This window comes from Ponticoccus sp. (in: a-proteobacteria), from assembly GCF_048381735.1.
On the sequence record NZ_JBLXGL010000004.1, the window covers coordinates 55,381 to 111,653 of the forward strand.

50 protein-coding genes, 1 tRNA gene and 2 riboswitches (2 of these 53 only partly in view) are annotated in these 56,273 nt (G+C 68.5%); of the genes, 29 read left to right on the forward strand and 22 right to left on the reverse strand.

From position 1 onward, the window contains the following. The 3 genes in view from cimA to ACN5KJ_RS09800 are tightly spaced (each overlapping or abutting the next) and all read left to right on the forward strand, a layout consistent with a single transcriptional unit that may run on beyond the window. Positions 1–1,034, forward strand: the 3' portion of a protein-coding gene (gene cimA, locus ACN5KJ_RS09790) for a citramalate synthase (RefSeq protein ID WP_418593657.1). 580 nt of this gene lie to the left of the window's left edge; 1,034 of the gene's 1,614 nt are visible here — the last part of the coding sequence; its start codon lies off the left edge, out of view; it ends in the stop codon at positions 1,032–1,034. Continuing rightward, positions 1,034–1,750 (forward strand): class I SAM-dependent methyltransferase, encoded by a 717-nt coding sequence (locus ACN5KJ_RS09795; RefSeq protein WP_418593658.1) that lies wholly within the window; start codon positions 1,034–1,036, stop codon positions 1,748–1,750. Before cimA ends, ACN5KJ_RS09795 begins: the two co-directional genes overlap by 1 nt. Further along, positions 1,747–2,529, forward strand: coding sequence for a squalene/phytoene synthase family protein (locus ACN5KJ_RS09800; protein ID WP_418593660.1), 783 nt, complete (start codon positions 1,747–1,749; stop codon positions 2,527–2,529). Before ACN5KJ_RS09795 ends, ACN5KJ_RS09800 begins: the two co-directional genes overlap by 4 nt. Before the next feature lie 493 nt (positions 2,530–3,022). Here ACN5KJ_RS09800 and ACN5KJ_RS09805 read toward each other — a convergent pair whose 3' ends face one another. Next, entirely contained in the window at positions 3,023–4,255 is a 1,233-nt protein-coding gene (locus ACN5KJ_RS09805; RefSeq protein WP_418593662.1) for an MFS transporter, read from the reverse strand. Positions 4,256–4,786: 531 nt separating this feature from the next. Here ACN5KJ_RS09805 and ACN5KJ_RS09810 point away from each other — a divergent pair. The 5 genes from ACN5KJ_RS09810 (at position 4,787) to ACN5KJ_RS09830 (ending at position 8,430) form a co-directional block, all read left to right on the forward strand. Then, positions 4,787–5,428, forward strand: coding sequence for a DNA-3-methyladenine glycosylase family protein (locus ACN5KJ_RS09810; protein ID WP_418593664.1), 642 nt, complete (start codon positions 4,787–4,789; stop codon positions 5,426–5,428). Further along, positions 5,425–5,838: a hypothetical protein gene (locus ACN5KJ_RS09815; protein ID WP_418593666.1), complete on the forward strand. Its 414-nt coding sequence runs from the start codon at positions 5,425–5,427 to the stop codon at positions 5,836–5,838. The genes ACN5KJ_RS09810 and ACN5KJ_RS09815 overlap by 4 nt, the downstream gene beginning before the upstream one ends. Positions 5,839–5,886: 48 nt before the next feature. Next, positions 5,887–6,552 carry an alpha/beta hydrolase gene (locus ACN5KJ_RS09820; protein ID WP_347165220.1) on the forward strand — a complete coding sequence of 222 codons (666 nt, stop codon included), beginning with the start codon at positions 5,887–5,889 and terminating at the stop codon, positions 6,550–6,552. A 180-nt stretch (positions 6,553–6,732) separates the two neighbouring features. Beyond that, positions 6,733–7,494, forward strand: a complete 762-nt coding sequence (locus ACN5KJ_RS09825) for a hypothetical protein (RefSeq protein WP_418593668.1) — start codon at positions 6,733–6,735, stop codon at positions 7,492–7,494. Positions 7,495–7,845: 351 nt separating this feature from the next. Then, on the forward strand, positions 7,846–8,430 hold the full coding sequence (locus ACN5KJ_RS09830; RefSeq protein ID WP_418593669.1) for an HNH endonuclease: 585 nt from the start codon (positions 7,846–7,848) through the stop codon (positions 8,428–8,430). A gap of 492 nt (positions 8,431–8,922) precedes the next feature. On the opposite strand, the gene ACN5KJ_RS09835 is transcribed toward ACN5KJ_RS09830, so the two are convergent. The 4 genes from ACN5KJ_RS09835 to ACN5KJ_RS09850 all read right to left on the reverse strand — a co-directional run bounded on the left by ACN5KJ_RS09835 (position 8,923) and on the right by ACN5KJ_RS09850 (position 12,286). Continuing rightward, on the reverse strand, positions 8,923–9,450 hold the full coding sequence (locus ACN5KJ_RS09835; RefSeq protein WP_418593671.1) for a bactofilin family protein: 528 nt from the start codon (positions 9,448–9,450) through the stop codon (positions 8,923–8,925). Continuing rightward, the gene (locus ACN5KJ_RS09840; RefSeq protein WP_206563424.1) at positions 9,440–10,747 is read right to left on the reverse strand and encodes a M23 family metallopeptidase; all 1,308 of its coding nucleotides are present in this window, start codon (positions 10,745–10,747) and stop codon (positions 9,440–9,442) included. The genes ACN5KJ_RS09835 and ACN5KJ_RS09840 overlap by 11 nt, the downstream gene beginning before the upstream one ends. Positions 10,748–10,903: 156 nt before the next feature. Then, complete coding sequence (locus ACN5KJ_RS09845; protein ID WP_418593672.1) at positions 10,904–11,734, reverse strand: ferritin-like domain-containing protein; 831 nt, start codon at positions 11,732–11,734, stop codon at positions 10,904–10,906. Between the two features lie 102 nt (positions 11,735–11,836). Next, positions 11,837–12,286: a peroxiredoxin gene (locus ACN5KJ_RS09850; RefSeq protein ID WP_347165214.1), complete on the reverse strand. Its 450-nt coding sequence runs from the start codon at positions 12,284–12,286 to the stop codon at positions 11,837–11,839. 93 nt (positions 12,287–12,379) lie between these two features. Here ACN5KJ_RS09850 and ACN5KJ_RS09855 point away from each other — a divergent pair, with 93 nt between their 5' ends. From ACN5KJ_RS09855 to lpdA, 5 genes are all read left to right on the forward strand, one after another. Then, on the forward strand, positions 12,380–15,703 hold the full coding sequence (locus ACN5KJ_RS09855; RefSeq protein ID WP_418593674.1) for an AsmA-like C-terminal region-containing protein: 3,324 nt from the start codon (positions 12,380–12,382) through the stop codon (positions 15,701–15,703). Positions 15,704–15,720: 17 nt separating this feature from the next. Then, positions 15,721–16,779 carry a tRNA preQ1(34) S-adenosylmethionine ribosyltransferase-isomerase QueA gene (queA, locus tag ACN5KJ_RS09860; protein ID WP_418593676.1) on the forward strand — a complete coding sequence of 353 codons (1,059 nt, stop codon included), beginning with the start codon at positions 15,721–15,723 and terminating at the stop codon, positions 16,777–16,779. A 111-nt stretch (positions 16,780–16,890) separates the two neighbouring features. Then, positions 16,891–18,150: an MFS transporter gene (locus tag ACN5KJ_RS09865; protein ID WP_418593677.1), complete on the forward strand. Its 1,260-nt coding sequence runs from the start codon at positions 16,891–16,893 to the stop codon at positions 18,148–18,150. 106 nt (positions 18,151–18,256) lie between these two features. Further along, complete coding sequence (locus ACN5KJ_RS09870) at positions 18,257–18,835, forward strand: DUF924 family protein (RefSeq protein WP_347165209.1); 579 nt, start codon at positions 18,257–18,259, stop codon at positions 18,833–18,835. A gap of 67 nt (positions 18,836–18,902) precedes the next feature. Further along, entirely contained in the window at positions 18,903–20,285 is a 1,383-nt protein-coding gene (gene lpdA / locus ACN5KJ_RS09875; protein WP_418593679.1) for a dihydrolipoyl dehydrogenase, read from the forward strand. A gap of 82 nt (positions 20,286–20,367) precedes the next feature. Here the strand turns inward: lpdA and ACN5KJ_RS09880 are convergent, their stop codons facing one another. Continuing rightward, the gene (locus ACN5KJ_RS09880) at positions 20,368–20,649 is read right to left on the reverse strand and encodes a hypothetical protein (RefSeq protein WP_418593680.1); all 282 of its coding nucleotides are present in this window, start codon (positions 20,647–20,649) and stop codon (positions 20,368–20,370) included. Between the two features lie 6 nt (positions 20,650–20,655). Beyond that, entirely contained in the window at positions 20,656–21,309 is a 654-nt protein-coding gene (locus ACN5KJ_RS09885; RefSeq protein ID WP_418593681.1) for an alpha/beta hydrolase, read from the reverse strand. Between the two features lie 166 nt (positions 21,310–21,475). Here ACN5KJ_RS09885 and ACN5KJ_RS09890 point away from each other — a divergent pair, with 166 nt between their 5' ends. The 12 genes from ACN5KJ_RS09890 to ACN5KJ_RS09945 all read left to right on the forward strand — a co-directional run bounded on the left by ACN5KJ_RS09890 (position 21,476) and on the right by ACN5KJ_RS09945 (position 31,282). Continuing rightward, positions 21,476–21,940 (forward strand): Rrf2 family transcriptional regulator, encoded by a 465-nt coding sequence (locus tag ACN5KJ_RS09890; RefSeq protein ID WP_031323111.1) that lies wholly within the window; start codon positions 21,476–21,478, stop codon positions 21,938–21,940. Between the two features lie 117 nt (positions 21,941–22,057). Further along, entirely contained in the window at positions 22,058–23,101 is a 1,044-nt protein-coding gene (locus ACN5KJ_RS09895; RefSeq protein ID WP_418593682.1) for a cysteine desulfurase family protein, read from the forward strand. A gap of 16 nt (positions 23,102–23,117) precedes the next feature. Beyond that, entirely contained in the window at positions 23,118–24,650 is a 1,533-nt protein-coding gene (sufB, locus tag ACN5KJ_RS09900) for a Fe-S cluster assembly protein SufB (RefSeq protein ID WP_347165204.1), read from the forward strand. 51 nt (positions 24,651–24,701) lie between these two features. Continuing rightward, positions 24,702–25,229: an FkbM family methyltransferase gene (locus ACN5KJ_RS09905; protein WP_418593684.1), complete on the forward strand. Its 528-nt coding sequence runs from the start codon at positions 24,702–24,704 to the stop codon at positions 25,227–25,229. Beyond that, positions 25,226–25,537: a heavy metal-binding domain-containing protein gene (locus tag ACN5KJ_RS09910; protein ID WP_023852418.1), complete on the forward strand. Its 312-nt coding sequence runs from the start codon at positions 25,226–25,228 to the stop codon at positions 25,535–25,537. Before ACN5KJ_RS09905 ends, ACN5KJ_RS09910 begins: the two co-directional genes overlap by 4 nt. A 154-nt stretch (positions 25,538–25,691) precedes the next feature. Then, complete coding sequence (gene sufC / locus ACN5KJ_RS09915) at positions 25,692–26,447, forward strand: Fe-S cluster assembly ATPase SufC (RefSeq protein WP_206563437.1); 756 nt, start codon at positions 25,692–25,694, stop codon at positions 26,445–26,447. Further along, positions 26,448–27,725: a SufB/SufD family protein gene (locus ACN5KJ_RS09920; RefSeq protein ID WP_418593685.1), complete on the forward strand. Its 1,278-nt coding sequence runs from the start codon at positions 26,448–26,450 to the stop codon at positions 27,723–27,725. A gap of 20 nt (positions 27,726–27,745) precedes the next feature. Then, the gene (locus tag ACN5KJ_RS09925; protein ID WP_347165198.1) at positions 27,746–28,231 is read left to right on the forward strand and encodes a YIP1 family protein; all 486 of its coding nucleotides are present in this window, start codon (positions 27,746–27,748) and stop codon (positions 28,229–28,231) included. Next, complete coding sequence (locus tag ACN5KJ_RS09930) at positions 28,228–28,812, forward strand: YIP1 family protein (RefSeq protein ID WP_418593686.1); 585 nt, start codon at positions 28,228–28,230, stop codon at positions 28,810–28,812. The genes ACN5KJ_RS09925 and ACN5KJ_RS09930 overlap by 4 nt, the downstream gene beginning before the upstream one ends. Next, positions 28,805–30,025 carry a cysteine desulfurase gene (locus ACN5KJ_RS09935; protein ID WP_418593687.1) on the forward strand — a complete coding sequence of 407 codons (1,221 nt, stop codon included), beginning with the start codon at positions 28,805–28,807 and terminating at the stop codon, positions 30,023–30,025. The genes ACN5KJ_RS09930 and ACN5KJ_RS09935 overlap by 8 nt, the downstream gene beginning before the upstream one ends. A 104-nt stretch (positions 30,026–30,129) precedes the next feature. Then, complete coding sequence (locus ACN5KJ_RS09940) at positions 30,130–31,143, forward strand: methyltransferase (RefSeq protein WP_418593688.1); 1,014 nt, start codon at positions 30,130–30,132, stop codon at positions 31,141–31,143. 62 nt (positions 31,144–31,205) lie between these two features. Beyond that, positions 31,206–31,282: transfer RNA gene (locus ACN5KJ_RS09945), tRNA-Arg, on the forward strand. 288 nt (positions 31,283–31,570) lie between these two features. Here the strand turns inward: ACN5KJ_RS09945 and pdxY are convergent. Together pdxY and ACN5KJ_RS09955 are read right to left on the reverse strand one after the other, a co-directional pair. Further along, the gene (gene pdxY / locus ACN5KJ_RS09950) at positions 31,571–32,419 is read right to left on the reverse strand and encodes a pyridoxal kinase (RefSeq protein WP_418593690.1); all 849 of its coding nucleotides are present in this window, start codon (positions 32,417–32,419) and stop codon (positions 31,571–31,573) included. Beyond that, positions 32,416–33,102, reverse strand: coding sequence for an MOSC domain-containing protein (locus ACN5KJ_RS09955; protein ID WP_418593691.1), 687 nt, complete (start codon positions 33,100–33,102; stop codon positions 32,416–32,418). Before ACN5KJ_RS09955 ends, pdxY begins: the two co-directional genes overlap by 4 nt. A gap of 90 nt (positions 33,103–33,192) precedes the next feature. Between ACN5KJ_RS09955 and ACN5KJ_RS09960 the strand changes: the two genes are divergently transcribed. Continuing rightward, positions 33,193–34,605 carry a PLP-dependent aminotransferase family protein gene (locus ACN5KJ_RS09960; protein WP_418593692.1) on the forward strand — a complete coding sequence of 471 codons (1,413 nt, stop codon included), beginning with the start codon at positions 33,193–33,195 and terminating at the stop codon, positions 34,603–34,605. A 1-nt stretch (position 34,606) separates the two neighbouring features. Here the strand turns inward: ACN5KJ_RS09960 and bioB are convergent, their stop codons facing one another. The 3 genes from bioB to ACN5KJ_RS09975 all read right to left on the reverse strand — a co-directional run bounded on the left by bioB (position 34,607) and on the right by ACN5KJ_RS09975 (position 36,888). Further along, positions 34,607–35,581, reverse strand: a complete 975-nt coding sequence (gene bioB / locus ACN5KJ_RS09965; protein ID WP_418593694.1) for a biotin synthase BioB — start codon at positions 35,579–35,581, stop codon at positions 34,607–34,609. Next, entirely contained in the window at positions 35,578–36,135 is a 558-nt protein-coding gene (locus tag ACN5KJ_RS09970; protein ID WP_418593696.1) for a biotin transporter BioY, read from the reverse strand. The genes bioB and ACN5KJ_RS09970 overlap by 4 nt, the downstream gene beginning before the upstream one ends. 84 nt (positions 36,136–36,219) lie before the next feature. Continuing rightward, a complete protein-coding gene (locus tag ACN5KJ_RS09975) occupies positions 36,220–36,888 on the reverse strand; it encodes a GntR family transcriptional regulator (RefSeq protein WP_418593697.1) in 669 nt (222 codons plus the stop codon). 120 nt (positions 36,889–37,008) lie between these two features. Continuing rightward, positions 37,009–37,137, forward strand: a riboswitch (TPP riboswitch). 100 nt (positions 37,138–37,237) lie between these two features. Between ACN5KJ_RS09975 and thiC the strand changes: the two genes are divergently transcribed. Further along, positions 37,238–39,040 carry a phosphomethylpyrimidine synthase ThiC gene (gene thiC, locus ACN5KJ_RS09980; RefSeq protein ID WP_418593699.1) on the forward strand — a complete coding sequence of 601 codons (1,803 nt, stop codon included), beginning with the start codon at positions 37,238–37,240 and terminating at the stop codon, positions 39,038–39,040. Positions 39,041–39,309: 269 nt separating this feature from the next. On the opposite strand, the gene ACN5KJ_RS09985 is transcribed toward thiC, so the two are convergent. From ACN5KJ_RS09985 to ACN5KJ_RS10020, 8 genes are all read right to left on the reverse strand, one after another. Then, a complete protein-coding gene (locus ACN5KJ_RS09985) occupies positions 39,310–39,774 on the reverse strand; it encodes an NUDIX hydrolase (RefSeq protein ID WP_418593701.1) in 465 nt (154 codons plus the stop codon). Between the two features lie 33 nt (positions 39,775–39,807). Next, a riboswitch (TPP riboswitch) is annotated at positions 39,808–39,943 on the reverse strand. Between the two features lie 200 nt (positions 39,944–40,143). Continuing rightward, a complete protein-coding gene (locus ACN5KJ_RS09990; RefSeq protein WP_418593703.1) occupies positions 40,144–41,691 on the reverse strand; it encodes a hypothetical protein in 1,548 nt (515 codons plus the stop codon). Beyond that, complete coding sequence (locus tag ACN5KJ_RS09995) at positions 41,688–42,374, reverse strand: ATP-binding cassette domain-containing protein (protein WP_418593705.1); 687 nt, start codon at positions 42,372–42,374, stop codon at positions 41,688–41,690. The genes ACN5KJ_RS09990 and ACN5KJ_RS09995 overlap by 4 nt, the downstream gene beginning before the upstream one ends. Continuing rightward, positions 42,371–43,165 carry an ABC transporter permease gene (locus ACN5KJ_RS10000; protein WP_418593707.1) on the reverse strand — a complete coding sequence of 265 codons (795 nt, stop codon included), beginning with the start codon at positions 43,163–43,165 and terminating at the stop codon, positions 42,371–42,373. The genes ACN5KJ_RS09995 and ACN5KJ_RS10000 overlap by 4 nt, the downstream gene beginning before the upstream one ends. A 4-nt stretch (positions 43,166–43,169) precedes the next feature. Further along, positions 43,170–44,183, reverse strand: a complete 1,014-nt coding sequence (locus ACN5KJ_RS10005; RefSeq protein ID WP_418593708.1) for an NAD-dependent epimerase/dehydratase family protein — start codon at positions 44,181–44,183, stop codon at positions 43,170–43,172. A gap of 63 nt (positions 44,184–44,246) precedes the next feature. After that, a complete protein-coding gene (locus ACN5KJ_RS10010) occupies positions 44,247–46,181 on the reverse strand; it encodes a glycosyltransferase (RefSeq protein WP_418593709.1) in 1,935 nt (644 codons plus the stop codon). Between the two features lie 4 nt (positions 46,182–46,185). Next, positions 46,186–48,144, reverse strand: a complete 1,959-nt coding sequence (locus ACN5KJ_RS10015) for a hypothetical protein (protein WP_418593711.1) — start codon at positions 48,142–48,144, stop codon at positions 46,186–46,188. 21 nt (positions 48,145–48,165) lie between these two features. Beyond that, positions 48,166–49,530, reverse strand: a complete 1,365-nt coding sequence (locus ACN5KJ_RS10020) for a nucleotide sugar dehydrogenase (protein ID WP_418593713.1) — start codon at positions 49,528–49,530, stop codon at positions 48,166–48,168. A gap of 380 nt (positions 49,531–49,910) precedes the next feature. On the opposite strand from ACN5KJ_RS10020, the gene ACN5KJ_RS10025 reads away from it, so the two are divergent. Further along, a complete protein-coding gene (locus tag ACN5KJ_RS10025; RefSeq protein WP_418593714.1) occupies positions 49,911–51,638 on the forward strand; it encodes a calcium-binding protein in 1,728 nt (575 codons plus the stop codon). A gap of 516 nt (positions 51,639–52,154) precedes the next feature. Continuing rightward, the gene (gene tig / locus ACN5KJ_RS10030) at positions 52,155–53,480 is read left to right on the forward strand and encodes a trigger factor (protein WP_418593715.1); all 1,326 of its coding nucleotides are present in this window, start codon (positions 52,155–52,157) and stop codon (positions 53,478–53,480) included. Between the two features lie 251 nt (positions 53,481–53,731). On the opposite strand, the gene ACN5KJ_RS10035 is transcribed toward tig, so the two are convergent. Together ACN5KJ_RS10035 and rplI are read right to left on the reverse strand one after the other, a co-directional pair. After that, complete coding sequence (locus ACN5KJ_RS10035) at positions 53,732–55,594, reverse strand: PhoX family protein (RefSeq protein ID WP_418593716.1); 1,863 nt, start codon at positions 55,592–55,594, stop codon at positions 53,732–53,734. A gap of 208 nt (positions 55,595–55,802) precedes the next feature. After that, positions 55,803–56,273: the 3' portion of a 50S ribosomal protein L9 gene (gene rplI, locus ACN5KJ_RS10040; RefSeq protein ID WP_418593718.1), read on the reverse strand. 162 nt of this gene lie beyond the right edge of the window; the window shows 471 of its 633 coding nt (coding positions 163–633); the start codon falls outside the window, past its right edge — the gene reads right to left on this strand; its stop codon occupies positions 55,803–55,805.

The window sequence follows — 56,273 nt, forward strand, 5'->3', positions numbered from 1 at the left end:
TCGCGGCGGGCATCCCCGGAGAGCGCCTTGGCATCCACACCCACAACGACACCGAGAACGCCGTCGCCGGGACGCTGGCCGCCGTCGATGCGGGCGTCCGCCAGATCCAGGGCACGCTGAACGGGCTGGGCGAGCGCTGCGGCAATGCCAACCTGACCTCGCTGATCCCGACGCTGCTGCTGAAAGAGCCCTATGCCTCGCGCTATCGGACCGGCGTGACCATGGAGGCACTGGAGGGGCTGACCCGCACCAGCCGGATGCTGGACGACATCCTCAACCGCGTGCCCATGCGGCAGATGGCCTATGTCGGCTCTTCGGCCTTTGCGCATAAGGCGGGGCTGCACGCCAGCGCCATCCTCAAGGACCCGACCACATACGAGCATGTCGATCCGGGCGTGGTCGGCAACCGCCGGGTCGTCCCCATGTCGAACCAGGCGGGGCAGTCGAACCTGCGCCGCCGTCTCGCCGAGGCGGGGCTGGAGGTCGAACCGGGCAACCCGGCGCTGGCGCGTATTCTCGACCTGATCAAGACCCGCGAGGCCGAGGGCTATTCCTACGACACCGCGCAGGCTTCCTTCGAGCTGCTGGCGCGGTCGGAACTGGGCCTGTTGCCCGAGTTCTTCGAGGTCAAACGCTACCGGGTCGCCGTCGAGCGGCGGAAGAACAAGTACGACCGGATGGTCTCGCTTTCCGAAGCGGTCGTGGTGGTGAAGGTCGATGGCGAGAAGAAGCTGTCGGTTTCCGAGTCGATGGACGAGGAAGGCTGCGACCGGGGTCCTGTGAACGCGCTGTCGAAGGCGCTGGCCAAGGATCTGGGCCGCTATCAGGCGCTGATCGACGACATGCGGCTGGTGGACTTCAAGGTCCGCATCACCCAGGGCGGGACAGAGGCGGTCACCCGCGTCATCATCGACAGCGAGGACGGCGAGGGCCGCCGCTGGGCCACCGTGGGCGTCAGCGCGAATATCGTCGACGCCTCGTTCGAGGCGCTTCTGGACGCGGTGCGCTGGAAGCTGGTGCGCGCGGGGGCGTGATGGACTGGGACGCCTTCTTCACCGTCCACATGGACCTGCCGCGCGAAGGCCCCGGTGCCCCCGAAGATGTGGCATGGGCCTGCGCCCTGGCGGAGGTGCCCGAGGAGGCGGCGATCTGCGACGCGGGTTCCGGCCCCGGCGGCGACGTGGCGGCGCTGCTCTCGGCAGCCCCCCGGGGCCATGTCGTGGCGGTGGACCTGCACTTTGGCGAGGCCGCCGACGCGCGCTTGGCGAACGAGCCCCGGGCGCGGGGTGTCTCCGCCGATTTCACGGCGCTGGAAGCCTTGCCCGAGGCGCCCTTCGACCTGATCTGGTGCGCAGGGGCGCTCTACTTCCTCGGTCTCGAAGAGGGGCCGCGCAGACTGGGCCGCGCGCTGAAACCGGCGGGCGTGCTGGCCTTCTCGGAGCCCTGCCGTTTCGTCGAGGCGCCCTCGCCAGAGGCAGGGTCGATCTTCGGTGGCTACCCGCTGCGCGATGCAGAGCAGATCGTCGCCATGGTCGAGACGCAGGGGTTCACGGTCTTGGGCCATCGCCGGGTGCCGGACGCGGGCTGGGAGGCCTATTTTCAGCCGCTGGAAGCCCGGATCGCAGCGCTGCGCCCCGGTGCTGGCGCCCCCTTGGCCGCGATGCTGGATCAATGCGCGCAAGAGGCGGCGGCCTGGCGGGCGCATCGGGCCGAGGTCGGTTATCTGCTGGTCGTGGCACGCCGGACATGAGGTTCGCGCCCGGCAGCGACCTGCATGGCTGTGCCGAACTGGTGCAGCGCGCCGACCCCGAGCGGTTTCGCGCCGTGATGGCGGCGCCGGTGGCGGCGCGGGCGGCGCTGTTTCCGATCTATGCCTTCAATATCGAGGTGGCCCGCGCGCCCTGGGTCACGGCAGAGCCGATGATCGCCGAGATGCGGCTGCAGTGGTGGCGCGATGCGCTGGACGAGATCCGCGCCGGCGGGGCGGTGCGCCGCCACGCGGTGGTGACGCCGCTGGCGCAGGTGCTGGACGCCGAAGGCGCGGCGCTGCTGGACGGGGTGGTCGAGGCGCGCAGGCTGGACATCGAGAAGGCGCCCTTTGCCAACCGGGGCGCCCTGATGGCCTACCTCGCCGCCACCGGGGGCGCCCTGATGCAGGCCGCCGCGCGGGCGCTGGGGGATCGCGACGGGCGGGCGGCGCTGGCTCTGGGAACGGGTTCGGCGCTGGCGGGCTACCTGCGCGCGGTGCCGGAACTGGAGGCCCGTGGCAAGCTGCCGCTGCCGGACGGGCGCCCCGAGGCCGTGGCGGACCTGGCGCGGCAGGGTCTGGCGCGACTGGCCGAGGCGCGCGCCCTGCGCGGCACGGTGGTGGGCGAGGCGCGGCCCGCCCTGCTGGCGGCGGCCATGGCGGCGCCGGTGCTGCGCCGTGCCTCTGACGCCCCGGCGCGGGTGGCGCAGGGTGGGCTGATGCCGCCAGAGGCGCAGGTCCGGGCGCGCTGGCTTTGGGTCGGGATGACCGGACGCTGGTAGGCTGTGCCAAGGCCCCGGTGGGGGCGGGCAGATGCCTTCAGTGGCACGGATCCGGGCGCGTTGCCTTGGGTCGGGGTGACCGGACGTTGGTCGGGGGAGCAGGCGCCTCGGCGCGGGTGGGCTGATGGTGCCGGAAACGCGGGTCCGGGCGGGCTGTGCCGGGTCAGTATCACTGGATGCTGCGCCGTGCCTCTGACGCCCCGGCGCGGGTGGCAGAGGGCGGTTCTTTGCCGCCAGAGGCGCGGGGCCGGGCAGGCTTGCTTTGGGTCGCGGTGACCGGGGGGCCTGAACGTGCGTGCTTGCTTTGCACCGAGGTGATCGGGGGCGATGTCAGGGCGTGTCGGTCCGACCGGCTCTCGATCCGCCTCCGTCAGGGCGCCCGGATCTTGCGACACCCCGGCGGCGCGAAAGGCAGCCTGTCACCGGATCGCTGCCCAGGCTATCCGGGGCAGGATGGGCTTCCAACCCATCCCACCTTGACCGGCGGGCCTGATCAGGCCGCGATGTCCTTCGGGCGCAGCACCAGCCAGATCAGCGCGCCGCCCGCCAGCACGAGGAAGGGCGCCATGGCGAGGTTGACCGCCAGCCAGCCCTGTTGTGCCGTCCCGCCCGAGCAGTTCATCAGCCCGCCCGAGGCCAGAGAGGCCAGGGTCACGCCGCCGAAGACCAGCAGGTCGTTCAGGCCCTGCATGCGCCCGCGCTCATGCGGCTCATGCGCGCCCGCCAGCATCGCCGTGGCGCCGATGAAGCCGAAGTTCCAGCCCAGGCCCAGAAGGATCAGCGCAAGGAAGAACTGTTCCAGCGCGACGCCCGACAGGGCCACCGCCCCGGCACCCGCAAGGATCAGCAGGCCCGCGGCCATGATCTTTTCCACCCCGAAACGGGCGATCAGGTGGCCGGTGAAGAACGAGGGCACGAACATCGCCAGCACATGGGCCGTGACCACATCCGCCGCGTCGCCCTTGTCAAAGCCGCAGCCGACCACGGCCAGCGGCGTCGAGGTCATGACAAGGTTCATCAGCGCGTAAGAGACCATGCCGCAGATCACCGCGACGGCGATGCGGGGCGTCTTCAGCAGCTCCAGCCGCGACCGGCCCTTGGGTGCATCCGCAGAGGGCACCGGCGGGCGCGGAATGTCGAGGAACAGGAACAGCAGCGCGCCGATCAGGTTGATGGCGATGATCGCGCCATAGGTGCCGAGGAAGGGGATGACATAGGCATCCGCCGTGACCTTCACCAGCTGTGGCCCGATGATGGCCGAGGCCAGCCCGCCCGCCATGACGTAAGAGATCGCCTTGGGCCGGAAGTCGTCGGATGCGGTATCGGCGGCGGCGAAGCGATAGAACCCCTGCGCCGACATGTAGATCCCGGTGATCAGCGACCCCAGCAGGAAAAGCGGGAAAGAGGCGGTATACAGCCCCCAGGCCCCGACCGCGCCGCCGAGGGCGCCCGCCAGCGCGCCCAGCGTAAAGCCTGCGCGGCGCCCGAAACGCTGCATCATGGCCGAGACCGGCGTCGCCGCCAGCATCGACCCCAGCACGATCATCGAGATCGGCAGCGTCGCGTAGCACAGGTTCGAGGCCAGCGATTGGCCCGCCAGCCCGCCGATGGTGAAGATCATCGGCATCTGCGCCCCCAGAAAGGCCTGCGCGCAGACCAGAACGGCGACGTTGCGACGGGCGCGGGGCGCGTCGGAGGAGGGGGAAGGGAGGGTCATATCGCTCATGGGGAATGCGTAGGCCGCGCCGCCGGGCTTCGCAAGGCCCGAAGCGCAGGGAGCGGTTCCCCGGGGCATAGAGCAGTCCCCCCGCCCGGCGCCGCGCCTGCCCGCCCGGAACCATCCCGCGCCGGGCTTGCGGTGGCACCCGAAGGCACAAGACGCCGAGGCCGGGACCACCGCCCCCGGGGGCCGCAATGATCCGTCCGCGCAATCCCGGGGCTGCGGCGGCGACGGAGGGCGCAAGATGCCAGGCGGCGACCATCGCACCCCGGGGCCGCAACGGAGCCCCCGGGCAAACTCGGCGCGTGGCTTGCGACAGGGACGCAAGACGCGAAAGCCACGAACTCGCCGCACGGGGCCCCGATGATCCGTCCGCGCAACCCCGGAGCGGTGGCGGCTACCGAAGGCTCTAGACACGGATACCGGGACCACCGCACCCCAGGGCCGCAATGATCGCCCCTGCAATCCCGGGGCCGCCGGGACCGAAGGCGCAAGAGCCGGGTTGACGGGGGCCCGCGGCCCGGGTCACTCAGGGCCATGGATACGGAGCGGACAGAGCGGATCATTCGCGGCACGGACTGCGTAGCCGAGGGTGCGGCCTGGCTGGCCGCCCGCGACCCGCGCTTTGCCGCCGCGCTGACGCTGACCGGGCCGCTGCCCCTGCGCCTGCGCGACGACGGCTTTGCCCAGCTGCTGAGCGCGATCACCAGCCAGCAGGTCTCTGTCGCCTCGGCCCGGGCAATCTGGGCGCGGCTCGAAGAGGCGGGCCAGACCACGCCCGAGGCGATCCTTGACAGCGGCGAAGAGGCGTTGCGGGCGCTTGGCCTCTCGCGGCAGAAGGCGCGCTACGCGGTGGCGCTTGCCGAGGCGGGGCTCGACTACGAGGCCCTGCGCGGCCTGCCCACGCCAGAGGTGACGCGGCAGCTGGTCGCGGTGAAGGGGATCGGCATCTGGACGGCAGAGATCTACGCGATGTTCTCGCTGGGCCGGGCCGATGTCTTCGCGCCCGGGGATCTGGCCCTGCAGGAAGGCGCCCGGCTTTTGTTCGACCTGCCCGAGCGGCCCCGGGAAAAGGCGCTGCGGCAGATGGCCGAGGCCTGGTCGCCCTGGCGCTCGGTTGCCGCGCGGGTGCTCTGGGCCTATTACCATGTCATGAAGCAGCGCGAAGGCATCGCATGACGGCACGGATCGGGATACTGGCGGCGGCCATGACGCTTTGCGGCACGGTGGCCTTGGCGGGGTTCGACGCCCCGACCCTGTGCACCGGGTCCATGCGCTTCTACAACGAGGACGGCACCCACGAGACCTATGCCCTGCGCTTCGCGTTCGAAGGGCCGCGCTACCGCATCCAGGCCACCAGCGAAAGCGGCGAGATCGAGCCGACCGATGATCGCGGCCAATGCGCCGATTACCTCGGCGCGGGCTGCCGGCATGCCTTTGCGATGGACGACGGCGGCACGGACCACTACGACTTCAGCCTGTCGGCGCGGGGGGAGGGCAGGTACCTCTACAGCGAGACATGGGCCGACGGGTTTTCCGGCAGCGCCCTTGTCGACTGCGCCGAGGCGGGCGCCGCGCCCACCAACTGACCGCCCGGCAGACCGGGCGAGGACGACAATCGGGAGACCACCGACACCATGACACGGGTACTGAACACCGGCCGCCGGGCGCCAGCCTCTGGAGAGTTGCGCTCTTGCGTGGTCTTTCTGCACGGCTACGGCGCCAATGGCGCCGACCTTCTGGGGCTGGCCGATCCGCTGAGCGAACACCTGCCGGACACGCTTTTCGTGGCGCCCGATGCGCCCGAGGCCTGCGCCGGGGCGCCCATGGGCTTCCAGTGGTTCCCGATCCCGTGGATCGACGGCTCGTCCGAGGAAGAGGCCATGGCGGGCATGGCCCGCGCGGTCGACGACCTGAATGCCTTCCTTGACGCACTGATGGTGGACGAGGACCTGATGCCCGAGCAGGTGGCGCTGCTGGGCTTCTCGCAGGGCACGATGATGAGCCTGCATGTCGGGCCGCGGCGCGAGGACGAACTGGCCGGGATCGTGGGTTTCTCGGGGCGCCTGTTGCAGCCGGAACTGCTGGCCGACGAGGTGGTGACGAAGCCGCCGGTGCTGCTGGTGCATGGCGATCAGGACGACGTGGTGCCGCCGGATTCGCTGCCGCAGGCCGCCGAGGCGTTGCAGCAGGCCGGCTGGAAAGAGGTCTACGCCCATATCATGAAGGGCACGGCCCATGGCATTGCGCCGGACGGGCTGGGCGTGGCGCTGGCCTTCCTGCGCGACAAATGCGGGTTCTGAGCGGGTAGGGCGTTTCGAAACGCCTTCGAAGCGCCGTGGACGGCGCTTGCAAGCCGCTTCGAAGCGGCTTTGGCGCCCGTGGCAAGGGAACGCCTATCGCGCAGACGTGCAGGCAGCAGGCCTTGTCAGCTTCAGGCCTGCTGTTACCTCTGGGTCCGAGCAGCGGAATGGAGAATTCGGATGACAGGTCCTTTCGGAACATCGCTTCGGGGCCTTGCCCTTGCCGCCATGGGCAGCCTGCCCATGGTCGGACAGGCGATGGCGCAGGAGGCGGGGCTTTGCGACTACAAGCCTTCGATCCTTGCCGGGGCGGCTGTCCAGAAAGCGGGGGAGGCGGGCAAGGCGCTGGCGCCGGTGGCCCGCGAGGGCGCGCGCGCCGCCGGGCAGTGGATGCTGATGCACCCGGGCCAGAGCGTCTCGCTGATCTCGGGCGCGGCGGGCACCGCCTCGGGTACGGCGGCCGGGGCCGGGGGAGTCGCGGCCACCGTGACCTCGATCGTGACCGCGCCGGTGACCCTTGCGGTGGGGGCCGTGACCTTCGCCGCGGCGGGCGGCTACGAGGGCGCCTGCTACTTCAAGGTGGACCGGGTGACGGATGCCGAGGCGGTGCGTGCCATCATCGACAACATCACCCTGACCGACCCGCTGGTCTGGACGCGCAACACCAACAAGGGGCCGGTGATGGTGCTGGCCGGGCCGGAGGGGGAAACGGTTTACCCGATCCGCCAGCTGTATATCGCGGACGGTGTGCTGAAGGTCCGCAACTGGGGCCTGAACGCGACGCTGGGGCCGGTGGCCTTCGTGGAGCCGGCGGCTGCGGTGGCGGCCCCGGCAGCGGCGGCAGGGGTGGAGGCGGCCCCGGCAGAGGCAGAGGCGCCGCCCGCGGCGGCAGAGGTGGTCCCGCCTGCGGCGGCAGAGCCGGAGACCCGGACGGAAGACTAGGGGCCGCCGCGCCATCGCGGGCAATCCGGTATCCGGGCAGGTCCCGGCGCCGTCTCCTGCAGTCCGGCGCCATGGCCCGGGGCGCGGGCCAGAGACCGCAGGCGCCGCCGGACCCCGGGTTCTGGGCTGGGATCGGGCCATCCGCCAGGCGACAGTTTGCGGTTCCGCCGCCCGAAAAGCGCATGTTGCCTGTCACACGCACATTACAAATGCGGGGTAGCCCTCTGTCACGACACTGCATGTTGCGGGACTTGTCAGAAGCCCGACGCGATATATAGTGATCATGGTAAGGGGCGGGGCGTCCCGCTCCGGCTTGAAAACGAGCAGACGGAGCGGAGGACGAGTCCCGTCATGGACCCAGAGTTCAGAACGAATTTCGTACGTGAACCGGGGGCATTGAAACAGCACCCGGCCTTGGTGCTGAATGCGGATTACAGGCCGCTGTCCTATTACCCGCTGTCGCTCTGGCCATGGCAGGACGCGGTCAAGGCGGCCTTTCTCGACCGGGTGGACATCGTGGCCGAATACGACGAGGTCGTCAGAAGCCCGAGTATGAGCATCAGGATACCCTCGGTGGTGGTCCTGAAAGATTTCGTGAAACCTCAGAAGCGCGTGGCATTCACGCGCTTCAATCTTTTTCTGAGGGACGAATTCCGCTGCCAGTACTGCGGCGCCAAGTCGGAACTGACCTTCGATCACGTGGTTCCGCGCGCCTCGGGCGGGATCACCAGCTGGGAGAACGTCGTCGCCGCCTGCGCGCCCTGCAACCTGCGCAAGGGCTCGAAAAGCCTGCGGCAGGCGAAGATGTCGCTGTACAAGACCCCGCGTCCGCCAAGCGCCGGAGAGCTGCTGAACATGGGTCGCCGCTTCCCGCCCAACCACCTGCACGAAAGCTGGATGGACTTCCTGTACTGGGATGCCGAACTGGAGGCCTGACGGGACTGTCTTCCGGCTGACACGATCCCTGGGACAGGGAAGCAGAGGTGTTTTCCGAAGCCCCGATGCGGGCGCATTCGGTGTCACAGGCCGGGGGCCGTCGATCGCGGGCTGCCCGCTGATGCGCCGTGTCGTGTCGGCCTATGCCAGCGCCCTGCGCGCAGCCCCGGGGCCAATCGAAAAGAGACACGGGGTTGGCGTTGCCCTCGATCCCCGAGGATCGGCTGCTGGGCGCGCGGGCCTCTCGATGGCCGAAAGCAGCGCCTTAGTGTCGCCGGCGGCGTTGAGGCGGACAGCCACAGGATGCAGCGGCGTCCCGGAACAGGGGCCAGCGCGACCTCGCGTGCAGGGCAGAAGAGGCGATGAACAGGCTGGCGGAGGGGGCAGCAGCGACGCGGACATGGCGGGCCCTTCGGTCGGGCTGCCGCCAGAACAGCAAAAGGCCCCGCCGATGGCGAGGCCCGTGATCGGAAAATCCGGTGCTGCCGCGGATCAGCCGTTCTGCTGGGCGGCGGCAGGCGCGGGCGCGGCACCGGGCTGCCCGGGCTGCTGGCCGGGCTTGGCGCGGCCACCGTTCAGCGGGTCGTCCTGACGCTGCACCGAACCCTCGAAATGGGCGCCGGATTCGATTGCGATGGTCTTGTGGATGATGTCGCCCTCGACCCGCGCGGTCGCGGTCAGGCGGACCTTCAGGCCGCGCACGCGGCCCACGATGCGGCCATTCACCACGACGTCGTCGGCGATGACCTCACCCTTGATGGTGGCGCTTTCGCCGATGGTCAGCAGGTGGGCGCGGATGTCGCCCTCGACCGTGCCCTCGACCTGGATATCGCCGGTGGTCTTGATGTTGCCCGTGACGTGCAGGTCCTGGCTCAGCACCGACGCGGGCGGCTTGGCCTTGGGCGCGGCGGGGGTCGCGGGCTTGTAGTCTCCGACCGGCGACTTCGGTGCATCCATGGCAGCAGTCTTGCCTTCGTCGGGCTTATGTCCCGGCTCGTTGATTTTGCTCTTAGAAAACATCGTTAGCAGCCTTGATATAGGTCATGGGGTTGACGGGTTTGCCACCGACACGGACCTCGTAGTGGAGGTGCGTCCCGGTCGACCGTCCGGTGTTCCCCATATCACCGATCCGATCCCCGCGCGAGACCCTTTGGCCGACCTTCACGCGGATTTTGGACTGGTGCGCATAGCGTGTCTCGATGCCGAATTCATGCTGGATCTTCACGAGACGCCCGTAGCCCGAGGACCAGCCGGCGTGGGTCACGACGCCGTCGGCGGTGGCGTAGATCGCGGTGCCGTGCGGCGCGGCGAAATCGGTGCCCGCGTGCAGGCGGCCCCAGCGGTAGCCGAAGCCCGAGGTGAAGCGGAAGGCATCCTTGAGCGGCGAGGCGAAGGGCGCCTTCTGGGCCGCGATGCGGTACATGTTCAGCCGGTCCATCTGGTTCAGGATCCGGTTGGCGCGCATCATGTCTTCGGTGGGCTGTTCGCCCCGTGTCGAGAAGGACAGCGGCGTCAGCGGACCGCCCTGACCCGAGTATCCCTTGCGCACCTGTCCGAGAATGCGGTCGGGGTCCATCCCGGCCTTCTCGAACATCCGGTCGAGCGGCTTGACGGAGACGGTCATCGCCTCTTCCAGCTGGCGGAAGATGCGGTCGTTCTTCTCCTCCATCAGCTCGATCTCGGCCTCCATCTCGGCGGCGCGGACCAGCGCAAGCTGCGCGTCGGCGACAACCTTGTCGCGTTCCTCGGCGGTGCGGGCCAGCGCGTCGGACAGGATGCCGACCTGGCCATCGTCCTGACCGGCAGCGGCCAGCGGCACGCCGCCCTCGATGCTGTCCTGCAGGGAGGCAAGCCGGTCGCTGACGTCCTGCCGGGCCTTCATGGTGTCGCGCAGGGTGGCCTGGATCACGTCGATGCCGGTCTCGAGCTCGCGGCGGCGGGTCTCGGATTGCAGAAGCTCGGTCTGCATGACCGAGATCTGGCGGAGAGCGGCATTGAAGCGATCCTGGGCGGCCAGCGCCTCGGCGGCGCGGGTGTCGCGTTCGCCCGACAGGGCATTGAGACGCTGCTGGTAGGTGATCTGTTCGCGGCGGGCCTGCTCGCGGAAGTTGCCGGCGCCGATCGAGTCCATCAGCAGCACGGCGGTGGCGATGGTGGTCCAGCCGACCAGAAGAGAGACGCCGGTGAAGGCAATGGCCTGGGTCTCGGGTCGCAGCCGGATGAAGCGGGTCTCGCTGTCCGATCGCAGGAAAAGCCGGCGCTCCGGGAAGAAACCCTCCAGAAGCGCGTGTGTCTTTATCGCCAGACGTGTTCTCACCTGGTGTCCCCTAAGTCGTCCCAACAAAGACGCTCGGTTCCCCATCCGGCGCCTTGCAAAGGGGCTTATCGGCGCAATTGTCACGACGCAAGATTTTTGGTCCGGCGATTCGCTTTGACCGGCAGGATGTGGCCAAAGCGGCAAAAAACCGCTTATTCAACGGCTTCGCTTGGGGATCTCGTCCGCCAGGGGCCAGTAGAAGTCCGGCGGCAGCCCGGCCTCGGCCCGTTTCTCTTCGTTGAACGGCGGCTTCAAGGCCCCGTGGAAATATTTCCCGACCAGTGTGTGAAAGACGTCTTTCGGGTCATGGTCGTGCCGTCCGCAGAGGAAATGGAACCACTTTGACCCATAGGCCACGTGCCCGACCTCTTCGGCATAGATGGTCTTCAATGCCGCGACCGCGCTCTCGGCCCCGGCCTTTTCGAAGACCGCGATCATGCCCGGGGTGACGTCCAGGCCGCGCGCCTCCAGCACCATGGGCACCACGGCAAGGCGCCCCATGAAGTCCTCCGCCGTGTCCTCTGCGGCGCGCCACATGCCGGCATGGGCGGGCAGGGCGCCGTAGTGGCTGCCCATCTCTTCGAGGCAGTCGCAGACCAGGTTGAAGTGCTTGGCCTCCTCGTCGCCGCATTTCACCCAGTCGTCGTAGAAACCCATGGGCATGGGAATGTCGGTAAAACGCGCAAGGATGTCCCAGTGCAGGTCCACCGCGTTCAGCTCGATATGGGCGACCGCGTGCAACAGCGCGATCCGCCCCTGCGGCGAGCCGGGCCGGCGCCGCGGCACGTCGCGGGGATCCAGCAGCGCGGGCTCGGCGGGCCGGGCCGGACGCATCGGCGGCGCGGCCCGGCCCAGCGGGATCGCGCGCCCCTCGGCGCGGGCGGCGAACCAGGTGGCCGCGTGGCGCCGCGCCAGCGCCGTCTTGGCGCGCCCCTCCGCCGTGGTCAGCACCTCGACGGCCATTTCGCTCAATGTCTGCCCGGACATGCCGCCGCTCCTGCTTCTTCTGTCCAAAAATATCCCGGGGGAGTCCCGAAGGGACGGGGGCAGGGCCCCCGCACCGCCCGCATAGGGCAGAAAGGCCGGGGTTTACAGTGCCTTCACCGCCTCCAGCACCTCTTCGGCATGGCCCGGCACCTTCACCTTGCGCCACTCCTTCGCGATCCGCCCCTCGGCGTCGATCAGGAAGGTCGAGCGTTCGATGCCCATGAAGGTCTTGCCGTACATCTTCTTTTCCTTCCACACCCCGAAGGCCTCGGACAGGTCGGACCCCTCGTCCGACAGCAGCGGCACGGTCAGGGCCTTCTTGGCCATGAATTTCTCGTGACTGGCAAGGCTGTCCTTCGAGATGCCGTAGACCTTTGCGCCCGCCGCCTCGAAGGCGGGCTTCAGCGCGGAAAAGGCCTCGTTCTCCTTGGTGCAGCCCGAGGTGTCGTCACGCGGGTAGAAGAACAGCACCACCGGGGCCCCGCGCAGGGCCGATAGGGTGACCTCTCCCTCCGTCGAGGGCAGCGTGAAATCGCGAACCGTGTCTGTCATGCCTGTCTCCTGTCGTGGCTTGCGCTATACTCGCGGTCAAACTCGGCCTGACAGGGCCGGGGTCAAGGCCAAATCGAACAGAGCGGGCAGGTATTGAGCGCGGACCGGACCCCAGAACAGCCGCAGCAGAAGGCGGCGCAGGATCGCCGGACGCGGCGCAGGCGCCGTCGTCGCCGGGGCGGCTTTGCCGTTCTGCTGGTGCTTTTCGTGCTGACCGCCGGCGCCGGGCTGGGGGCGCTCTGGGCGGTGGGCAGGCCGGTGGATGCGCCGCCATGGGTGCGCGACCGCATCGAGGCGCGGCTGACCGACAGCCTGCCGGGGCTGGATATCGACTTTGGCCGGATGAGCCTGCTGATCCAGCGCAGCGGTCTTGCGCGGGTCATCCTTTGGGACGTCGAGATCGACAACGACCGGGGCGAGCGCATCGCGCAGCTTGCGGATATCGAGGCGGGCCTGTCGCCCTCGGCGCTGTTGCGCGGGCGTGTCGCGCTGCGCGAAGTGCAGGTGTCCGGGGCCTTCCTCACCATGACCCGCGACCCGCAGGGGCGCTTCGGGCTGGCACTTGGCGATGCCTTCGCCGCCGGGACAGAGGTGCCCGATGTGGCGCAGATGATCGGTCGCGTCGACAGGCTGCTTCAGGACCCGCGCCTTGCCGGGCTCGACCTCTTCGAGGCAGACGGTCTGACCCTGCGCTTCGAGGACCAGCGCGCGCGGCGCGGCTGGACGGCGGACGGCGGGCGGGTGCAGCTTCTGCGCGACGCCGACAGGCTGCACCTTGCGGGCGACGTGGCGCTTCTTGGAGGCGGTTCGGGCGTGGCCACGGTGGAGCTGGATGCCTCCAGCCCATTCGGCGAGAACCGGCTCGACTTCGCCCTGTCGCTGCAGAACCTGCCCGCGCAGGACATCGCCACGCAGACCCCCGCGCTGGCCTGGCTGGGCGATGTCGAGGCGCCGATCTCGGGCTCCCTGCGCTCGGCCTTCGAAGCGGACGGCAGCCTTGGCCCGATGCAGGCGCGGCTGGAAATCGGCGCCGGGGTCCTGCAACCCAACCGGGCCACCCGGCCGCTGAAGTTCGACGGCGCGCATACGGTTTTCGCCTTCGATCCCGACAGCGGCATCCTGACCTTCGACGAGGCGGAGGTGGACACCAGCCTGGGCCGGATCGGCGCCCGCGGAGAGGCGCGGCTGCGCGGGCTGGACAGCGGCTGGCCCGAGGGGCTGACCGGCCAGTTCACCCTGCGCGACGCGGAGCTGGCGGGCGGCCTGCTGATGGACCGCGCCATCGCGGTCTCGGGGGCCAGTCTCGCCTTCAAGGTCGACCTCGCGCCCTTCACCTTCACCCTGGGCGCGCTGCGGTCGACCGATCCGCGCTTTCCGCTTCAGGCGAAGGGCCGGGCAGAGGCGCGGCCCGACGGCTGGGACCTGAGCCTCGACACCACGGTGAGCCGGACCACCGCCGCGCATGTTCTGGCCTACTGGCCGGAAGACTTCCGCCCGAACACCCGACGCTGGGTGGCCGAGAACGTCCGGTCCGGCATCCTGCACGACATCGCCTTCGCGCTGCGCCTTGCGCCGGGCGCCGAAGAGCCCGAGACCTTCCTCGACCTTTCCTTCTCGGAGGGGCAGCTGACCTACAACCGGCGCCTGCCCGCGGTGCAGGGCGGGTCGGGTCGCCTGACCATTCAGGGGCAGCGGCTGGGCGTGCGGGTCGACAGCGGCCTGATCGAGCCAGAGCAGGGCGGCGCGCTCGACGTCGCGGGCAGCGCCTTCGTCATCGCCGACCTGAAGGCCCAGCCGCAGGTCGGAGAGATCCGCCTGAATGCGAAGGGCAGCGCCACCGCCGCCCTGTCCTACCTCGACAACGAGGCCTGGCGGATCCTGGAAAAGACCGGGCGGGACGCCTCTCTGGCCACCGGGCGGGCCGAGGTCACCGGGCGCATCGCGCTGCCGCTGATCCGCGGCCTGAAGCTGCCCGAGGTTACGCTGGATCTTGCCGGGACGCTGCACGACGTCGAAAGCGACCAGCTTGTCGCGGGCAGGGTGCTGGCCGCCGAACGGCTGGAGATGCGCACCGACGGCGACAGCCTGCGCATCGGCGGCGATGTCACGCTGGACGGGGTCGCCGCGACCGGCACATGGAAGCAGCCGCTGACCGGCGGTGGCGACGGGCAGGTGACGGCAGACGTCGCGCTGAGCGCGGCCAACCTCGCGACGCTGGGGGTTTCCCTGCCCCGGGGCATGGTCTCGGGCAGTGGCCGGGGCGCGCTGACGGTCGACCTGCCCAAGGGCGCCGCGCCGCGCTTTGCGCTGGAAAGCAACCTTGCGGGGCTGGCCCTGGGCATTCCGCAGATCGGCTGGTCGCTGGGCCGGGGAAGCACCGGGCAGCTGCGCGTCTCGGGGGCGCTGACGCAGCCCGTGACGGTGGACCGCCTCGCGCTCTCGGGCGGCGGGCTGGAGGCCGAGGGCCGCCTGCATCTGGCCCCCGGCGGCGCGCTGGACCGGCTGGACCTCAGCCGCCTCAGCGTCGGCGACTGGATGGATGTGGCCGGGCGCCTGCGCGGGCGCGGCGCCGGGCAGGCCCCGGCGGTCGAGCTGACCTCTGGCAGCATCGACCTGCGCCGCGCGCCCTTCGGCATGGGCGGCGGATCGGGCTCCGGTGGCGGGGCGGGCGGCGGGGCGCCGCTGTCGCTGGCGCTGGACCGCTTGCAGGTGACCGACAGCATCGAGCTGCGCGACTTCCGCGGCACCTTCGCCACCGCGCGCGGGCTGGAAGGCCGTTTCGAGGGCGCGCTTGCGGGCCGCGCGCCGATCAAGGGCGAGGCGGTGCCCCAGAACGGCGCTGCCGCCTTCCGCATCCGGGGCGAGGACGCGGGTGACGTGCTGCGCTACGCGGGCTTCCTGAAGACGGTGCAGGATGGCACCTTCAGCCTGGACCTCGCGCCGCTGCGCGGGCAGGCGGGCAGCTTCGACGGGCTGCTGCGGATCGAGGGCGCGCGCCTGCAGAAGGCGCCCATCGTCGCCTCGCTGCTCGATGGCATCAGTGTCGTCGGCCTGATCGACCAACTGAACGGCCCCGGCATCTTCTTTTCCGAGGTCGAGGCGCGCTTCCGCCTGTCGCCGTCGCGGGTGGTGGTCTCGCGCTCCAGCGCGGTGGGCCCCTCCATGGGCATCTCGCTGGACGGCTATTACGACCTCGCGGCGCGGCAGATGGACATGCAGGGGGTGCTGTCGCCGATCTACATCGTCAATGGCATCGGGCGGATCTTCTCGCGCAAGGGCGAGGGGCTAATCGGCTTCAACTTCAACCTGCGCGGCGCGGTGGACGCGCCAAGGGTTGCGGTCAATCCGCTTTCGGTGTTCACGCCGGGCATGTTCCGCGACATCTTCCGGCGCCCGCCGCCAGAGCTGTCGCAATAAGCCCGGCGGAGCCTGCAATGAAACTCAGCGATTTCGACTTCGACCTGCCTGAAAGCCTGATTGCCACGCGGCCCGCGCGGCCCCGGTCCTCGGCGCGTCTGCTTGTGGCGGAGGGCGATGCCCTCACCGATGCGGTGGTCACGGACCTGACCCGCTGGCTGCGCCCCGGCGACCGGCTGATCCTCAACGATACCAGGGTCTTGCCGGCGCGACTTCACGGGATACGCAAACGCTCCGGCGAGGCCGGAGAGACCGAGGCCCGTATCGACGTGACCCTGCTGGAGCCGCAGGCGGATGGCGCGTGGACGGCGCTGGTGAAGCCGCTGAAGAAGGTGCGAGACGGCGAGGACATCATTTTTTCCAGCGACTTGTCCGCCACGCTTGAGGCGCGACACGAAGGGCAGGCCGTGCTGCGCTTCAACCTGACGGGCGAGGATTTCGACGCGGCCCTGAACGCGGCGGGCGCGATGCCGCTGCCGCCCTACATTGCCGCGAAACGGGCCGCAGACGCGCAGGACCACGAGGATTACCAGACCGTCTGGGCGCGCCATCGCGGCGCGGTCGCCGCGCCCACGGCCTCGCTGCATTTCGACGCCCCGCTGCTGGAGCGGCTGCGCGCGCATGGCGTGGACTTCACCCATGTCACGCTGCACGTGGGGGCGGGCACCTTTCTGCCGGTCAAGGTCGAGGACGTGACGACGCACCGGATGCACGGCGAATGGGGCGAGGTCACCGAAGAGGCCGCTGCCGAGATCGCCGCGACCCGCGCGGCGGGCGGGCGGATCATTCCCGTCGGCACCACGGCACTGCGGCTGATCGAGACCGCCGCGCGGTCTGGCCGGATCGCGCCCTATGCGGGGGTGACGGATATCTTCATCTATCCGGGTTTCACCTTCCACGTGACCGACGCGCTGATGACCAATTTCCACCTGCCGAAATCGACGCTGCTCATGCTGGTTTCCGCCCTCATGGGGCAGGAGCGGATGCGCCGGGTCTACGATCATGCCGTCACCGAGGGGTACCGGTTCTTTTCCTACGGCGATGCCTCGCTGCTGATCCCGCCGGATCGCGCCTGATCCCGGAAAGCTGGTCGCTTCGCGACACCGAATCGTGGCAGGGGTCGCTAAGCGACCAGAGCGCGCCGCCCGGTTCCTGACAGACCCGGGGTACAAGACACCGGAGGTCCCATGTACCACGTCATCACCACCGCCTGGCCGCTGCTGCTGGGCATGCTGCTTCTGATGGTGGGCAACGGCCTGCAGGGCTCGTTGCTGGGTGTGCGCGGCTCGGCAGAGGGCTTTTCCGCGGCGACCATGTCGATCGTCATGGCGGGTTACTTCGCGGGCTTCCTGATCGCCTCGCGCAGCGTGCCGAACATGATCCGCCGCGTCGGGCACGTTCGGGTCTTCGCCGCGCTGGGGTCCTTCATCTCGGCGGCGCTGATCCTGTTTCCGGCCTTCCGCGACCCCATCGCATGGACGCTGGGCCGGGTGGTCCTGGGGTTCTGCTTCTGCGGGGTCTACATCACCGCCGAAAGCTGGCTGAACAACGCCACCTCGAACGAAACCCGGGGCCAGACGTTGTCGGCCTACATGATCGTGCAGATGGCGGGCATCATCATCGCGCAGGGCGTTCTGCTGATCCCGGATGCCACGGGCTTTTTGCTGTTCGTCATCCCCTCGGTGCTGGTTTCGATCTCTTTCGCGCCGATCCTGCTGACGATCCAGCCCACCCCGGCCTTCGAATCCACCAAGCCCAAGACCCTGAAAGAGCTCTACGCCGTCTCGCCGCTGGGCATGGTGGGCATGTTCCTGCTGGGCGGGGTCTTCTCCGCGCAGTTCGGCATGGCGGCGGTCTACGGCACACAGGCCGGGCTGACGCTGGGGCAGATCTCGATCTTCGTCGCCACCTTCTACATCGGCGCGCTCTTGATGCAGTATCCGCTGGGCTGGCTGTCGGACCGCTTCGACCGGCGGCGGCTGATCATGATGGTGGCCGCGCTCGGCGCCGCGGCGGCGGCGGTGGCGATCTTCGCGGGCGGGGCCTTCCCCATCCTCGTGACCTGCGCCTTCGTGGTCGGCGGCTGTTCCAACCCGCTGTATTCGCTGCTGATCGCCTATACCAACGACTTCCTCGAGCCGGAGGACATGGCCGGTGCCTCGGCCGGTCTGCTGTTCGTGAACGGCGTGGGCGCCGTGGCCGGCCCGCTGATCATCGGCTGGGGCATGCAACAGATCGGCCCCGCGGGCTTCTTCGTGCTGATCACCGTTCTGATGTCGGCGGTCTCGCTTTACGCGCTGTACCGGATGACGCAGCGGCCCGCGCATTCCGTCGAGGAGCAGACCGCCTATGCCAAGGTCATGCCCTCCGCCTCGCCCATCGCGGTCGAGATTGCGCAGGACTACTACATCGACCGGTCCGGTGACGAAGAGGAAGAAGAGGAGTGACGCCCCCGATCTGTCAGACATTGACAGAATTCGTGATTGGGGTCAGGGCCTTCGCTCGCATAATGCTTGGACCTGTGGAGCGGGTCATGTGTGACTGGAGAGGACGATGACAAAGCCCGAAGAGGTTCTGGGATTCTGGCTCGACGAGGTCGGAGCCAAGGGGTGGTACGCGCAGGACGACGCGCTTGACGCGGAGATCACCGCGCGTTTCGGTGCCGCGTGGGAAGGGCTGATGGAGGGGCGTTTCGGCCTGTGGCTGACGCATCCCAGCGGCGTTCTGGCCTATATCATCCTGGCCGATCAGTTCCCCCGCAACATGTTCCGTGGCGAGGCCCGGGCCTTTGCCTCGGACCGGGTGGCGCTGGCGGTGGCCAAGCAGGCGATCCATCGCGGCTGGGACATGAAGATCGACGGGCCCGCGCGGCAGTTCTTCTACCTGCCGCTGATGCATTCGGAAAACCTCTGCGATCAGGACCGCTGCGTGCGCCTGATCAAGGAGCGTCTGGACGGTGGCGACAACCTGCTGCACGCGCGCGTGCACCGCGAGGTGATCCGCCAGTTCGGGCGCTTCCCCTACCGCAATGCGGCGCTGGACCGGCGCACCACGGCGGCAGAGGCCGAATTCACCGAGAACGGCGGATACGGCGCGCTTCTGCGCGAGGTGCAGGCGGTCGAGGCCGCCTGACGCTTTCGCTTTGCTCCCGCGCCCTCCGTCCCGTAGCCTTGGGCGGATGGCGGCAGGGAGGGCACGCATGGCTTCGCAGACATTCGACATGGTGGTGGTGGGCGCAGGCCCCGGGGGCTATGTCGCCGCCATTCGCGGCGCGCAGCTTGGCCTGACGGTCTGCGTGGTGGAACGCGAGCACCTCGGCGGCATCTGCCTGAACTGGGGCTGTATCCCGACCAAGGCGCTTCTGCGTTCTGCCGAGGTCTTTCACCTGATGCAAAGGGCCGGGGAATTCGGCCTGACGGCCGAGGGGCTGGGCTTCGACCTGGACAGGGTGGTGGCGCGCTCGCGCGGGATCGCGAAGCAGCTGAACCAGGGTGTCGGGCATCTGCTGAAGAAGAACGGGGTCACCGTTGTGATGGGCGAGGCGCGGCTGGAGGGTCCGCGCCGCGTGGTGGTCGGAGACCGCGTGCTCGAGGCCGGTGCGGTGGTGCTGGCCACCGGGGCCCGCGCCCGGGACCTGCCGGGGCTGGAGGCCGACGGCAAGCGGGTCTGGAGCTACCGCCACGCGCTGCAGCCGCCGCATATGCCCAAACGCCTGCTGGTTATCGGCTCGGGCGCCATCGGGATCGAGTTCGCCAGCTTCTACAATGCGCTCGGCGCCGAGGTGACGGTGGTCGAGGTGATGGACCGCATCCTGCCCGCCGAGGATGCCGAGATCGCCGCCTTTGCCAGGAAGCAGTTCGTGAAGCAGGGCATGACGGTGCTGGAGGGGGCGACGGTCACCGCGCTGGACCGGCAGGCGGGGGAGGTTGTGGCCTCTGTGGATAAATCCGGGGATAAGTCAAGGCTCGCGGTCGATGCGGTCATCTCGGCGGTCGGAATTGTCGGAAATGTGGAAGGTCTGGGGCTGGAAGAGCTGGGCGTGCGGGTCGAGAAGACCCATGTCGTGACCGACCGCCACTGCCGCACCGGGGTCGACGGGCTTTATGCCATCGGCGATCTGGCCGGGGCTCCCTGGCTGGCGCATAAGGCCAGCCACGAGGGGGTGATGGTCGCCGAGCTGATCGCCGGGGGCGATCCGCACCCGGTCGCGCCGGACAGCATCGCCGGCTGTACCTATTGCCAGCCGCAGGTCGCCTCGGTCGGGCTGACCGAGGCAGAGGCAAAGGCCGCGGGGCACGAGATCCGCGTCGGGCGCTTCCCCTTCATCGGCAATGGCAAGGCCATCGCGCTGGGGGAGGCCGAGGGCATGGTCAAGACGATCTTCGATGCGAAGACCGGCGCGCTTCTGGGCGCGCATATGGTCGGCGCCGAGGTGACGGAGCTGATCCAGGGCTACGTGATCGGGCGGCAGCTGGAGACCACCGAAGAGGACCTGATGCAGACGGTCTTTCCGCACCCGACGCTGTCGGAGATGATGCACGAAAGCGTTCTGGATGCATGGGGCCGGGCGATCCACTTCTGAGCCCGGGCACCCGGCCTGCGGGGGCGCCGAATTCCGGTGCGGAATTCGGGCCGGTTTCTTTGCAAGAAACCGGCGCCCGGCCTCAGAGGTGCTTGTTGTCGGTGCCCGGGGCCAGCGCCTCGGGCAGATCCTCGCCGCGCCGCCTGGCTTCAAGGGCGCGCTCGACATGCTCGTTCAGGAAACTCCGCGCCCGGCGCTCGGCCAGCCGGATGCGCACCGCGGCGCGGAAGATTTCCTCTGACGAGGGCGAAGAGGCGCCCAGCACCGCCGCCACCTGATCCGGCAGGTTCTCGTCGCCGAGTGCGTCCATCGCCTTGATGGTGTCGCGGGCCAGCTTGTCTGCAAGATCGTCGACGACGGACATAGGCGTTTACCTCGTGGTTTCGGTCAGGCGCCGCTTCACGTAGCCGGTGACCGAGCCGATCATCGTGTCCATGTGCGGCTCTTCGAAGAAATGGCCGGAGCCGTCGATTTCCTCGTGGGTGATCGAGATGCCCTTCTGCTCGTGCAGCTTATTGACCAGGCCGCGCGTGTCGGCGGGCGGCGCAACGCGGTCGTTGGTGCCGTTGATGATCAGTCCCGACGAGGGGCAGGGCGCGAGGAACGAGAAGTCGTACATGTTGGCGGGCGGCGAGACCGAGACGAAGCCGGTGATCTCGGGGCGCCGCATCAGGAGCTGCATGCCGATCCATGCGCCGAAGGAGAAACCGGCGACCCAGCAATGCTTGGAGTTCTGGTTCATCGACTGCAGGTAGTCGAGGGCCGAGGCCGCGTCGGACAATTCGCCCACGCCCTGATCGTATTCGCCCTGGCTGCGGCCGACGCCGCGGAAGTTGAACCGCAGCACCGTGAAGCCCATCTTGTAGAAGGCGTAATGCAGGTTGTAGACCACCTTGTTGTTCATCGTCCCGCCGAACTGCGGGTGCGGATGAAGCACGATGGCAATCGGCGCATCGCGGTCTTTTTGCGGATGGTAACGGCCTTCGAGGCGGCCTTCGGGTCCGGGAAAGATGACCTCGGGCATGGGGTGGTGGCACTCCTGTACGTGATGTCCGGGCCGGCAGGGGCGCATTCTTGACGCATCCGCTCTGCCACCTTAGACAATTTCCGATCCGGGCTGCCCGGGTCGGGGCTTTGCAGCAGATAGGCAATCGGGCCGTCAAGGTCAAATTGTTCCGGGGGAACCGCGCATGAAGCTGAGTACAAAGGGCCGCTATGCCATGGTGGCGCTGGCCGATATCGCCCTGCAGGCGGAGGATGCGCTGGTGACGCTGGCGGATATCTCGCGCCGTCAGGACGTGTCGCTGTCCTACCTGGAACAGCTGTTCGTGAAGCTGCGCCGCGCCGGGCTGGTGGAATCGGTGCGCGGGCCGGGCGGCGGCTACCGGCTGGCGCGCTCGGCCAGCGATATCCGCATCGTCGACGTGCTGGCGGCGGTCGACGAGACCGTGGATGCGATGCACAAGGGGGCGGGCGCCTCGGGGGGCATGTCGGGATCCAAGGCCCAGTCCATGACCAACCGGTTGTGGCAGAGCCTGTCGGCGCAGGTCTATGTCTTTTTGCACCAGACGCGGCTGTCGGACGTGGTGGGCAACGGCCTTGCGCCATGCCCTGCGGTGCCGAACCTGTTTGCGGTGGTGGACGACGACCGCTAGAGGGGGCGCCTGATGCGGGTTCGGGACGGGGGCGCTGCCGTCGCCATTGTCTCTCGGACCAATGGTGCGACAATGGCGACCCCGGAATAATTTTGGACAGAAGAAGCAGGGGCGCGCGTGGAACGGGTCTATCTTGACTGGAATGCGACGGCGCCTTTGCGGGCCGAGGCGCGCGAGGCGATGGTCCGGGCGATGGACCTGGTCGGCAACCCCTCCTCGGTGCATGCCGAGGGGCGGGCGGCGAAGTCGCTGGTCGAGAAGGCCCGCGCGCAGGTTGCGGCGGCCTTCGGTGCGGAGGGGGCGGATGTGGTGTTCGTCTCCGGCGCCACCGAGGCGGCGGCGCTGGCCTGTGCGGGGCGGGGCCTTCTGGCGGGGGATGTGGAGCACGATGCGGTGGCGGCCTGGGTCGATCCGGTGCTGCCGGTGTCGCGGGACGGGGCCGTATCGGTCGGGGATCCGGGACGGGTGGCGCTGCAGGCGGCCAATTCCGAAACCGGGGTCGTTCAGGTTCTGCCGCAGGGGCTGGCGGTGGTGGATGCCACGCAGGCCTGGGGCAAACTGCCGCTGGCCTTCAACTGGATGGGCTGCCAGATGGCGCTGGCCTCGGCGCACAAGCTGGGCGGGCCAAAGGGGATCGGTGCGCTGATTCTGCGGCGCGGGACCGACCTGGCGGCGCAGATCCGCGGCGGCGGGCAGGAAATGGGGCGGCGCTCGGGCACCGAAAATATCATAGGAATCGCAGGGTTCGGCGCGGCGGCAGAGGCGGCGGCGCGCGATCTGGCGGAGGGCGCTTGGGAAAGCGTTGCAAAACTTAGAGCGATTCTAGAAAATGGGATTGAGGTTGCGTCAAAAGAGACTATTTTTGTCGGGAAAGACGCGGATCGCCTGCCGAACACCTCTTGTTTTGCCACCCCCGGGTGGAAGGGAGAGACGCAGGTGATGCAGATGGATCTGGCGGGCTTCGCGATCAGCGCGGGCAGCGCCTGTTCGTCCGGCAAGGTCCGCGCCAGCCGCGTGCTGCGCGCGATGGGATATGACGAGGTCACGGCAAGCTCGGCCATCCGGGTGAGCCTTGGACCCTCGACGACGGAAGATGAGGTCGCGCGCTTCTGCGAGGCCTGGGAACAGAAGGTTCGGCGGCACCGCGCGCGGTCCGCCTGATAGGAAGGGTATACGCATGACGGCGTTCGACAAGGTGACGGTCAAGGACGGTGTGGATCAGCAGACGGTGGATGCCGTCGAGCAGGTGTCCACCTACAAACACGGCTGGAATACCGAGATCGAGATGGAATACGCGCCGAAGGGGCTGACCCCGGACATCGTGCGCCTGATCTCGGAGAAGAACGAAGAGCCGCAGTGGATGACCGACTGGCGTCTGGCGGCCTATGACCGCTGGCTGCAGAAGGAAGAGCCCGACTGGGCCATGGTCGACTACCCCGAGATCGACTTCCAGAACCAGTATTACTATGCCCGTCCCAAGAGCATGACGGAGAAGCCGAAGTCGCTGGACGAGGTCGACCCCAAGCTGCTGGAGACCTATGAAAAGCTGGGCATTCCGCTGAAGGAGCAGATGATCCTTGCAGGCGTCGAGGGCGCCGAGGCGACCCCGGCGGACGCGCGCAGCTCGAACCGCAAGGTGGCGGTGGACGCGGTCTTCGACTCGGTGTCCGTGGGCACGACCTTCCAGAAGGAGCTGCGCGAGGCAGGGGTCATCTTCTGCTCGATCTCCGAGGCGATCCGCGAGCATCCCGAACTGGTGAAGAAATACCTCGGCTCGGTCGTGCCGGTCAGCGACAACTTCTATGCCACGCTGAACTCTGCCGTCTTCTCGGACGGCTCCTTCGTCTACGTGCCGCCGGGCGTGCGCTGCCCGATGGAGCTGTCGACCTATTTCCGCATCAACGCCGAGAACACCGGCCAGTTCGAGCGGACGCTGATCATTGCCGACAAGGGGTCGTATGTCTCTTACCTCGAAGGCTGCACCGCGCCGCAGCGCGACACCGCGCAGCTGCATGCGGCGGTGGTCGAGATCATCGTCGAGGAAGACGCCGAGGTGAAATACTCCACGGTGCAGAACTGGTTCCCGGGCGACGAGAACGGCAAGGGCGGCATCTACAACTTCGTGACCAAGCGCGCCGATTGCCGGGGTGACCGGGCCAAGGTGATGTGGACGCAGGTTGAAACCGGCTCTGCGGTGACCTGGAAATACCCGTCGTGCATCCTGCGCGGGGCGGAATCGCAGGGCGAGTTCTACTCGATCGCGATCACCAACGGGCACCAGCAGGCCGACACCGGCACCAAGATGATCCATCTGGGCCGCGATACGAAATCGCGGATCGTGTCCAAGGGCATCAGTGCGGGGGTGGCGCAGAACACCTATCGCGGGCTGGTGTCGATGCACCCGAAGGCGAAGAATTCGCGCAACTACACCCAGTGCGACTCGCTGCTGATCGGCGACAAATGCGGCGCGCATACGGTCCCGTATATCGAGGTGAAGAACAACTCGAGCCGCGTCGAGCATGAGGCCACAACGTCCAAGGTGGACGACGACCAGCTGTTCTACTGCCGCCAGCGCGGCATGGACGAGGAAGAGGCCGTCGCTCTGGTGGTCAACGGCTTCTGCCGCGAGGTGCTTCAGGCACTGCCGATGGAGTTCGCCATGGAAGCGCAGCAGCTGGTTGCCATCTCTCTCGAAGGGTCGGTGGGCTGACGGGGCCGGGGGCGGTTCGCCGTCCCGCTCTGCGCTGCGGAAGGTTGTGACATGACCGGAACCCTCTCCATGCCCGCGCCCGAGACGACGGGGGCCGAGTACTTCGACCTCGGCGCCGCGCAGGTCACGGGGATCGAGCCGATACCGCTGGCGCCTCTGGCCGCGAATGTGGTGCCGAACGGGCTGACCGGTGTGAACCGCATGGAGGCGCCTGGCATCGGGCTGGGCGCCGAAAGCGAGGGCGGCCTCTTCATGAAGCGTCGCGACCGCAACCTTGGCGGCACCATGATGCAGCGCGGCAAGGGCGGCGATCTTCAGGTCGATGCGGGCGATGTGCTGTTTGCGGAGGACCGCTTCGACCTGATCAAGATCGACGTCGAGGGCATGGAGATGGAGGTGCTGGCGGGGCTGGAACCGACCGTGGCCCGCTGCCGCCCGCTGATCTTCATCAAGGTGGAGGATGCCAATGCCGGGGCTTTCCGGGCATGGGCGGCAGAGCGGGGCTACACCCCGGTCTGCGACAAGCGCCACTATGGCGGCAACATGAACTTCCTGATGAAACCCGGAGCGGCCTCATGATCGTCACCACCACACCCACCGTCGAAGGTTACCAGATCGCCGAATACAAGGGCATCGTCGTGGGCGAGGCGATCCTTGGGGCGAACGTGTTCCGCGACATCTTTGCCGGGATCACCGACATCATCGGCGGACGCTCGGGCGCCTACGAGGCCTCGCTGCAAGAGGCCCGCGACACCGCCCTGCGCGAGCTGGAAGAGCGCGCCGCAAGCCGGGGTGCCAATGCGGTGGTCGGCGTCGATCTCGATTACGAGGTCATCAACAACATGCTCATGGTCTCGGCCAGCGGCACCGCCGTGGTGCTGGGCTGAGGCCGCCGAACCCCGCGCCGGAAGGCGCATGACGAACCCCGCGCGCCCCGGCGCGCAACCCGAACACCGCGCAGGAGTCTGCGCAACACGAACACCGCGCAGCACGCTGCGCAGATCGAACAGGCCCCTGACGGGGCAGACGAAAGGACGAAAGATGCTTGAGATCAAGAACCTGCACGTGAAGCTGGAAGAAGAGGACAAGCAGATCCTCAAGGGCGTGAACCTGACTGTCGAGGCGGGCAAGGTGCATGCGATCATGGGGCCGAACGGCTCGGGCAAGTCGACGCTGTCCTACGTGCTGTCGGGCCGTGACGGCTATGAGGTGACCGAGGGTTCCGCCACGCTGCTGGGCGAGGAAATCCTCGATATGGAGCCCGAAGAGCGCGCCGCCGCCGGCCTGTTCCTTGCCTTCCAGTACCCGGTCGAGATCCCGGGCGTCGGCAACATGACCTTCCTGCGCACCGCGGTGAACGCACAGCGCAAGGCGCGTGGCGAGGAAGAAATGTCCTCGACCGACTTCCTCAAGACCATCCGCGCCAAGGCGGCAGAGCTGAAGATCGACGCCGATATGCTGAAGCGCCCGGTGAACGTGGGCTTCTCGGGCGGCGAGAAGAAGCGCAACGAGATCCTGCAGATGGCTATGCTGGAACCCAAGATGTGCATCCTCGACGAGACCGACTCGGGCCTTGACGTGGACGCGATGAAGCTGGTGTCCGACGGCGTGAACGCGCTGCGCGACGAGGGGCGCGGCTTCCTTGTGATCACGCACTACCAGCGCCTTCTGGACCACATCAAGCCGGACGTCGTGCACATCATGGCCGATGGCCGCATCATCAAGACCGGCGGACCGGAGCTGGCCCTCGAGGTCGAGACCAACGGCTACGCGGACCTGATCGCGGAGGAGGCGTAAATGGCTTTGCCCCAGGCGAAACAGACCGCAACCGACGCACGGCTTGCCGCGCTGACCCTGCCCGAGGGCGGCTGGTCCGCGCCTGCGCGCCGCGACGCGTTGTCCCGGGTGCAGGCCATGGGCCTGCCCGGTGCGCGCGACGAGTACTGGAAGTTCACCCGCCCCGAAACGCTGAACGCGGTCGAGGCGCCCGAGGCCGAGGCCTTCGAAGCCCACGAGGCGCCGATCTTCGGCGAACGCGAGCGGCTGCAGATCGTCTTTGTCGACGGTGTCTTCGACGCCGAGGCCTCTGACGATTTCTCGCTGGAAGGGGTGGAAATCGCCCGTCTGGCCGATGTCGCGGATATCCACTGGGCGCAGGACCTCTATGGCACGCTCGAGGCCAAGGGTCAGAACCCGGTGCAGCGGCCCTACGCGGCGCTGAACACCGCCTTTGCCACCGATGGCCTGCTGATCCACGTGACCGGCAAGCCCTCGAAGCCGATCCACATCACCTACACGCACAAGGAAACGCGCTCAGACGCGATCCTGCACCACGTGGTGAAGGTCGATGCGGGCTGCGAGGCGACGATCCTTGAAAACGGTCCCGCCGCCGCGCGTTTCAACCATGTGATCGAGGCGGATATCGCCGAGGGCGGCGCGCTGCATCACGTCCGCGCGCAGGGCCGTGACCACGCGCGCCGCGCGGTGACGCATGTCTTTGCCCGTCTGGCGCAGGAAAGCACCTTCAAGAGCTTCACCCTGACCATGAACGGCGTGCTGACCCGCAACGAGGCGGTGATCGAGTTCACCGGCGACGACGCGGTGGCCCATGTCGCGGGCGCCTGCATGGGCGACGGCGATTTCCACCACGACGACACGGTCTTCATCACCCATGACGCGGTGAACTGCGAGTCGCGTCAGGTCTTCAAGAAGGTGCTGCGCAACGGCGCCACCGGCGTCTTCCAGGGCAAGATCCTGGTGCAGCCCGACGCGCAGAAGACCGACGGCTACCAGATCTCGCAAAGCCTCTTGCTGGACGGGGACAGCCAGTTCCTGGCCAAGCCCGAGCTTGAGATCTACGCCGACGACGTGGCCTGTTCGCACGGGTCCACCTCTGGCGCCATCGACGAGGACAGCCTGTTCTACCTGCGGGCCCGCGGCGTGCCGCGCGGCATCGCCGAGGACATGATGACCATCGCCTTCATCGCCGAAGCCGTGCAGGAGATCGAGGACGAGAGCCTGCGCGAAGAACTGGTGGACCGCGTCGAGGCCTGGCTGGCCCGTCGTCGGGCCTGAGCCGAAGGAGGGCAGGGCGCGTGTCTGTCACCACCGACATCGCGGCCAGCTTTCGCGGGCCGGGCGCGGTGCTGCGCCGCATCTTTGCGCAGCCCGCGTCCGAGGCGCGGGCGCTGGCCTTCCTCATGGGGGGCTGCGGCGTGATGTTCGTGGCCCGCTGGCCCGCGCTGGCGCGGCAGGCGCATCTGCAGGATCAGGACCTGAACATGCTCTTGGGCGGCACGCTGCTGGCGGTGGTCTTCTTCGTGCCGCTGATCCTCTACGCGCTGGCCTTTCTGGTGGCGCTGCTCGCCCGCGCCATGGGCAGCGGCATGACCGGCTACGGGTCTCGCGTGGCGCTGTTCTGGGCGCTGCTGGCGGCCTCTCCGCTGATGCTGCTGAACGGGCTGGTGGCGGGCTTCATCGGCCCCGGACCGGCGCTGACGCTGGTCGGCCTGCTCTGGGTCGTGGCCTTCGGGCTGTTCTGGATCAAGGGCCTGCGCATCGCGGCTGAGGTGGGCGCGTGAACCCGGCGGGCATCCTGTCGCTGGCCCTGCAGACCGTGGTCTCGCCGCGCGATGTCGCGCGGCTGCTGTTGTCGATCCGGCCGGGGGCAGAGGCGCTGTGGACCGCCTTCGCGCTGGTCGTGGTGCTGAACACGCTGGTCTTTTCGGCCTCGCATCTTCTGGCGCCCGTGCCGGTGCCGGGGGTTCTGGCCAATCCGGCGGTCTTCGCCGCGATGCAGGCCGCCGTCCTTGCCTCGACCATCGCCGCGCTGACATGGGTCGGCGGGCTGTTCGGCGGCACCGCGCGGCTGCGCGACATGGCGCTGCTGCTGATCTGGATGCAGGCGCTGCGGGTTCTGGCGCAGGCGCTCATGGCGCTGGTGCTGCCGCTGGCGCCGGTGCTGGGCACCGGGGTCTTCATGGCGATCACCGGGCTTGGCCTGTGGATCCTGCTGAATTTTATCGACGAGGCGCACGGGCTGGGCAGCCTGCTCAAGGCCGGTGCCGTCGCGGGGCTGGGCCTTCTGGCCATGGCCTTCGCGCTGTCGATCGTACTGGCCCTCGCGGGGGTCGATCCGAACGGGATGGCAATGAATGTATGACGTAGAAACGATCCGCCGCGACTTTCCGATCCTGTCGCGAGAGGTCAACGGCAAGCCGCTGGTCTACCTCGACAACGGTGCCTCGGCGCAGAAGCCGCAGGTCGTCATTGACGCGGTGACCAGGGGCTATGCCGAGGAATACGCCAACGTTCACAGGGGCTTGCACTATCTGTCAAACCTCGCGACCGAGAAATACGAGGGCGTGCGCGAGATCATCGCCCGCTTTCTTGGTGCCCCCGATCCCGAGGAAATCGTCTACACCACCGGCACCACCATGGGCATCAACATGGTCGCCTACGGCTGGGCCATGCCCCGGCTGGAACCCGGCGACGAGATCGTCCTGTCGGTGATGGAGCATCACGCCAATATCGTGCCCTGGCATTTCCTGCGCGAGCGGCAGGGCGTGGTGCTGAAGTGGGTCGACGTGGATTCGACCGGTGCGCTGGACCCGCAAAAGGTCATCGACGCCATCGGCCCGAAGACCAAGCTGGTCGCCGTCACCCATGTCTCGAACGTGCTGGGCACCGTGGTCGACGTCAAGGCGATCTGCGAGGGCGCCCGCGCCAAGGGGGTGCCGGTGCTGGTCGACGGCTCTCAGGCGGCGGTGCATATGCCGGTGAACATCCCCGAGATCGGTTGCGATTTCTACGCCATCACCGGGCACAAGCTTTACGGCCCCTCCGCCTCTGGCGCGATCTGGATGAGCAAGGCCCGCATGGCCGAGATGCGCCCCTTCATGGGCGGCGGCGACATGATCAAGGACGTGTCGAAGGACGAGGTCACCTACAACGACCCGCCGATGAAGTTCGAGGCGGGCACGCCGGGCATCGTCCAGCAGATCGGCCTTGGCGTCGCGCTGGAATACATGATGGGCCTCGGGATGGAAAACATTGCCGCCCACGAGGCCAGCCTGCGCGATTACGCCGTGCAGAAGCTGTCCGGCCTCAACTGGCTGTCGCTGCAGGGCACGACAGCGGACAAGGCGGCGATCTTCTCCTTCACGATGGAGGGGGCGGGCCATGCGCATGACATCTCGACCATCCTCGACAAGAAGGGGGTGGCGGTGCGCGCGGGCCATCACTGCGCCGGGCCGCTGATGGACCAGCTTGGCGTCACGGCGACCTGCCGCGCGTCGATGGGCCTGTACAACACCGAGGCCGAGATCGACACGCTGGTCGAGGCGCTGGAGCTGGCGCACGATCTCTTCGGCTGATCCGCGGGCAGCGGGGCGGTCCGTTTGCGACATCCGGGTGTCGTTTCTGGAAGATTGGGGTCGAATGCGCTAGGCAGGGGGTAAGCCAAGAACGGAGGGCCCCCATGGCAGCATTGGAAACGGCGGAACAGGTGTCCGACATCGCTTTCGGCTTCATGGGGTCCAAGGCGCTGTTCGCGGCGCTCGAGGTCGGGGTCTTCACCGAACTGTCCCGGCAGCCAAGCACCGCCGCGCAACTGGCCGAACGCACGGCGGTGGATGCCGACCGGGCAGAGACCCTGCTGACGGCGCTTGCAGGGCTGGGTCTTGTGGTGGGTGAGGCGGGCACCTACAGCAACGCCCCCGCCGCCGAGGCCTTTCTGGTCAAGGGCGCCAAGCATGATTTCGGCGACTACCTGCGGCTTCAGGTCGGGCGGCAGATGTACGGGCTGCTGGACCAGATCGACCATGCGCTGACCGACCGGCTGCCCGAGGATGCGACTGGCTCTTATGCCGAGTGGTTCTCGGACCCGGAACAGGCGCGGCTTTACTCCCGCTCGCAACACGCGGGCTCTCTGGGCCCCGCGCGGCAGGTGCTGCGGCGCGTCGACCTGTCCGGCGCGCATAGGCTGCTGGATCTGGGCGGCGGCACCGGGGCCTTTGCCATCACGCTCTGCGCTGCCAACCAGGGCCTGACGGCGACCATCGTCGACTTTCCCAATGTCGCGGCGCTGGGGCGCGACTACCTGGCAGAGGCCGGGCTGTCGGACCGCATCACCTATGTCGAGGGCAACGCGCTGGACTGCGACTGGCCGGGGGATCAGGACGTGGTGCTGATGTCCTATCTCTTTTCCGGCGTCCCCGGAGAGGCCCATGCCGGGCTGCTGCGGCAGGCCTACGATTCGCTTGCCCCGGGCGGGCGGCTTCTGCTGCACGATTTTGTCGTCCGCGCCGACCGCAGCGGGCCGAAGCTGGCGGCGCTCTGGCAGTTGCAGCACACCGCCTTCACGCCCCGCGCCCGCTCTCTTGACGCGGGATGGCTGGCCGAGGCGCTGACGGCTGCAGGCTTTACCGGGGTCGAGATCGACGACCTGATCCCCGAGATGACGATGCTGGCCGTCGCGCACAAGCCTGCCTGACGGAAGAACCCGTGGGAAAGCGTCTTGCGCAGGTCCGCGTTGCAGGTTAGACGACGGCGCAGGCACCCGTAGCTCAGCTGGATAGAGCGCTGCCCTCCGAAGGCAGAGGCCAGAGGTTCGAATCCTCTCGGGTGCGCCATTACCCCCGACAATCGATTATGCCGGATCCGCGCGCCTTCAACCCGGTGCGGGTGTGGCTTGGGCTGTGTGCCCTGGGGCCGGCCCGGGCGGTCCTGCATGCCGCATCCACCGGCAGTGGCGGCAAGGCTCAGGGATGCGGGTCGGCAGGCGCGCCAGATCGTCGGGCTGGGACGGATGAGACGGCAGTGGGCCAGCGCCCCCATCGGATCATGGTCCGGGGTCCGGGCCTCTGGTGGTCAAGGCAGGCGCCGCCCCGATCTGGCGGCGAGGTCCGCGTTCCCCGGCCTCAGCCGGACCCCAGCGACAGCAGCGCGCGGCGGAACTCGGGTTCGCTCAGCACCACCTCTCCCGCGCCAAGCGCCTTTGCGTGACGCAGGGCGCGGGCGGTCAGGGCCTGTGCCGTCTCGATGGCGCGGGGCACGGGAAGGCCGCGCCCGATGCCCGCGACCAGCAGCCCGGCAAAGAGATCGCCGGTGCCGGGCAGGGCGATCGGCAGGCGTTCGGTCGGGTGTCGGCTGGGGCCTTCAGGTCCCAGAAGCACGGTTTCGAGCATGCCTTGGCGGGTGTCGCCCAGCACGCAGCCGGTGGCGATCAGATGGGCGGCGGGGGCGATGTGAAGCGCCGCGCGCGCCGCCTGAAGATCGGCCAGCCCGCGGATCGGCAGCCCGGTCAGCCAGGCCAGCTCGAAGGGGTTCGGCGTGGCGATGTCGGCCATCGGCAGCAGCCGGTCGCGCATCACGCCGGCGATGGCCTCGGGGACGTAGAGACCCGGCCCCTCGTCGCCCATCACCGGGTCGCAGACATAGCGCAGGCGCGGGTTCGCGGCCTTCGCCTCGGCCACGAAATCCGCCACCATCTGGGCCACGTCGAGCGACCCGATATAGCCCGTGAGGATGTAATCCGCGCGCTCGGGCAGGCCGCGTTCGCGGGCGCCCTGCAGCAGGTCGGAAAAGAACTCGGGTGGCAGGGCGCGACCGCGCAGGGTCGGGTAGTCGGAGGTGTTCGAGAAGACAACGGTGGGGATCGCCGCCACCTCCAGCCCCGCCGCCTGCATCGGGAAAAGCGCCGCGGAATTGCCCACATGGCCAAGCACCACCTGGCTCTGGATCGAGATCACGAAGGGGGGCGGGGTCATGCGGTGCCGTCCAGTCTTGCGCTCCAGTCCTCGACCCGGCGGCTGTCCAGTCTGCGGACCGCATATTTGCGCCAGCCCTCGGCCAGCACGTCAAGCGCGGCGATGCCTTCGAGTTCGCCGAGGTTCATCCGGTCGACGTAAAGCGCATGCCAGAGCCGCCGCAGGGTCCAGTCCGGTGCCAGCCGGTCGAACAGCTCCAGCCGGTCGCCGGGGGCGACGGTGCCGGGCCGGAGCACGCGGTAATACCACCCGGTGCGCCCGGTCGCCTGCACCCGCCGCGCCATGTCGGGCAGGCCGAAGCGGTGGTTGAGCTTCCAGCAGGGTTGCCGCCCCTGCGAGACCTGCACCAGCGCGCTGCCCAGCCGGAAGGTGTCGCCCACGGCAACCTCGGCTTCGGTGAGCCCGGCGGTCGCGATATTCTCGCCGAACCCGCCGGGGGCGGCCAGCGGCGGCAGCGCGCCAAGGTCCGCGCGCCACTCGGCGTAATGGTCCTGCGGGTAATGGTGCACGGCCTTCTCGATGCCGCCATGCACCCGCCTGTCGGCCTGTTCGTCGCCCTCGAAACCTTCGGGACCCAGCGCCAGCGGGCGCACCACGCGGGTCTTGACGATGCCGCTGCGGGCCTCGCTGCCGGCAAGCGGAGCGACCGGGCCGGTCAGCAGGGTGATCGGAAAGACTGTCATCGGAGCCTCTTGCGTTTTTCCCCTCCTTGGCAAATCACTGGCCTATCTGGAAGTGCCAGTATGAAAGAGTTGGATAGGCCGGTTCTGGATATGCGTGAACCACTCGCCCTCGAGATAGAGCCGGGCTACGGCGGCCCGCTGTTCCTTGCCATTGCCGAGGCGATCACCCGCGACATCACCCGGGGGCGGCTGCGGCCCGGGGCGCGGTTGCCAGGCACGCGGGCTCTGGCCCGCGCGCTGGGGGTGCATCGCAACACGGTGGATGCGGCCTACCAGGAGCTGCTGACCCAGGGCTGGCTGCGGGCCGAACCGGCGCGGGGCACCTTTGTTGCGCAAGATCTGCCGCAGGCGATGCTGGCGCGCAGGCCCGCGCCCGCGCCGGTGGACCCGGTGGCGCCGCGCGCGGCGCTGGCCTTCACCGATGGCGCGCCCGACCCCAAGCTGGTGCCCGACAAGGCATTGGCCCGGGCCTTTCGCCGGGCGCTCTTGTCGCCCGCCTTTCGCGCCGGGGCGGATTATGGCGATGCGCGCGGCACGGCGTCGCTGCGCCACGCGCTGGCGGGCTATCTTGCCTCGGACCGGGGCGTGGTGGCGGATCCGTCGCGGTTGCTGATCGCGCGGGGCAGCCAGATGGCGCTGTTTCTGGCCGTGCGCGCGGCGCTGTCCCCGGGCGAGGTCATCGCGGTCGAGGAACCGGGCTATCCGCTGGCATGGGACGCCTTTCGCGCGGCGGGGGCCGAGGTGCGCGGCGTGCCGGTGGATGGCGGCGGCCTCAGGATCGATGCGCTGGAGGCGGCGCTGGCCCGCGACCCGCGCATCCGGGCGGTCTGTGTCACGCCGCATCACCAGTACCCGACGACCGTGACCATGGGCGCGGCGCGGCGGTTGCAACTGCTGGAACTGGCGCAGCGCCACGGGCTGACGCTGATCGAGGACGATTACGACCACGAATACCGCTTCGAGGGCCGCCCGGTGCTGCCGCTGGCCGCCCGTGCGCCCGAGGGGCTGCCGCTGATCTACGTGGGCTCGCTGTCCAAGCTGCTCTCGCCCGGCATCCGGCTGGGCTATGCGCTGGCGCCAGAGCCCTTGTTGACCCGCATGGTCGAGGCGCGGGCCGCCATCGACCGGCAGGGCGACGCGCCGATGGAGGCGGCGCTGGCGGAACTGATCCGGGAGGGCGATCTGGGGCGTCACGCCCGCAAGGCGCGGCGGGTCTACCGGGCGCGGCGGGATCTGCTGGCGGGGCTTTTGGCCGCGCGGCTGGCCGGGCGCGTCACCTTTGACCTGCCCGCCGGGGGCCTCGCGCTGTGGCTGCGCTGCGAGGCGGTGTCGGCCGAGGCCTGGGCCGAAGCCACCGGGCGGGCCGGGCTGGCGCTGCTGCCCGGCAGGCGCTTCGCGCTGGATGGCCCGGCGCCGCAGGCCTTCCGTCTGGGCTATGCGGCGCTGGACGAGGGGCAGATCGCCCGGGCGGTGGAGATCCTCGCCCGAAGCGTTCCGGCCTGACCTATTCCGCCGCCACCCGGGGCCGGGCTTCTGCGGGGGCGAAGTGCATCCCCAGCCGGGCAAGAAGGTCCTGATCCTTCCAGGCCGCCGGGTTGCCGGTGGTCAGCAGCTGGTCGCCCACGAAGATCGAGTTCGCCCCGGCGAGGAAGCACAGCGCCTGCACCTCGTCGCTCATGCCGGTGCGCCCGGCGGACAGGCGCAGGACCGAGGCCGGCATCAGGATGCGGGCCAGCGCCACCAGCCGCACCAGAGCGAAGGGATCGACCGCCTGCGCACGCGCCTGCACCGGCACGCCCTCGATCTCGTTCCACAGGTTCACCGGCACGCTGTCGGGATGCGCGGGCAGGGTGGCCAGCGTCACCAGCATGGCGATGCGGTCCTCTTCTGTCTCGCCCATGCCGAGGATACCGCCGCAGCAGACCTTGATGCCGCCCTTGCGGACCTGTTCGACCGTGTCGAGGCGGTCCTCCATCGTGCGGGTGCTGGCGATCTGGGCGTAATACTCGGGCGAGGTGTCGATATTGTGGTTGTAGAAATCCAGCCCCGCCGCCTTCAGCCGCGCGACCTGTCCGGGTGAAAGCATGCCCAGCGTCATGCAGGTTTCCAGCCCCAGATCCGCCACGCCCCGCACCATGTCGCAGAGCTTGTCCATGTCGCGGTCCTTGGGGCTGCGCCAGGCGGCCCCCATGCAGAAGCGTTGCGCGCCGGAGGCCTTGGCGCGTCTGGCGGCGGCCAGAACCGCGTCGGTCTCCATCAGCTTGGTCGCCCTCACCCCGGTGTCGTGAAAGGCCGATTGCGAGCAATAGCCGCAATCCTCGGGGCAGCCGCCGGTCTTGATGCTGAGCAGGCTGGCGGTCTCGATCGCATTGGGGTCGAAATGCTTGCGGTGCAGGGTCTGGGCGCGGTGCATCAGGTCGGCGAAGGGCAGGGCGTGGATCGCCCTGGCCTCCGCCATGGTCCAGTCGGTCCGGATCATTCTGCGCGGGCCCTGAGGCGCACAAGCGCGGTGATCAGCCCCGAGGCCAGCGCCAGCTTGACCAGATCGCCGAGGATGAAGGGCGTGAGTCCTGCTGCCAGCACGGAGGACGCCGGGACGAAACCGGCAAGCCAGGCGAGGCCGCAGGCATAGACCACCGTCAGGCCCGCCAGCATCGCAAGGAAGCGCCCGATCAGCCCGCGCCCCTGCGCCAGCCAGCCGGTCAGGGGCGCGCCCAGCAGGTAGCCCGCAAGATAGCCGCCGGTCGGCCCGGCCATATAGGCCAGCCCGATGCCGCGTTCCGGCGTGCCCGAGAAGACCGGCATCCCCAGGGCGCCCGCCGTCAGGTAGGTCGCCACCGCCGCGAGGCCCAGCCTTGGCCCCAGCGCGGCGGCGAGGAAGAACACCGCCAGCGTGTGCATGGTCATCGGCACCGGCCAGAAGGGGATCTGGATCTTGGCGCCGAGCGTGATCAGCGCCGCGCCGCCAAGCGCCAGCGCAAAGCCGCGTCCCAGCGCCGCAGGACGGGTCAGAGAAGGGGTGAGAAATGCCAAGGGTCTGTCCTCCGAAGATAGCTGTCAAGTCTATCTATAAATACGAGGATTGGGGGCGGTTCTGGCAATCGAGTTTATAGATAATTATCCGGGAATCTCGTAAGTCTCTCGGGCGTCAGCATTTTTCACCGCCGTTTTGCGCTTGCCGATCCAGCCGACATGGCGCGCCAGCGTGGCGCAGGCGAGGTCGGTCTGGCCCTTGCGCAGGGCGTCGAGAATGGCGCGGTGGTCGTGATCGGTGCGGGCCTCCCAGTCGCGCCGCCAGGCGGCAAAGAGGAAGCGGGCGCTGGCCGCCTGCAGGTCGTCAATGGTCCGCAGCAGCCGTGGCATCCGGCAGGGCGACAGGATCAGCCGGTGGAAGTGGCGGTTCGCCGCCTCCCATTCCCGGACCGTGCTGGCGCTGTCACCGTGGCGCGTAACCTCTTCTGCCTCCTGAAGAATAGCGCGCGTCATATTGGGCGCGGCATGGCGCAGGGCGAGGCTTTCGAGGCTGGACCGCATCTCGGCGACCTCGCGCAGTTCGGCCACGTCGAACTCGGTGACGCGAAAGCCGCGCCTTGGTTCGCTCTCGGCCAGTCCCTGGATCTGCAGCGCCCGGAAGGCCTCGCGCACGGGGACGTGGCTGGCGCCGAATTCCACGGCGACATGATCCTGCCGCAGCCGCGCGCCGGGCGGCAGCTCGCCCGAGATGATGCGGTCGGCAAGGATGCGGGCGATGCGCGCGGACTGTGTCTCTGAGGGGGCGTGTTTCATAAATTATAGATAATTCAGACCGCGCCGCTTGTCGACACCCGGATCGCAACGCGGTCTTGGCGGCGGAGAGGGGTCTTTGCCCGGGATGTTGACAAGGCTGCATTTGTCCCGCAGCTTGCCGCCACTCACCCGGGGGGTCTCGACAAGAGGCTGAGATACTGCTGGCCGGACGCCAAATCCGCGCAGCGCAGTGACCCGATGAACCTGATCCAGTTCACACTGGCGTAGGGATGGTGCACTGGCCGCGCGGGCGTCGATCACGGGATACGTGGCGGCGGAATCCGTCCCGGCAATCCCATTCGACGCGGAACTGGGTCTCCAACGCATTGAGCACTGGAGGCTCTGACCGATGAAAGACCTGACCCCAACCGTCACCACGGGCCCGCTGCCCGCCTCGCGCCGCGTCTGGCACGCGGGGCAAAGACACCCCGAGATCCGCGTGCCCATGCGCGAGATCGACCTGCATCCCACGGCGGGAGAGCCGCCCGTCACCGTCTACGACAGTTCCGGGCCCTACACCGACCCCGAGGCCGAGATCGCCATCGACCGGGGCCTGCCGCGCCTGCGCGCGGGCTGGATCGCGGCGCGCGGCGATACCCAGACCTACGCGGGGCGCGCCATCACCCCCGCCGACAACGGCTTTGCCGAGGGCACCCGGCTGGTGCCGGAATTCCCGCTGCGCCACGCCCCGCGCCGGGCCACGCAGGGCCGCGCCGTGACGCAGATGGCCTATGCCCGCGCCGGGATCGTCACGCCCGAGATGGAATTCGTCGCGATCCGGGAAAACCTCGGTCGCAAGGCGCAGGCCGAGGCCCTTGCCCGTGACGGCGAAAGCTTCGGCGCCGCGATCCCCGATTTCATCACGCCCGAGTTCGTCCGGGACGAGATCGCGCAGGGCCGTGCGATCATCCCCGCCAATATCAACCACCCCGAGGCCGAGCCCATGGCCATCGGGCGCAACTTCCTTGTGAAGATCAACGCCAATATCGGCAACTCCGCCGTGACCTCCTCGATGGCGGAAGAGGTGGAAAAGATGGTCTGGGCCACCCGCTGGGGCGCCGATACGGTCATGGACCTGTCGACGGGCCGCAACATCCACAACATCCGCGACTGGATCATCCGCAACAGCCCGGTGCCCATCGGCACGGTGCCGCTGTACCAGGCCTTGGAGAAGGTCGGCGGCATTGCCGAGGATCTGACCTGGGAGGTCTTCCGCGACACGCTGATCGAACAGGCCGAGCAGGGGGTGGATTACTTCACCATCCACGCGGGGGTCCGCTTGCACATGATCCCGATGACGGTGAACCGGGTGACGGGCATCGTGTCGCGCGGCGGCTCGATCATGGCCAAATGGTGCCTGCACCATCACCGCGAGAGCTTCCTCTATGAACATTTCGACGAGATCTGCGAGATCGCGCGCGCCTATGACGTGTCGTTCAGCCTTGGCGACGGGCTGCGCCCCGGCTCCATCGCGGATGCCAATGACGCGGCGCAGTTTGCCGAGCTGGAGACGCTGGGCGAGCTGACGCAGATCGCTTGGGCGAAGGACTGTCAGGTGATGATCGAGGGACCGGGCCATGTGCCCATGCACAAGATCAAGGCCAATATGGACAAGCAGTTGCAGGTCTGCGGCGAGGCGCCCTTTTACACGCTTGGGCCGCTGACCACCGATATCGCGCCGGGCTACGACCATATCACCAGCGGCATTGGCGCGGCGATGATCGGCTGGTTCGGCACGGCGATGCTGTGTTACGTGACGCCCAAGGAGCACCTCGGGCTGCCCGACCGGGACGATGTGAAGGTGGGCGTCATCACCTACAAGATCGCGGCCCATGCGGCGGATCTGGCCAAGGGCCACCCGGCGGCGCAGATCCGCGACGATGCCCTGAGCCGCGCGCGGTTCGAGTTCCGCTGGGAGGATCAGTTCAACCTCTCGCTCGATCCCGAAACCGCGCGGTCCATGCATGACGAGACCCTGCCGAAAGAGGCCCACAAGGTCGCGCATTTCTGTTCCATGTGCGGGCCGAAGTTCTGCTCGATGCGGATCAGCCACGACATCCGCGCCGAGGCGCAGAAGGACGGCATGGCGCGCATGGCCGAGAAGTTCCGCGAGGGCGGCAGGCTGTATCTGCCGGTGGAGGACAAGGCCTGAGCCGGACAGCGGAGGGCCCTTGACGGTCCTCTGCGTCACGCCCTGCATCGCCAGTGCCGTGGCCGGGAACTCCGCGGCCCCTGTTCTGGGGGTCGCGGGCGCCTCGCGGTGTCGGACCCGTGCGCGGCCAGACGCCCGGGTGCTGGGGCAGGCAAAGCGCACGACCGGCATCCGGGGCAGGGCCCCGGGTGTCCCGTCTCTGGCGGGCGTGACGCGGTCAGGCGGGTGCTCTCGGGCGCGGCCGGTTGCGGGGCCGGTGCCCGCGACGGTCAGGGTTTTGGCGATCCGGACGGCATCCGCGACATCAGCGCGGCGGCCTGTTCCGCGACCTCGGCCACGTCGAGGCTGAGGGCGAGGCCGGTGTCTTGCAGCGCATCCAGATCAACCCATCGCGCGTCCAGCGCGTCGTCCGCCGCAACCGGCTCTCCGGCGGTCCAGCGGCACAGCACGGCGATCAGGATGAAGTGCCGGCGCAGGGCGCCTGTCTCGTCGCGGTCGAAGGCATCGACGGCGGTGACCACGCGCAGCGGTTCGGCGGCGACGCCGGTTTCCTCGGCCAGTTCCCGGATCGCGGCCTCGAACAGGGTTTCGCCCTGATCGATCTTTCCGCCCGGGAAGCCCCAGAGCCCCGCGTCGGGCGGGTTTGCGCGGCGCACCAGAAGCACCTGCCTGTCGCGGATGACGGCGGCGATGGTCGCCGCAATCGGGCGTGGGGCTGTCGATGGTGCGGGCAAGGCGGCCTCGTCATTCTGGGGCCGGCAAGGGCAAGAGGGCGGTGCGATCCTGTCCCTTCGCCGGCATGATCCGGATCAGGTTCAAAGGGTCACCGCGCTGCCCAACGACCCTGCGACCGAAGCGCCAGCGATATCTCAGCCCCTTGTCGGGACACCCCTGGGTGGCCTTCAGCCTATCAGGTTGCTGCCCGAGTTCAACGCCACCCGCGCCGCCCGGGTCGGGGCGGAGGCCCGAGGGGCAGTTGCCGCAGGTCTTGCAAGGGCCGTTTGGCCAAGCGCGCCGGGGACGGCGCCCGGGATGGACGGGGGGCGGACTGCAAGCGCGCCGGTCCCGCGTTGCATGGCCCCGGCAGGGCCAGGCGGAGCGCGTCAGGGCCGCCGCGCGCCCGCTGTGGCGCCACGGCCCGACAGGATCACCGCCAGCAGGCCGATGCTGGCGATCAGAACCGTGAGGATCGTGCCGAAGCTGCGGGGATAGGCCGGAATGTCGTCCGTGTCCGGCTGCACGACCACCTGGAAGATGCTGCGGTTCAGCGCGGCTTCGCGGTTGGCGGCGATCTCGGCCTCGATCGCCTCGCGGACCGCTTCGCGCGCCAGCTCCAGTTCCAGCGCCGCGTCGTCGTATTCCGCCAGCATGGTGTTCAGGGGCGTCGCCGAGGTGCCTTCCGGTGCCACCAGCTGCTCGCGCTCTGTGCGGATCTGGGCGTCCAACTGCAGGGCCAGGGCCTCCAGATTGGCGGTCTGGCGGTTCTCGCCGACCCCGGCGATCTGCGCCTTCTGGATCTCGGTCCTTGTGCGGTAGGCCTCTTCCTCCAGCCCCCGGATGCGGGCGTAGATGTTCTCGACCCGCTGGCGCGGATCGACGTCCTGATAGCGCATTTGCAGGGTCAGAAGCCGGGCCTGTGCCTCGCGCACCTGTGCCTCTGCGCTTTCGCGCATCAGGGCGGCATCGGCGCGGCGCTGGTCGAACAGCGCCTGACCCAGCCGCGCGACCTGCGCTTCGGCGCTGGTCAGCACCGCCTCGGAGACGGCGATGGCGCGGTCCGGGTCGGGGGCGCGGACATAAAGCGTCAGCAGCCCGCTTTGCACGTCGACCGAGGTTTCCACGTAGCGGTCGAAACGCCCGTGCCGGGTGATCGACAGGGCGGGGATGTCGCGCAGGCGGCGCAGCGGGTCGACGGCGGGGCCGCTGACCTCGGTGACAAAGCCGGTCTGCGCTTCGAGATCCTGCATCAGGGCGCGGCTCTTGATGAAGGTGGCGGCGCGGAAGACGTCTTGCAGGTTGACCGGCTTCTCGCCGCCCAGAAGGCCCGCCTGCACGCTGTTGCCCGCGTCGCCCGGGCGGGTGATGGCGATGACCGAGCGCGCCTCGTAAAGCGGTGTGGCGATGACGCCAAGATAGAGCCCGGTCAGCAGGACCGGCAGCAGGGCAAGCGCGCCGAGAAGACGGAACCGGGGGCCGCGTGGCTCTGGCGGGAGGGTCCGGGCCGTCCCGGCCCGGGCGGCATCGAGGAAGGCCTGCGCCTCGGGTGCTGCCGGGGCGGGGGCGGTCCTTGCGCCCGGTGCATTCACGGAGTCGGCGCTTGCGGCAGGTGCCTTGGCGGCTGAGGCTTCGGGCGCGGCGGGCGCGGCGGGCGCGGCGGGCGCGGTGTTCCGCTCCGCTTTGGTCGCGTCGGGCGCCGGGGCCTGCGCCGTCTCTTCCGGCCCGGCGGGCGCATTGTCCGTTGCGCTGTCCGGGGGGGCGGCGCGTTCGGCCTCTGGCGCCCCGGCGTCCTGCGGTGCGGGTGCCGGGCGGGGGGCGTCCTCTGCCGTGGCGGAGTGGCCCAGCCGGGCGGCCTTGTCGGCGGCGGCGATGGCGGCGCGTTGTTCGCGCCATGCCGCGATGCGGTCCTCGTCGGTCTTGGCCGTTTGTGTCATGCCGCACCTCGTCCTTCTGCCAGTCGGCTGGCGGCTTCGAGTTCCAGCGCCTGCTGCGCCACGTCGAGATCGTCGCAGGGCACCAGCCGTCCCGCGATCAGCACCATGAAACGGTCGCACCAGATCTTCAGCTGGCGCGCGTTGCGCGACAGAAAGACCAGCGCGCCCTCGTCCAGCCGCTCGGCAAGGATCCGGTCGCAAAGCCTGCGGTGGTGCGGCTCTCCGACCGAGATCACCTCGTCGGCGATCCATGTCGCGGGGCCGGGCACGCAGAGCGCGCAGGCATAGGCCAGCGTCGCGCGTTGCGTCGGCGTCAGCGTCTTCATGCGCCGCCCGGCCAGACCGGCGATGCCGGTGAATTCGGTGCAGAAGCCGGTCACGTCGCGCGCGGACAGGCCGACGAGGCGGGCCAGGGTCGCGAGGTTCTCGGCGACGGTCAGTTCCGGGTGCAGGAAGCCCGCGAAGCCGATGGGCCAGCTGACGCGGCCCTGCCGCCGGACGCTGCCGCCATCGGGCCGGTCGATGCCCGAGAGGACGCGGGCCAGCGTGCTCTTGCCGCTGCCCGGCGCGGCGAGGATGCCCAGCCGGTCGCCGGGCGCAACCCGGAACGAGGCGCCCGACAGGATCACCCGGCGGTGCCGCAGGCCCGGCGTCATCAGGGTCATGTCGCGGACCTCGATCACGACATCCCCCGCAGCAGGCGGCGGTTCGTGGCGAAGCGTTCCAGCGGCAGCGAGGCAAGGTAGAATCCGGCGCCGATCAGCAGCGGATAGCGGGCATCGGCCATGGGGCTGTCGAAGCCGAGGAAATAGCCCTCGCGCAGCAGTTCGGTCACATGCAGGAAGGGGCTGTACCACATCAGGTCGCGCACCCCGGCGGGCAGTTCGGCGGCGATGTAGAAGACCCCCGACAGCCAGAAGAAGGGCCGCAGCGCCAGCGGCACGGTGCGCGCGAAGGTCTGCGACAGCTGGCCCGCGATGGCGGTGAAGCGGCCCACGCCCGCCCCCAGTGCCCAGGCCACCGCAAAGGCCCAGAGCACGCCGGGCAGCGAGGCGGGCAGGGCGGCGCCGAAGATCAGCGTCACGCCGCCGAAGATCAGCAGGGCCGAGACCGCGAGGTTGATCGCCTCCAGCAGCATGCCTGCCCAGAGGATCGTGTTGGTGTCTACGCCGGGCAGGGTGCGCATGTGGCGATGGGCGGGCAATATGCGCGATAGCGCGGTGACCGTCTGGCGAAAGGCCACGTAGGGCAGGATGCCGGTGGCCACGAAGATCTCCAGCCCCGCGTCGATGGGCGGGCGGCGGTCGAGGTAGACGAACAGCCCGACGATCAGGGCGATCCAGACCACCGGGTTGATATAGGCCCAGAGGTATCCAAGCGCGCCACCGGCAAAGCGGGTCCGCCGTTCGCGGTCGAGCAGGGCAAGGACCCGGCCCGGACCGCCCGGAGGCGCGATATGGAAGGCCTCGGCCAAACGGTCAGATCCTGTAGTATCCGCGATACCACTCGACGAATTGCCCGATGCCCTTGGCGACGGGGGTGTTCGGGCGGTAGCCGGTCAGCGCCTCCAGAAGGTCGGTGTCGGCCCATGTGGCGGGGACATCGCCCTTCTGCATCTCCATCATGTTCTTCTCGATGGTCATGCCAAGGGCCTTCTCGGTCTCGGTGATGAAATCCAAGAGCGCGACAGAGGCGCCGTTGCCGATGTTCAACGTGCGGAAGGGCGCCACCGGCGACAGGCTGTCCTTGGGGATGGGGGCGCCGCGACCCTCGACCAGCGGCGGCGGCGTGTCGACCAGCAGCCGGATCGCGTGCACGAGGTCACCGACATAGGTGAAATCGCGGTACATCTTGCCGTGGTTGTAGACATCGATGCTTTCCCCGGCGAGCGCGGCGCGCACGAACTTGAACAGCGCGAGGTCGGGCCGCCCGTAGGGGCCGTAGACCGTGAAGAAGCGGAACATGGTCGTCGGCAGCTTCCACAGGTGGGCATAGCTGTGCGCCATGGCCTCGTTGGCCTTCTTGGTGGCGGCGTAAAGCGTCAGCGGCAGGTCGGTCTTCTGGGTCTCGTCGAAGGGCATCTCGGTGTTGCCGCCGTAGACCGAAGAGGTCGAGGCCATCAGCAGGTGGTCGACCGCCCGTTCGCGCGCGCATTCCATCAGGTTGAAGGTGCCGACGAGGTTGCTGTCCACATAGGCGCGCGGGTTTTCGAGGCTGTAGCGCACGCCCGCCTGCGCGGCGAGGTGGACGATCACCTGCGGGTCGGCCTCGGCGACGGCCTTCGACAGGGTCTCCATGTCCTCCAGCATGCCGATCACGCAGCGAAAGCGCGGGTTCTCGCAAAGGATGCGGTGACGTTCCTCTTTCAGCGAGACGTCGTAGTAGTCGGTCATGCCGTCGTAGCCGACCACGTCAAAGCCCTCGTCCAGCAGGTGCCGGGCCAGATGAAAGCCGATGAATCCGGCGGTGCCGGTTACGAAAACGGTGGTCATGTCTACTGCCTGCTCGTCTTGCTGGCCGGCTTTGCGCCGGTTGTGAGGGGCTTTGCGCCCTTGTCAGCGCGGATTTTCGAAGAGTTCGGCGGTCCGGTCAAGGATTGTCTCGACCGAGAAGCGATCAATAGAGTGCGCCATGGCCAAAGCGCCATAGCGCGCCAGCCGGTCCGGGTCGTCCAGCATCTGGGCCAGACGGGTGTCGAGTTCCTCTTCGGGCAGGGTTTCCGCATCCGACAGGATGGTGCCGGTGACGCCCTGTTCCACCACCTCGTCGGTGCCGCCGGCGGGGGTGGCCAGAACCGGGGTGCCGACCAGCTGCGCCTCGATCAGCACGTTGGGCAGGCCCTCCATCGCGGCGAGGTGCATCAGCAGGTCGGCGCGGTGCATGTAGAATCCCACCTTGCTGCGGATCCCCAGCGCGAAGACGCGGTCCTGCAGGCCCAGCTCGGCGATCTTCGCCTGAGCGTCGGGAAACAGCCCGCCGGACCCCAGCATGACAAAGCGCGTGTCGTCGCGTTTGGCAAGGTAGCGGGCGGCGGCCTCGATCCAGCGCAGCGGGCGCTTGTTCTCGTCGAAGCGGAAGACCCCGACCACGGTGCGGGTGCAGGGGGCAGAGCGTTCGAGGATGTCGAACCAGGCGGCGCGGTCCTCGTCGTCGCCCTCGGGCGGCATGACCTTCACGGCATTGGGAATGACCTGCACGGTGCCGGGGGCAAGGTTCAGCCAGTCCTCGTAGGCGGTGGCCGCCTTCTGGCTGTTGGCGGTGAAGGTGACATGCGGCATGGCCGCCAGCGCCTTGTAGAGCACCGGCAGTTCCGGGCGCCAGAAGTTCGGGCGCAGGTTCGGCGGCAGCCCCCGGAAAGAGGTCACGATGCGCGGCACCCCGGCCAACACGGCGGCGATGGCGGATTGCACGATGCCGCCGTCCTGCCAGAGATAGGCGACCTCTGTCCGGTGCGCGCGGAAGGCCTGAAGCAACTGGCAGGTGTGGCGCTTGACGTCCGGGGCCAGCAGCGACAGCAGGTCGCGCAGGTCCGGGGTCAGGCCGTCCAGCGCCGCGACGGCGATCTCCTTCTCCTCGGAAAAGACGCGGGTCGGCACACCGGCCTCGGCCAGCATCGGGCGGTAGAAATCAGAGCCGGTGGCGGGGTTGGCGTGCTTGACCCAGACCTCGGGCAGCGGGTCGCCCACCAGCGCGGCGCGGTCGAGGAAGGCGCAGGCGATCCGGGTCATCTGGCGCTCTGCGCCGCCGGTGCCCAACTGGCCGGAGAAGAACACCATCCGCCGCGCGCGGTTCAGCGGGCGCCGCGCGGGCGCGCGGGCGAAGATGGCGTCGATGGCCGCTGCCGATTGCTCCAAGTCGTACCGTCCCATCATCTCTGCCTGTGCCTCGACCCGCGCCAGCAGGTCCTGCGAGGCCGCGCCCATGCGGTCCCGCCCGTGCACCGCATCTGCCACTTTGGCGGCTTCGGGGAAACGCGATTGTTCGGCCAGGGCCTTGATGTAGTCCATGCGGATGGCGCGGTCGGTCGTATGCAGGACCGAGAGCGTTGACCAAAGCTGATCCAGTTCGGCCCAGGCCTTCAGCTCGATCAGGCCGGGCAGGGCGATGCGCGCCTGCGGCAGCGCCCGCCAGCAATCCGGGTAATGGCGCGCGATGCGGGCAAGGCCCTCGTCCACACGACCGTCGCGGCGCAGCCAGCGCATCAGCATGCGCAGCGCCAGCGGGTCTTGCGGGAACCGCTCTTGCAGGGCGCTCCAGACCGCGCGCATGTCCTTTTCGCGGCGCAGGCGTTCCATCAGAAGGCCCGAGGCCAGCGCAAGGTGGCGGTCGGCGCGGAACCGGTCCAGCAGCGGTTCCAGCTGCGTCAGAACCTCTTCGGCCATGGCGGGCGAGGATACGCCCCGGGCCAGGTCGAAGATCTGCTGCGACGCGCCGGGGGGCAGCGGCGGCGCGCTGTGCGAGAAGTCCAGTTTTTCCGCCAGTGAGGTCATGGCGTCACGCGCAGGCCGGAAGGGCGTCGCGAAGCCTGAGGGCCTCGGCTGCCAGTCGGGGGTTGTCATCCGCAAGCGACAGAACGCGGCCCGCGGCCTGCAGGGCAAGGGCTTCGTCGCGGGCGCGGCGGGCCGCGCGCATGACCAGAACCCAAAGCGTCAGCCGGTCCGGCATCGCTCTGGTGGCGGCAAGCCCGGCTTCGGCGGCCTCGGCGGTGCGGCCCCGGGCCAGCAGCAGCCGCGCGCGCCAGAGGTCGAATTCTGCGCGGGTATCGGGCAGGGCGGTCACCTCGGCGCCCAGAGCCTCCAGCGCGGGCAGGTCGCCCGCCTTGCCCAGCCCGCGAATGCGGGTCACCAGATCGGTGCGGGCCTCGCGCAGCGCGTGGCGCAGGGCGGCGTTGCGCGGATCGGTCTGCGCCAGCCGGGCCAGCGCTTGGGCGCGGTCCCGGGCGGTGTCCAGCGCCAGCGCCTCGGCCAGCCATGCCTCGATCACCGCGTTCAGCGCGGCGTCGCGGATGCGTCCCGGCCCCTGCGCCTTGCGCCAGTGGGCCACGGCGGGTGCGGCGGCGACACCGGCCTGCCCGGCGATCCGGGCCAGGGTGGCGCCGGGCAGATCTGCCGCGATCAGCGTGGGCAGGCAGGGTGCGGGGCGCCGCAGGGCGCGGGCGATGCCCTCGGGCATCAGGGCCTCTTGCACCCGGGCAATCAGCGCCGGGTCCAGACGGCCCGCAAGAGAGAGTGCGTGGTCCTGCACCAGTCCGGCCAGAACGGTGGCGGGGCGGCGCGCCTGCGGTGTCTGGCGCAGGGCGGCGCAGGCAAGGCGCGCGGCCTGCGGCAAGGCCCCGGCCTCATGGGCCGCAAGGGCAAGATCGGTAAGCAGATCGCAGGGCAGGTCGTCGCGCCGGTCCAGCAGGGCGGCGGCCCCGTCGAAGCACCCCAGCGCGGCGGCGCGGCGCATCCACGCCACGGGGTCGGCTCCGGCATCGCCCAGATCGGACTGGGCCAGGGCCCTGTCGGCCCGAAGCGCGTCCAGCGCGGCGCGGGCGGCGGGGAAGCGGTCAGAGACCCGGGCCAGCCGCGTGCAGGCGTCGTTCAGGTCGCCGCGTTCTATCGCCGCCTCGACCTGCGCGACAAAGGGCTCGGGCCGGGTCGCGGTCAGCGCCTCGGTGCGCGGCGCGATGGTGGTGCGCATCCACTCGGCCATCAGCGCGCGGGCGAAGGCCTCGGTGAAATGGGCAAGGCTGGTGCTGTCGTCCTCGATGGCGCGGGGCTGGCCGAATTCCACCATCAGCTCCGTCGGGTTGCAGCAGGGCAGACCCAGCGCCGCGCATTCCTCGGCGACCATGTCGATCAGCCCGGCGCGCGAGCGGATCGGCAGGCCGTCCGGTTTCACCGCGTTCACATGCGTCACCACCAAGAGGTCCGGCAGCAACGACGCCAGCGTCTGAAGGTCGGCGCGCAGGCTGTCGCGGGTCACCAGGCTGCGGCGGATGCGGGCCAGCAGCTTTGACTGCGCGCGTTGTTCGGCGGTGGCGGACCACGCGCTGTCGAGGAAGGCGGCGGTGGCGGGCTCGTCCCCGGCATCCGCCAGATCCCAGAAGGCGGCGGCGCGGGTACTGTCCGACAGGAACTCGGGGAAGGCCGAGCGCAGGTAGTTCAACTGGATCGACACGCCGTCGACGGTCAGCTCCTTGGCCGAGGCGATCTCGACCAGGTAGAGGTCCGACATCTCGGGCGGCTGTGCACCCAGCGTCTCGCGGTCGTGAGAGCGGCAGACCAGCGGCCAGAGGTCGGCGGGGATCTCGGCCTCGCCGCGCAGGAACCGCGCCATCTGCACCGCCTCGGCGGGAGAGTGGCAGTAGCCGTAGCTGCGCGTCAGGTTCAGGCGCACCCCGTGGGTGGCCTGCCCCATCCGCAGCGGCGTGGTGATCCGGCAGGATCCGATTGGCGTGACGGTGAACATCGGCTCAGGCCCCACCCGTGCTTACAGCGACCAGTAGGTCAGGGTGCCGGGCAGGGGCGTCTTGCGGAAGACCGCCTTGACGTCCATCAGCACACCGCCCTCGCGGATGCGCCGGAAAAAGCCTTTGTCCTCGATGTACTCGCGATGCGCGGTGGCCAGGATCATCATGTCGAGATCGTTGAAATCGGCATTGTCGGTCAGTTCGATGCCGTAATGCGCGGCCTCGGCGGCGTCGCATTGCGGGTCGTGCATGACCGGTTGCAGGCCGTAGCCGCGCAGCACCTCGATCAGCTCCAGCGTCTTCGAGTTGCGCAGGTCGGGCACGTCTTCCTTGAAGGTGATGCCGCAGATGCCCACGCGCTTGCCGGCAAGGTCGCCGCCCTGCTTGATCAGGAAGCGCAGCGCCGCGTCGGCCACATGGCGCACCATGCTTTCATTGGTGCGGCGCCCGGCCATGATCAGCTGCGGGTTGTGGCCCAGCCGTTCGGCCAGCGCGGCGAGGTAATAGGGATCGACGCCGATGCAGTGCCCGCCGACAAGGCCGGGGGTCATCCTGACGAAGTTCCACTTGGTCGAGGCGGCCTCGATCACGTCATGGGTGTTCACGCCGATCTTGTCGCAGATCATCGACATCTCGTTCATCAGGGCGATGTTCACGTCGCGCTGGGTGTTTTCCAGCACCTTGGCGGCCTCGGCCACCTTGATGCTGGGGGCGGCGTGTAGGCCCGCGTCGATGACCGAGGCATAAAGGCTGCGGATGCGTTCCAGCGTCTCGGCGCTGTCGCCCGAGATCACCTTGACCACATTGGCGACGGTGTTGACCTTGTCGCCGGGGTTGATGCGCTCGGGGCTGTAGCCCAGCCCGAAGTCGGTGCCGCAGGTCAGGCCCGAGAGGCGTTCGAGGATCGGCGCGCAGATTTCTTCGGTGGCGCCCGGGTAGACGGTGGATTCGAAGACCACCAGGTCTCCCTTGCTCAGGCAGGGGCCGACCGTCTCGCAGGCCGAGATCAGCGGACCGAGGTCGGGCTGGTTCGAGGCGTTGATCGGCGTCGGCACGGTCACGATGTAGAAAGAGGCCTTGGCGATGCTGCGGCGATCGGCGCTGGCCTTGAGCCCGCAGGTGCGCAGCGTCAGGGCGTCGACCTCGTTCGAGCCGTCGATGCCGTTCTTGATCTCTGCCACGCGGCGGGTCGAGATGTCGAACCCCGCGACCTCTTCGAAGCGGCGGGCCAGGCGCACCGCCAGCGGCAGGCCGACGTAGCCAAGGCCGATCACCGCCACCCGTTCCGCGGTGGATTTGATCGTTTCGTTATCGGCGACAAGCTGTAGCCGCGTGACCCTTGCGTCCCGGTTGAGGCGCGTTTCCTGAAGCGATTTCGAGACCATCTGCCCTACCTTTTATTGGTTCTTGCAATCATTAATGGCGGGCAAAAATGGCGAAAATTTGCACGAAACCTGAAAGATTCAGGGCTGTGGAAACGGACTGCTTCCAGGTTGGGAACAATCGAACTGTGGCAGGGTCAAAATGCGTTTAGTGCATTGAATTAAAATTGATTTCTCAGGGATCTCGCCGGAGCTTCCTGCGGAGCGGACCGCAAAATGCCCAAATTCCCGGCAAAAGCTGACCACAATCTTACGGTTAACAGTCCGCTAGTAGAGAACAGGCCGGTCCGTCGGTCCTGGGTCCTGCCAAGCGCCGAAACGAGGCGTCGGCGCCATGGGGATCCAGCCTGCGACGGACCCGCCAGATTGGTGAGAACAGGCACATGTGGTATTGGAACGGCTCTTATTGGGAATGGGATGTTTTCGGCTGGGAAACCGGAGGCCGTGGCGGTGACACCGGCAACGGGATTGCCGGGCAACTGCCCGAAAGACTGCGCTTCGTGGAAGACCAGCGTGGGACGCTGGATCTGTCGGATCTGGATCTGGGCAGTCTCGGCGGCAAGAACGACGTTATCACCCTGACCTTCGAGGTCAGTTCCGGCGCGCTGTTTGCCGACCGTTATGGGCCGATCGACATCGCCGGGTCCGGCACCGGCACCGTGACGCTGTCCGGCAAGCTCAAGCATCTGGAGCGTTACCTTGACGACGCTGCGGACGCGCTGTCCTATCTTGGCGATCAGGATGCCTTTGGCGAAGGCGCCGGGGCGCTGAGCATCCGCGTCGGGCAGGGCAGCACGGCAGAGGCGCTGGGCAGCGTTTCGATCGACCTCGACGACAGGCGGGACGACATCGTCGGGACCGAAGGCGACGACGACCTGTCCGGCGACGGCGGAATGAACGGCATCTACGGGCTTGGCGGCGACGATTCCCTGCAGGGGCACGGCGGTGACGACCTGATCGAGGCTGGCGACGGCTGCGACACTGTTTCGGGCGGCGCGGGCGCCGATACGCTCGACGGCGGCGCCGGTGAGGATGTGCTGTATTACTACGGCTCGCAGGCCGGTGTCCGCATCGACCTTGGCGCCGGGACGGCCTCTGGCGGCGATGCCGAGGGCGACGTGATCTCGGGCTTCGAGCATATCTATGGCAGCAATGCCGCCGACGTGCTGACCGGCGACGCGGGGGCCAACACGCTCTTCGGTTACGGCGGGGCGGATGTGATCAACGGCATGGGCGGCGACGACGTGATCCGCGGCGGCGCCGGGGCCGACACGCTGGACGGCGGCGATGGCACCGACTGGCTGCGCTACCTCGGGTCGCGCGAAGGGGTGACCATCAGCCTCGAACCCGGCACGGTCGGCAGCGGAGGCGATGCCGAGGGCGATGTGGTCACCAACTTCGAGAACATCCAGGGGTCGGACCACGGCGATGTGCTGACCGGCGACGCGGGTGCAAATGAAATCATCGGCAACGATGGCGACGACGTAATCTTCGGCGGCGCGGGCAAGGACAGGTTGCGCGGCGGCGAGGGCGCCGACACCCTGGACGGCGGCGCCGGGGTCGACACGGTGCTGTATGTCGGGTCGGACGCGGGCGTTACCGTGAACCTGCGCACCGGCAGCGGCACGGGGGGCGAGGCCGAAGGCGATGTGATCTCGAATGTCGAGAACGTCTATGGTTCGGACCACGGCGACCTGCTGATCGGCGGAGCGGGCCGCAATTACCTCTATGGTTACGACGGTGACGACACGATCTCTGGCGGCGAGGGCAAGGACGTCCTGCGCGGCATGGCCGGGGCCGACAGCTTCCTCTTCGACACCGCGCCCGCGGCCTCGAACGTGGATCGCATCCTCGACTTCACCGCCGGCACCGACAACATCCTGCTGGACGGCGCGATCTTCGACACGCTGACAGCGGGGGCGCTTCTGGAAAGCCAGTTCCTTGTTGCGCAGGACGGCGTGGCGCAGACCGCCGACCAGCGCTTGATCTACGACTCCGGGGACGGGACGCTTTACTACGACGCGGATGGCTCGGGCGCGCTGGATGCCATTGCCGTGGCGCAGCTGACCAACCGGGCGGACCTGAGCTTTGACGATATCCTGATCGTCTGATCCGGCCCCCTGCGGGATGACATGACCGGCCGTCCCGCAGGGGGCGGCCGGTTGCTTTCCGCGCGGCGGTTCAGGCCCTGCGCGGCGGGCAGCGCTGCCTGCGTCCCCGAAGACAAGCAACCCTCCGTCATGGTCAGGCAGGCGGCGCGACCGAGGACACTGGCGCTTTCGGGCGGGGTGGATGCGCGGGACGTTGCCCTCGAATCGAATGCGATCGTCCCTGGCATCGTGACGCTGCACGGCGGGCAGGCCGCGTTTCGGCGTTCCTCCCTTCGCTGAAACCGATGCGGCCCGCGCGTCCTGCGGACAGAAGTTCGCGGGCGCGGCGGCGCCGCTGTATGACCCCGGGAGCGGCCTGCGGATTTCCGCCGTCCTGCGGTTCCGGCACCGGCCTCGGCGGGCCCTTGCAAACGGGCGAAACCCGCTTGCACAAGGGCCGTTCGGGCAATAGAAGATGCCAAATTCGTACTTCCGCGCCCCGCCTTCCGGGGCGCTCCGCAATTCTGAGGGATGAACATGCAGGTCACTGAGACGCTGAACGAAGGCCTCAAGCGCGGCTACGCCATCACGGTGACGGCAGCAGAGCTTGAAGAGAAGGTCACCGAGAAACTGAAAGAAGCCCAGCCCGACATCGAGCTGAAGGGCTTTCGCAAGGGCAAGGTGCCTCTGCCGCTGCTGAAGAAGCAGTTCGGCCAGCGTCTGATGGGCGAGTCGATGCAGGAAGCCATCGACGGCGCCATGAACAAGCATTTCGAGGACAGCGGTGACCGCCCGGCGCTTCAGCCCGAGGTCAAGATGACCAACGAGGACTGGAAAGAGGGCGACGACGTCAACGTCGAGATGACCTACGAGGCGCTGCCCGAGGTGCCCGAGCTGGACCTGACCGCGATCGAGGTCGAGAAGCTGGTGGTGAAAGCCGCTGACGCGGACGTCGACGAGGCGCTGGAGTCGCTGGCCAAGACCGCGCAGGAGTTCGAGGCCAAGGACGGCGCGTCCGAGGACGGCGACCAGGTCGTGATCGACTTCGTCGGCAAGGTCGACGGCGAGGCCTTCGAAGGCGGCGCGGCAGAGGACTACCCGCTGGCGCTTGGCTCCGGTTCCTTCATCCCCGGCTTCGAAGAGCAGCTGGTCGGCGTGAAGGCCGGTGACGAGAAGGCCGTCGAGGTCAAGTTCCCCGAGGAATACGGCGCCGAGAACCTGGCCGGCAAGGACGCGGTCTTTGACGTGACCGTCAAAGAGGTCAAGGCGCCCAAGGCCGCCGAGATCAACGACGAGCTGGCGAAGAAATTCGGTGCCGAGGATCTCGAGGCGCTGAAGGGCCAGATCCGTGAGCGTCTCGAAGCCGAGTATGCCGGTGCCGCACGTCAGGTGATGAAGCGCGGGATGCTGGACAAGCTGGACGGCATGGTGTCCTTCGACCTGCCGCCCTCGCTGGTCGATGCCGAGGCCAAGCAGATCGCGCACCAGCTGTGGCACGAAGAGAACCCCGAGGTTCAGGGCCACGACCACGGCGAGATCGAAGCCACGGATGAGCACAAGTCGCTGGCCGAGCGCCGCGTGCGCCTTGGCCTGCTGCTGGCCGAGCTGGGTCAGAAGGCAGAGGTCGAAGTGACCGAGGCCGAGATGACCCAGGCGATCATGAGCCAGGCCCGCCAGTACCCGGGTCAGGAGCGTCAGTTCTTCGAATACGTCCGCCAGAACCCGGGCATGCAGCAGCAGCTGCGCGCGCCGATCTTCGAGGACAAGGTCATCGACCTGATCGCCGAGCAGGCGAAAGTGTCCGAGAAGGAGATTTCGAAGGAAGAGCTTCAGACCGCCGTCGAGGCTCTGGACGAAGAGTGATCTTCCCGGTCGGCTGCGGCAGGGGTCTGCCGCGCCGCACCAAAGAGACGAAGGCCGCTCCCGCTGGGGGCGGCCTTTTCGCTTTTCAGGGGCGGGGCCAGAGGGTGTCGGGGGGTTGGGGGGCCGCAGGCCTCGAACCGGGGCGGCCTTGTCGCATTCCGGCTGCGGAAAGGGCAGGGGAGTGTTCACCGCCCATAGAAAAGGGCCGCGTCAACACTGCGACGCGGCCCCCAGGTCTTTCAGGATCCGGCTTAGCCGATGGCCTGGCCGTCCTCGCGCCAGACCGAGATCACCGACGAGCGCGGGATGCCGTCACCGTCCGGCCACGAACCGCCCGGGTGCTGGATGCCCACGAAGGCCACCTTCTTGTCCGCCGACCAGCACAGGCCGGTGACTTCGGCGCCGTTGGGCGCGGTCAGGAAGCGGGCGATGTCGCCGGTTTCCGTGTTGCCCACCAGCATCTGGTTGTTGCCCTGACCGGCGAAGTCGCCTTCGTTGCTGTCGTCGCCGTCGGTCTGGATCCACAGCATGCCCTGGGTGTCGAAGGCCATGCCGTCCGGCGAGTTGAACATGTTGCCGGGGGTGACGTTGTCGGACCCGCCATAGGCGTTGTCGTAGACCGCCGGGTTGCCCGCCATGACGTAGAGATCCCAGGCGAAGGTCTCGGCGCCGTGGTCCTCGCCCTCGGGGCGCCAGCGCACGATCTGGCCGTAGTCGTTGGTCTCGCGCGGGTTGGCCGCGTTGACCGGCATGCCCTCGCTGCCGCGCTTGGAGTTGTTGGTGAGCGCGCAGTAGGCTTCGGACTTCAGCGGGTTCACGGCGATCCACTCGGGGCGGTCCATGGTGGTCGCGCCGACCTTCGAGCCTGCCATGCGGGCGTGCACCAGCAGCTCGGCCAGTTCCATGCCGGTGGTCTCGGGCGTCAGGGCCAGCCATTCGCCGGTCATGTCGTCGTTGAACCTGGCTACATACAGCGTGCCGTCCGACAGCAGGCCGTCGGTAGAGCCGCCCTCGGTGTAGACGCCGTTCGAGACGTAGCGATAGATGAACTCGCCGCGCTCGTCGTCGCCCATGTAGACCACGACGCGACCGTCGGCGGTCTGCGTCATCGCGGCGTTCTCGTGCTTGAAGCGGCCCAGGGCGCTGTGCTTGACCGGGGTGCTGTCCGGGTTCGCGGGGTCGATCTCTGTGATCCAGCCGTGGCGGTTGGGCTCCATCGGCTCTTTCGACAGGTCATAGCGCTCGTCGAATTTCTCGTAGGCGTAGCGGCCTTCGCCGCCGATGCCGTAGCGCTCGAAGCCTTCGGTCAGGGTGAACTCGCCGGTGGCGCCGAAGTAGCCGTTGAAGTTCTCTTCGCAGGTCAGGTAGGTGCCCCAGAGCGTCCGGCCCGAGCCGCAGTTGTTCATGGTGCCCTTGGGGCTCATGCCCTCGGGGTCGGCATTGGTCTTGACCAGATCGGACCCGGCGACGGGGCCGTCCATGGTCATCTGCGTCTCATGGGTGATGCGGCGGTTGTAGGGGCTGTCGACGACGACGGCATAGCCTTCGCCCTGATCGGCCACTTCCATCACGGTCACGCCCTGCAGGTTCTTCAGCAGCACGACCTCGTCGGCGTTCTTGGGCATGCCCTCGCTGTCGGCGGGCAGGTTGATCTTGGGGTTCACATATTCGGAGTTCACGGCGATCAGCTGCTTGCCGTCCACCTCGAACAGTTCCATGCCGTCGGTGTTCTCGCCGAAGACCTTGTCCGACATCTCGACCGACACGCCGGTCTCGGGCGAGAAGGCGCCCTCTGCCTCGGACCACAGGGCGTCGCCCCAGCGCACCAGCGGCTTCCACGCGTAGCCCTCGGGGACGTGGATGTCGAAGTCGGTGGCGATGTCGATGGGGGTGAAGGCGAAACCGGCGGCCTGCGCGCGGGCCGAGGTGGCCGAGCCGAAGACGCCCGCACCCATGGCCACGGCGCCAGAGCCGAAGGCCAGCGCGCCGCCCAGGAAGCCCCGGCGCGAGATGGCACGCTCGACGACGGCGTCGAAATCGTTTCCGGCAGGGCGGGGGTCGCGCAGTTCGTCGAACTCGTCCCAGGACAGGTCGATGAGATCGCTCTTTTTCATGGCTGGCCTCTCTGGCTTGCAAATCGGTCGGCCTGCCGGGAATCGGCGGGCCACGGGCGCAAACCTGAGGGCGGAGTGTAACGGCGGGGCGACGGTTGCGTGACGGTTTCCTTGCGCCGCCGAAGGACCGTCAACTGACTGACAAAAAAGAAAAAACCGCGCCGGGATGCGGCGCGGTTCAATGTTCGGGTGCCTGTGCGGCGAGGGGTTACACCTCGTCGCGCGGATCCTCGGAGCCCTCTTCGGCGCGCGGTGCCGGGGCATCGTCGCCGAAGTCGTCATTGGCGGCGCCGCCCATGTCGTCGAACAGCTGGCTGACCTCGAATTCGGCGGCTGCCTCTTCCTCGGCGGCCAGGTCCTGGATGGACTTGCCGGCTTCCTGAAGCTCGGCCTCTTCGGGCGAGCGGGCGACGTTCAGCGTGACCATGCACATGACCTCGGGGTGCAGGTGCACCTCGATGTCGTGCAGACCCAGTTCCTTGATCGGCTGACGGATCAGTACCTGCTTGCGGTCGATCGAGAAGCCCTCGGCGGTGGCCACTTCGGAGGCGTCACGGGTGGTGACGGAGCCGTAGAGGTTGCCGCCGTCCGACGCCTGGCGAATCACGACGAACTTCTGGCCGTCGAGACGCTCGGCCAGTTTCTCGGCCTCACCCTTGGTTTCGAGGTTGCGTGCCTC

Coding starts and splice junctions, on each gene's coding strand:
- sufB (WP_347165204.1), top strand. CDS start 23,118: ATGACGGCGTTCGACAAGGTGACGGTCAAGGACGGTGTGGATCAGCAG.
- ACN5KJ_RS09990 (WP_418593703.1), bottom strand. CDS start 41,691: ATGACACAAACGGCCAAGACCGACGAGGACCGCATCGCGGCATGGCGC.
- tig (WP_418593715.1), top strand. CDS start 52,155: ATGCAGGTCACTGAGACGCTGAACGAAGGCCTCAAGCGCGGCTACGCC.
- ACN5KJ_RS09940 (WP_418593688.1), top strand. CDS start 30,130: ATGGCAGCATTGGAAACGGCGGAACAGGTGTCCGACATCGCTTTCGGC.
- sufC (WP_206563437.1), top strand. CDS start 25,692: ATGCTTGAGATCAAGAACCTGCACGTGAAGCTGGAAGAAGAGGACAAG.
- ACN5KJ_RS09935 (WP_418593687.1), top strand. CDS start 28,805: ATGTATGACGTAGAAACGATCCGCCGCGACTTTCCGATCCTGTCGCGA.
- ACN5KJ_RS09905 (WP_418593684.1), top strand. CDS start 24,702: ATGACCGGAACCCTCTCCATGCCCGCGCCCGAGACGACGGGGGCCGAG.
- ACN5KJ_RS10005 (WP_418593708.1), bottom strand. CDS start 44,183: ATGACCACCGTTTTCGTAACCGGCACCGCCGGATTCATCGGCTTTCAT.
- ACN5KJ_RS09870 (WP_347165209.1), top strand. CDS start 18,257: ATGACAAAGCCCGAAGAGGTTCTGGGATTCTGGCTCGACGAGGTCGGA.
- ACN5KJ_RS10020 (WP_418593713.1), bottom strand. CDS start 49,530: ATGGTCTCGAAATCGCTTCAGGAAACGCGCCTCAACCGGGACGCAAGG.
- ACN5KJ_RS09795 (WP_418593658.1), top strand. CDS start 1,034: ATGGACTGGGACGCCTTCTTCACCGTCCACATGGACCTGCCGCGCGAA.
- ACN5KJ_RS09805 (WP_418593662.1), bottom strand. CDS start 4,255: ATGAGCGATATGACCCTCCCTTCCCCCTCCTCCGACGCGCCCCGCGCC.
- ACN5KJ_RS10015 (WP_418593711.1), bottom strand. CDS start 48,144: ATGTTCACCGTCACGCCAATCGGATCCTGCCGGATCACCACGCCGCTG.
- ACN5KJ_RS10025 (WP_418593714.1), top strand. CDS start 49,911: ATGTGGTATTGGAACGGCTCTTATTGGGAATGGGATGTTTTCGGCTGG.
- ACN5KJ_RS10035 (WP_418593716.1), bottom strand. CDS start 55,594: ATGAAAAAGAGCGATCTCATCGACCTGTCCTGGGACGAGTTCGACGAA.
- ACN5KJ_RS09825 (WP_418593668.1), top strand. CDS start 6,733: ATGACAGGTCCTTTCGGAACATCGCTTCGGGGCCTTGCCCTTGCCGCC.
- ACN5KJ_RS09960 (WP_418593692.1), top strand. CDS start 33,193: ATGCGTGAACCACTCGCCCTCGAGATAGAGCCGGGCTACGGCGGCCCG.
- ACN5KJ_RS09835 (WP_418593671.1), bottom strand. CDS start 9,450: ATGTTTTCTAAGAGCAAAATCAACGAGCCGGGACATAAGCCCGACGAA.
- ACN5KJ_RS09880 (WP_418593680.1), bottom strand. CDS start 20,649: ATGTCCGTCGTCGACGATCTTGCAGACAAGCTGGCCCGCGACACCATC.
- ACN5KJ_RS09830 (WP_418593669.1), top strand. CDS start 7,846: ATGGACCCAGAGTTCAGAACGAATTTCGTACGTGAACCGGGGGCATTG.
- ACN5KJ_RS09845 (WP_418593672.1), bottom strand. CDS start 11,734: ATGTCCGGGCAGACATTGAGCGAAATGGCCGTCGAGGTGCTGACCACG.
- ACN5KJ_RS10010 (WP_418593709.1), bottom strand. CDS start 46,181: ATGACCTCACTGGCGGAAAAACTGGACTTCTCGCACAGCGCGCCGCCG.
- ACN5KJ_RS09815 (WP_418593666.1), top strand. CDS start 5,425: ATGACGGCACGGATCGGGATACTGGCGGCGGCCATGACGCTTTGCGGC.
- queA (WP_418593676.1), top strand. CDS start 15,721: ATGAAACTCAGCGATTTCGACTTCGACCTGCCTGAAAGCCTGATTGCC.
- ACN5KJ_RS09800 (WP_418593660.1), top strand. CDS start 1,747: ATGAGGTTCGCGCCCGGCAGCGACCTGCATGGCTGTGCCGAACTGGTG.
- bioB (WP_418593694.1), bottom strand. CDS start 35,581: ATGATCCGGACCGACTGGACCATGGCGGAGGCCAGGGCGATCCACGCC.
- ACN5KJ_RS09975 (WP_418593697.1), bottom strand. CDS start 36,888: ATGAAACACGCCCCCTCAGAGACACAGTCCGCGCGCATCGCCCGCATC.
- ACN5KJ_RS09810 (WP_418593664.1), top strand. CDS start 4,787: ATGGATACGGAGCGGACAGAGCGGATCATTCGCGGCACGGACTGCGTA.
- thiC (WP_418593699.1), top strand. CDS start 37,238: ATGAAAGACCTGACCCCAACCGTCACCACGGGCCCGCTGCCCGCCTCG.
- ACN5KJ_RS09885 (WP_418593681.1), bottom strand. CDS start 21,309: ATGCCCGAGGTCATCTTTCCCGGACCCGAAGGCCGCCTCGAAGGCCGT.
- ACN5KJ_RS09820 (WP_347165220.1), top strand. CDS start 5,887: ATGACACGGGTACTGAACACCGGCCGCCGGGCGCCAGCCTCTGGAGAG.
- pdxY (WP_418593690.1), bottom strand. CDS start 32,419: ATGACCCCGCCCCCCTTCGTGATCTCGATCCAGAGCCAGGTGGTGCTT.
- lpdA (WP_418593679.1), top strand. CDS start 18,903: ATGGCTTCGCAGACATTCGACATGGTGGTGGTGGGCGCAGGCCCCGGG.
- ACN5KJ_RS09955 (WP_418593691.1), bottom strand. CDS start 33,102: ATGACAGTCTTTCCGATCACCCTGCTGACCGGCCCGGTCGCTCCGCTT.
- ACN5KJ_RS09865 (WP_418593677.1), top strand. CDS start 16,891: ATGTACCACGTCATCACCACCGCCTGGCCGCTGCTGCTGGGCATGCTG.
- ACN5KJ_RS09910 (WP_023852418.1), top strand. CDS start 25,226: ATGATCGTCACCACCACACCCACCGTCGAAGGTTACCAGATCGCCGAA.
- ACN5KJ_RS09920 (WP_418593685.1), top strand. CDS start 26,448: ATGGCTTTGCCCCAGGCGAAACAGACCGCAACCGACGCACGGCTTGCC.
- ACN5KJ_RS09890 (WP_031323111.1), top strand. CDS start 21,476: ATGAAGCTGAGTACAAAGGGCCGCTATGCCATGGTGGCGCTGGCCGAT.
- ACN5KJ_RS09850 (WP_347165214.1), bottom strand. CDS start 12,286: ATGACAGACACGGTTCGCGATTTCACGCTGCCCTCGACGGAGGGAGAG.